47 protein-coding genes, 1 tRNA gene, 1 pseudogene and 1 other annotated feature are annotated in these 57,671 nt (G+C 52.9%); of the genes and pseudogenes, 16 read left to right on the forward strand and 33 right to left on the reverse strand.

The window, feature by feature from the left end; translation table 11 throughout:
• From K0T92_RS14630 to K0T92_RS14675, 10 genes and pseudogenes are all read right to left on the reverse strand, one after another.
• A pseudogene (locus K0T92_RS14630) lies at positions 1–325 on the reverse strand (starch-binding protein); the annotation flags it as partial.
• Positions 326–747: 422 nt separating this feature from the next.
• Positions 748–1,296, reverse strand: coding sequence for an RNA 2'-phosphotransferase (locus K0T92_RS14635; protein WP_219873228.1), 549 nt, complete (start codon positions 1,294–1,296; stop codon positions 748–750).
• A gap of 398 nt (positions 1,297–1,694) precedes the next feature.
• Positions 1,695–3,146: a transposase gene (locus tag K0T92_RS14640; RefSeq protein ID WP_219873229.1), complete on the reverse strand. Its 1,452-nt coding sequence runs from the start codon at positions 3,144–3,146 to the stop codon at positions 1,695–1,697.
• A gap of 614 nt (positions 3,147–3,760) precedes the next feature.
• Positions 3,761–4,780: a galactose/methyl galactoside ABC transporter permease MglC gene (mglC, locus tag K0T92_RS14645; RefSeq protein ID WP_219873230.1), complete on the reverse strand. Its 1,020-nt coding sequence runs from the start codon at positions 4,778–4,780 to the stop codon at positions 3,761–3,763.
• A gap of 19 nt (positions 4,781–4,799) precedes the next feature.
• Positions 4,800–6,317, reverse strand: coding sequence for a sugar ABC transporter ATP-binding protein (locus K0T92_RS14650; protein ID WP_219873231.1), 1,518 nt, complete (start codon positions 6,315–6,317; stop codon positions 4,800–4,802).
• An 84-nt stretch (positions 6,318–6,401) separates the two neighbouring features.
• Positions 6,402–7,439, reverse strand: a complete 1,038-nt coding sequence (locus tag K0T92_RS14655; RefSeq protein WP_246628172.1) for a galactose ABC transporter substrate-binding protein — start codon at positions 7,437–7,439, stop codon at positions 6,402–6,404.
• A gap of 133 nt (positions 7,440–7,572) precedes the next feature.
• Positions 7,573–8,571 (reverse strand): substrate-binding domain-containing protein, encoded by a 999-nt coding sequence (locus K0T92_RS14660; RefSeq protein ID WP_219873232.1) that lies wholly within the window; start codon positions 8,569–8,571, stop codon positions 7,573–7,575.
• On the reverse strand, positions 8,568–10,565 hold the full coding sequence (locus tag K0T92_RS14665; RefSeq protein ID WP_219873233.1) for a cache domain-containing sensor histidine kinase: 1,998 nt from the start codon (positions 10,563–10,565) through the stop codon (positions 8,568–8,570). Before K0T92_RS14665 ends, K0T92_RS14660 begins: the two co-directional genes overlap by 4 nt.
• 5 nt (positions 10,566–10,570) lie before the next feature.
• Positions 10,571–12,262, reverse strand: a complete 1,692-nt coding sequence (locus tag K0T92_RS14670; RefSeq protein ID WP_219873234.1) for a response regulator — start codon at positions 12,260–12,262, stop codon at positions 10,571–10,573.
• A gap of 123 nt (positions 12,263–12,385) precedes the next feature.
• Positions 12,386–12,664: a chorismate mutase gene (locus K0T92_RS14675; RefSeq protein ID WP_219873235.1), complete on the reverse strand. Its 279-nt coding sequence runs from the start codon at positions 12,662–12,664 to the stop codon at positions 12,386–12,388.
• A gap of 1,257 nt (positions 12,665–13,921) precedes the next feature.
• Between K0T92_RS14675 and K0T92_RS14680 the strand changes: the two genes are divergently transcribed.
• Positions 13,922–14,500 carry a hypothetical protein gene (locus K0T92_RS14680; RefSeq protein WP_219873236.1) on the forward strand — a complete coding sequence of 193 codons (579 nt, stop codon included), beginning with the start codon at positions 13,922–13,924 and terminating at the stop codon, positions 14,498–14,500.
• 80 nt (positions 14,501–14,580) lie between these two features.
• On the opposite strand, the gene K0T92_RS14685 is transcribed toward K0T92_RS14680, so the two are convergent.
• From K0T92_RS14685 to K0T92_RS14720, 8 genes are all read right to left on the reverse strand, one after another.
• Positions 14,581–14,769, reverse strand: coding sequence for a hypothetical protein (locus tag K0T92_RS14685; protein ID WP_219873237.1), 189 nt, complete (start codon positions 14,767–14,769; stop codon positions 14,581–14,583).
• A 235-nt stretch (positions 14,770–15,004) separates the two neighbouring features.
• Positions 15,005–15,211, reverse strand: a complete 207-nt coding sequence (locus tag K0T92_RS14690; RefSeq protein WP_219873238.1) for a hypothetical protein — start codon at positions 15,209–15,211, stop codon at positions 15,005–15,007.
• A 113-nt stretch (positions 15,212–15,324) separates the two neighbouring features.
• On the reverse strand, positions 15,325–15,756 hold the full coding sequence (locus tag K0T92_RS14695; protein WP_219873239.1) for a PaaI family thioesterase: 432 nt from the start codon (positions 15,754–15,756) through the stop codon (positions 15,325–15,327).
• The gene (locus tag K0T92_RS14700; protein WP_219873240.1) at positions 15,753–17,483 is read right to left on the reverse strand and encodes a long-chain-fatty-acid--CoA ligase; all 1,731 of its coding nucleotides are present in this window, start codon (positions 17,481–17,483) and stop codon (positions 15,753–15,755) included. Before K0T92_RS14700 ends, K0T92_RS14695 begins: the two co-directional genes overlap by 4 nt.
• A 30-nt stretch (positions 17,484–17,513) precedes the next feature.
• On the reverse strand, positions 17,514–19,295 hold the full coding sequence (locus K0T92_RS14705) for an acyl-CoA dehydrogenase family protein (protein ID WP_219873241.1): 1,782 nt from the start codon (positions 19,293–19,295) through the stop codon (positions 17,514–17,516).
• Between the two features lie 27 nt (positions 19,296–19,322).
• Entirely contained in the window at positions 19,323–20,528 is a 1,206-nt protein-coding gene (locus K0T92_RS14710) for an acetyl-CoA C-acyltransferase (RefSeq protein WP_219873242.1), read from the reverse strand.
• 37 nt (positions 20,529–20,565) lie between these two features.
• On the reverse strand, positions 20,566–22,989 hold the full coding sequence (locus tag K0T92_RS14715) for a 3-hydroxyacyl-CoA dehydrogenase/enoyl-CoA hydratase family protein (protein ID WP_343223711.1): 2,424 nt from the start codon (positions 22,987–22,989) through the stop codon (positions 20,566–20,568).
• Between the two features lie 36 nt (positions 22,990–23,025).
• Positions 23,026–25,380: a (Fe-S)-binding protein gene (locus K0T92_RS14720; RefSeq protein WP_246628173.1), complete on the reverse strand. Its 2,355-nt coding sequence runs from the start codon at positions 25,378–25,380 to the stop codon at positions 23,026–23,028.
• A gap of 279 nt (positions 25,381–25,659) precedes the next feature.
• On the opposite strand from K0T92_RS14720, the gene K0T92_RS14725 reads away from it, so the two are divergent.
• On the forward strand, positions 25,660–26,496 hold the full coding sequence (locus K0T92_RS14725) for an electron transfer flavoprotein subunit beta/FixA family protein (protein ID WP_219873243.1): 837 nt from the start codon (positions 25,660–25,662) through the stop codon (positions 26,494–26,496).
• A 28-nt stretch (positions 26,497–26,524) separates the two neighbouring features.
• Entirely contained in the window at positions 26,525–27,538 is a 1,014-nt protein-coding gene (locus tag K0T92_RS14730; RefSeq protein ID WP_219873361.1) for an electron transfer flavoprotein subunit alpha/FixB family protein, read from the forward strand.
• Between the two features lie 91 nt (positions 27,539–27,629).
• Here the strand turns inward: K0T92_RS14730 and K0T92_RS14735 are convergent, their stop codons facing one another.
• From K0T92_RS14735 to K0T92_RS14745, 3 genes are all read right to left on the reverse strand, one after another.
• Positions 27,630–29,018: a glycoside hydrolase family 26 protein gene (locus tag K0T92_RS14735; RefSeq protein ID WP_219873244.1), complete on the reverse strand. Its 1,389-nt coding sequence runs from the start codon at positions 29,016–29,018 to the stop codon at positions 27,630–27,632.
• Positions 29,019–31,016, reverse strand: a complete 1,998-nt coding sequence (locus K0T92_RS14740) for a DUF5693 family protein (protein ID WP_219873245.1) — start codon at positions 31,014–31,016, stop codon at positions 29,019–29,021.
• 253 nt (positions 31,017–31,269) lie between these two features.
• A complete protein-coding gene (locus tag K0T92_RS14745; protein ID WP_219873246.1) occupies positions 31,270–31,956 on the reverse strand; it encodes a DUF2238 domain-containing protein in 687 nt (228 codons plus the stop codon).
• Between the two features lie 190 nt (positions 31,957–32,146).
• Positions 32,147–32,422 (forward strand) — a binding site (T-box leader).
• Between the two features lie 76 nt (positions 32,423–32,498).
• On the opposite strand from K0T92_RS14745, the gene ilvA reads away from it, so the two are divergent.
• From ilvA to K0T92_RS14780, 7 genes are all read left to right on the forward strand, one after another.
• Entirely contained in the window at positions 32,499–33,779 is a 1,281-nt protein-coding gene (ilvA, locus tag K0T92_RS14750) for a threonine ammonia-lyase IlvA (RefSeq protein WP_219873247.1), read from the forward strand.
• Positions 33,780–34,059: 280 nt separating this feature from the next.
• Positions 34,060–35,226 (forward strand): MGDG synthase family glycosyltransferase, encoded by a 1,167-nt coding sequence (locus K0T92_RS14755; protein WP_219873248.1) that lies wholly within the window; start codon positions 34,060–34,062, stop codon positions 35,224–35,226.
• Positions 35,227–35,293: 67 nt separating this feature from the next.
• Complete coding sequence (locus K0T92_RS14760) at positions 35,294–36,484, forward strand: MFS transporter (protein WP_219873249.1); 1,191 nt, start codon at positions 35,294–35,296, stop codon at positions 36,482–36,484.
• Between the two features lie 15 nt (positions 36,485–36,499).
• Complete coding sequence (locus tag K0T92_RS14765) at positions 36,500–37,114, forward strand: TVP38/TMEM64 family protein (protein ID WP_219873250.1); 615 nt, start codon at positions 36,500–36,502, stop codon at positions 37,112–37,114.
• 12 nt (positions 37,115–37,126) lie between these two features.
• Positions 37,127–37,474 carry a hypothetical protein gene (locus tag K0T92_RS14770; RefSeq protein ID WP_219873251.1) on the forward strand — a complete coding sequence of 116 codons (348 nt, stop codon included), beginning with the start codon at positions 37,127–37,129 and terminating at the stop codon, positions 37,472–37,474.
• Between the two features lie 92 nt (positions 37,475–37,566).
• Complete coding sequence (locus K0T92_RS14775; protein WP_219873252.1) at positions 37,567–37,710, forward strand: hypothetical protein; 144 nt, start codon at positions 37,567–37,569, stop codon at positions 37,708–37,710.
• A 31-nt stretch (positions 37,711–37,741) separates the two neighbouring features.
• Complete coding sequence (locus tag K0T92_RS14780) at positions 37,742–38,029, forward strand: transposase (RefSeq protein WP_219873253.1); 288 nt, start codon at positions 37,742–37,744, stop codon at positions 38,027–38,029.
• Positions 38,030–39,080: 1,051 nt separating this feature from the next.
• On the opposite strand, the gene K0T92_RS14785 is transcribed toward K0T92_RS14780, so the two are convergent.
• The 4 genes from K0T92_RS14785 to K0T92_RS14800 all read right to left on the reverse strand — a co-directional run bounded on the left by K0T92_RS14785 (position 39,081) and on the right by K0T92_RS14800 (position 44,085).
• Positions 39,081–40,109, reverse strand: coding sequence for an FUSC family protein (locus tag K0T92_RS14785; RefSeq protein ID WP_219873254.1), 1,029 nt, complete (start codon positions 40,107–40,109; stop codon positions 39,081–39,083).
• Entirely contained in the window at positions 40,106–41,233 is a 1,128-nt protein-coding gene (locus K0T92_RS14790; RefSeq protein ID WP_219873255.1) for a DNA alkylation repair protein, read from the reverse strand. Before K0T92_RS14790 ends, K0T92_RS14785 begins: the two co-directional genes overlap by 4 nt.
• 172 nt (positions 41,234–41,405) lie before the next feature.
• Positions 41,406–42,173, reverse strand: coding sequence for a sporulation protein (locus K0T92_RS14795; protein ID WP_343223712.1), 768 nt, complete (start codon positions 42,171–42,173; stop codon positions 41,406–41,408).
• A gap of 106 nt (positions 42,174–42,279) precedes the next feature.
• Positions 42,280–44,085 (reverse strand): ATP-binding protein, encoded by a 1,806-nt coding sequence (locus tag K0T92_RS14800; RefSeq protein ID WP_219873257.1) that lies wholly within the window; start codon positions 44,083–44,085, stop codon positions 42,280–42,282.
• Positions 44,086–44,279: 194 nt separating this feature from the next.
• Here K0T92_RS14800 and mscL point away from each other — a divergent pair, with 194 nt between their 5' ends.
• Positions 44,280–44,786, forward strand: a complete 507-nt coding sequence (mscL, locus tag K0T92_RS14805) for a large conductance mechanosensitive channel protein MscL (RefSeq protein ID WP_219873258.1) — start codon at positions 44,280–44,282, stop codon at positions 44,784–44,786.
• Between the two features lie 3 nt (positions 44,787–44,789).
• Entirely contained in the window at positions 44,790–45,446 is a 657-nt protein-coding gene (locus K0T92_RS14810) for an NUDIX hydrolase (protein WP_219873259.1), read from the forward strand.
• Here K0T92_RS14810 and K0T92_RS14815 read toward each other — a convergent pair.
• Entirely contained in the window at positions 45,400–46,029 is a 630-nt protein-coding gene (locus K0T92_RS14815; protein ID WP_219873260.1) for a hypothetical protein, read from the reverse strand. The two genes, K0T92_RS14810 and K0T92_RS14815, sit on opposite strands and share 47 nt — an antisense overlap.
• Before the next feature lie 178 nt (positions 46,030–46,207).
• Positions 46,208–46,573, reverse strand: a complete 366-nt coding sequence (locus K0T92_RS14820) for a hypothetical protein (RefSeq protein WP_219873261.1) — start codon at positions 46,571–46,573, stop codon at positions 46,208–46,210.
• A 283-nt stretch (positions 46,574–46,856) separates the two neighbouring features.
• Between K0T92_RS14820 and K0T92_RS14825 the strand changes: the two genes are divergently transcribed.
• Positions 46,857–47,276, forward strand: coding sequence for a hypothetical protein (locus tag K0T92_RS14825; protein WP_219873262.1), 420 nt, complete (start codon positions 46,857–46,859; stop codon positions 47,274–47,276).
• A gap of 238 nt (positions 47,277–47,514) precedes the next feature.
• On the opposite strand, the gene K0T92_RS14830 is transcribed toward K0T92_RS14825, so the two are convergent.
• Together K0T92_RS14830 and K0T92_RS14835 are read right to left on the reverse strand one after the other, a co-directional pair.
• Positions 47,515–47,589: transfer RNA gene (locus K0T92_RS14830), tRNA-Thr, on the reverse strand.
• Positions 47,590–47,737: 148 nt separating this feature from the next.
• Complete coding sequence (locus K0T92_RS14835) at positions 47,738–49,315, reverse strand: sensor histidine kinase (protein ID WP_219873263.1); 1,578 nt, start codon at positions 49,313–49,315, stop codon at positions 47,738–47,740.
• A 195-nt stretch (positions 49,316–49,510) separates the two neighbouring features.
• Here K0T92_RS14835 and K0T92_RS14840 point away from each other — a divergent pair, with 195 nt between their 5' ends.
• The gene (locus K0T92_RS14840) at positions 49,511–49,768 is read left to right on the forward strand and encodes an LSm family protein (RefSeq protein ID WP_219873264.1); all 258 of its coding nucleotides are present in this window, start codon (positions 49,511–49,513) and stop codon (positions 49,766–49,768) included.
• Between the two features lie 25 nt (positions 49,769–49,793).
• Here K0T92_RS14840 and K0T92_RS14845 read toward each other — a convergent pair whose 3' ends face one another.
• On the reverse strand, positions 49,794–50,744 hold the full coding sequence (locus tag K0T92_RS14845; protein ID WP_219873265.1) for a serine/threonine protein kinase: 951 nt from the start codon (positions 50,742–50,744) through the stop codon (positions 49,794–49,796).
• A gap of 126 nt (positions 50,745–50,870) precedes the next feature.
• On the opposite strand from K0T92_RS14845, the gene K0T92_RS14850 reads away from it, so the two are divergent.
• Together K0T92_RS14850 and K0T92_RS14855 are read left to right on the forward strand one after the other, a co-directional pair.
• Positions 50,871–51,044, forward strand: a complete 174-nt coding sequence (locus tag K0T92_RS14850) for a hypothetical protein (protein WP_219873266.1) — start codon at positions 50,871–50,873, stop codon at positions 51,042–51,044.
• A gap of 197 nt (positions 51,045–51,241) precedes the next feature.
• Entirely contained in the window at positions 51,242–51,460 is a 219-nt protein-coding gene (locus tag K0T92_RS14855) for a hypothetical protein (RefSeq protein WP_219873267.1), read from the forward strand.
• A gap of 429 nt (positions 51,461–51,889) precedes the next feature.
• On the opposite strand, the gene K0T92_RS14860 is transcribed toward K0T92_RS14855, so the two are convergent.
• From K0T92_RS14860 to K0T92_RS14870, 3 genes are all read right to left on the reverse strand, one after another.
• Complete coding sequence (locus K0T92_RS14860) at positions 51,890–52,735, reverse strand: putative bifunctional diguanylate cyclase/phosphodiesterase (protein WP_219873268.1); 846 nt, start codon at positions 52,733–52,735, stop codon at positions 51,890–51,892.
• A 207-nt stretch (positions 52,736–52,942) separates the two neighbouring features.
• A complete protein-coding gene (locus K0T92_RS14865) occupies positions 52,943–53,659 on the reverse strand; it encodes a response regulator transcription factor (RefSeq protein ID WP_219873269.1) in 717 nt (238 codons plus the stop codon).
• 126 nt (positions 53,660–53,785) lie between these two features.
• Complete coding sequence (locus K0T92_RS14870; RefSeq protein ID WP_246628179.1) at positions 53,786–57,622, reverse strand: response regulator; 3,837 nt, start codon at positions 57,620–57,622, stop codon at positions 53,786–53,788.
• Positions 57,623–57,671: the final 49 nt, after the last annotated feature.

Below are 57,671 nucleotides of genomic sequence, written 5' to 3' on the forward strand. Positions count from 1 at the left end.
TATTACCAATTTGGAAGTTGGTTGGCTGATACAGAACCCACCATTTGCTTCCTTCCGTCAAAGCTTCCTTGCTCGCTTGAATCGGAGAAGTTTGAATCGATTTGTACCCTGCAGCTGCGATAGCTGGAAGGTTGCTCGTAATATTATCAAAGGACCAGTTCCATGCATGGAAGATGACCCCATCCTTCGTATTTGCCGGGAGACCATATTCCTCTCCTGCTGCTTGTACCGTGCTTTGCGGCACTACCGCTGACAAACTCAAAGCTTGCAGCAGCATAGCGGCAAACAGAACAATACTCCATGCTCTTGTTGCTTGTTTCTTCATACTAATTTCTCCTTTGCTTAATGAATGAACGCTCATGAATCCTGCTGTAAAAGTCAATTGCTATCTTTAAACAATTCGCGAAACGAAATGTATCCGCTTTCAAAAATTGTTCGAAAAAAAAGACTTTTACCGGCTTTTTTCTGACTATCACCTCCGAAAAGTCGTTTATACATATTTTACTAAAAATTCCCTTTTACTAGGAGTAAAACGTTTGCACAAACGTCAAAGTGATTGCATGAATATTATGTCATTCCATATTTACACTGTCAATTAATTGCTACTCACTGATGCATTAAAAAAATCTCATAATTCTCTCATTACATTCAGATTCATTATGCAGCCCGTGCAAAATGACCACAGGCTTCCATTTCTCACAAATAGAACCTCGAATGGCACAAGGGCCGTTCAAGGTTCTTAGGCATTTATACTGGATTGATTACAAAAATGTACTGTGGGGAGACATAGTCAGCCAACCAGATCGTATTGTTGCCCCTATAAAATTTCATTCCTTTCTTCCAGGCTTTTTCAGCATAAACACCCAGCAATACGGGCTTCGAATCCTTGCGCTTGCCGACCGTCATCGCCGTTTCTTTGTCAGCGGAGAGGTGTACATATTGCCTGCCCATAGGCTGCAATCCCGTCTTCACAATTTCCTCCAGCAGCGCTCTGGCGGTGCCATGATAAATCGTAGCAGGAGGGCACTCGGGAATCTTGCTAATTTTGTCCGGCACGGAATGACCGTATAAGGCTCTAATTTTACCACCCTCGATTTGATGCCGCTTCTTGTCTGAAGCCTCAATCATCGCCGCTAAATCAGATTCACCCACAGCTCCCCACTGGTTGTCCATGCACAAAGCGTGCAGAAGCTGATCGATCTCCACCCAGCCTTCCGGGTCCAGTTCCAGCTCATATTCCCACGGCGCATGTCTTAGTGCATAGGATACTTCTTTGCTTAGTCCGGAATAATCCATATTTTGTTCCTTCTTTCTAAATTTTCTAACGGATATCGGGTTTAAGTGATTCGGAATGAAAATCTTCTGCAGTATTCTCATATACAATATCAATGTTAATTCTGCCTGGGAAGTCCTCGGAGTTGTGGATGTGATGTTCTTCTTTAATGAAGTAACCCGATTGCCCTCATTCCAACTAAAATCCTATAAACCCGGTAGGCCATGCGAACCATCGAGCACTTCAAACTCGCTAGATTAGGAAGCAGATAGGGAAGGAAGTCAAGGAAGCCTGCACAAGTGCAGGAATTTCAGTTAAAAATGCCGTAGATAGCAAAATACCTGCGCGAAAAGTCGATTTCATAATGATGTTTGTTTAGAAGCAGAGCTTCGCTAACAGGTGATTTGCTAATTTTAAAAATTTACACAGCTTGCTTTTTTGCAGCACGGATATTTTGGTTTAAACGATCTAATCCGAGTTTGCAGACGTTGTACACCAGACAACTTAAATCGAGGTCGACCAAAGCACGCTTCTTTCTCTTTCGTGAGGAGCCCATTTCAAAGTAAAGTTTCAAATAGGCAAAGACACGCTCCACTGCAGTCCGTTGCTTAAAGAGCTCGGCGAACTTGGCGCTACCCCGACCGGGGGCCGTGTATTTCCGTACATTCTCTGCCATTTTCTTTTTAACCACCTTCTGACAACCTTGCCCTTGAAATGGACAACTCGCGCACTCCTTAGGCAACGTCCATTTTATCGTGTCGCGTTTCGCATCGTAACTGTCGTAACGGTAGGAGTGCCCTTGCTGACACTGTGGACGAAAATGCTTATCCATTCCTGCTGGCAACTCGCAGCGGTGAATGAGTGGGATGAGCCCGAATGCGCCTACGTCTCGAATCTGCTTGTACACCGGCTCGCCATCATAGCCTTTGTCCGCCAAGATATGCTTCACTTGCAGAGACGGAAACCGCTCTTTTAACCGTTTCAGTAGCACAATTGCTGGTCGCTGGTCACTCACATGACCCGAGCAGTTCACGCTTGTCACAATGTACTGACTTGCCGTGTCGACGAGCAGATTGACCTTATAACCGTACCAGAATTTCGTGTGCCGCTTTCCTCGGTGATCTCCCTTAGCCCCAACGCTGGCCCACTGAGGCAGATCGGCTATAAGTTCGTCGTAGCTGGCTGGCAGCATATTCGCAATCTCTCGCTCAAACAAGCTCAGTGAAGCCTCATACGCCTCCATCTGCTGGCGCCACGCCTCCTGTTCCGCTTTGGGCACACGACCGCGCTTGGCGCGTTTGGGCTTTAGGGGTTTGATGTTCTCCAGTGATCGGCATGATTCTTCGATGAGCAAAGCGGACGCTTCCCATTCAACGGTTGATGATTCTGCTTTCTCTGCCTTGGGTTTGTCGAGGTTCGGATTACGCTCGAAAGCTTCGATGTGTGAGGAATCCAACGCCAGCGTTTCTCCGGATAGAAAACCTTCCGTAATCGCCTGATCGACGATGAAATCCTGAATCTCTGCCAGAATATTTGTACGTTCAAGCTTGGTGATGAGGCGGGAAAAGGACGCTTCACTCGGAATCGGCTCGGAATCGGTAAAGCGGCAACAGGCTCGGAATTCCACATCCTTTCGCAGACGGTATATCAAATCTTTGGTGAAGCGAATGTGCTCCATTTTGCCAATGAACAAGGCGTAAATCATGGCACGAACATTCAAACGTTCCGGTCGTCCAAGTGGACTCCGTTTATTGATGGCGAGAAGGATTCGACTCATAGGTAACTCTTCTAAAACAACCGAATACTTCGATTCTGCCGACATTTTCATTAACTCATCGAAGGAAAATAAGCTTTGCTGTTGAATATGATACAAGGGAGTTCCTTCTTTCTCGCGTATTGGTGGGTAACCTAAACTTCGAGAATATGGGGAGGTACTCCTTTTTTTGTTGTCCTGAAACCCTGTTAGTATAAGGGGTTCTGTATTATGAAATCGACTTCGAATGCAGGAATAGGGGGCGGAATTAGCTGACAGAGGGGAAATCCGGCGAAATTCCTGCGCTTTGGCAGGCATTCGACCTTCAAGCAGGTCGGAACGAGCAAATTCCTGCGCTTTCGCAGGAATGATCTGCGATTACGGGATTGTTCCCCCCGGCAGGGGGTCTCCAGCCTCAGTTTCGCAGGATTCATCATAAGAGGCAACAGCCCTCAAAAGACGCTGAAGCGTTCGAGCTCGAAATGGGCTTCAACGATCAAACGCACACTCCAGCTCGAACAAACGGCTTCTCCTCTCAAATCACATATCCGCTCGAACCGCCCCGCCTATGCCACCCTAACCCGTACTCAAGCAGCATAAGAAACAGCAAAAAGAGAGAAAGCCGGATAACCCCGACCTTCCCTCAACCAAACTGCCACTCCAGTATCATTGAACATCCCCAAGCAGCTTCAACCGCTCAAAGAAGTCCAAATCCCGAGGCCGCAGCAGCAGCCTTATTTCTTCGCCAAATATTTGCGGATATCGAAGGCAACGGCGGCGACGATGATCAGCCCTTTAATAATCAGCTGCCAGTAAGGATTGACGCCGATATAGGTTAATCCGTAGTTGATTACGCCGAAGATCATAACACCGGCCATTACACCCGGCACCGTTCCGATCCCGCCTGCGGTTGACACACCGCCGACGACGCAAGCTGCAATCGCGTCCAGCTCATACATGTTGCCGTAGTTGTTCGTTGCTCCGCCGGTGCGCGCCGCTTCCAGTACGCCCGCCAGACCGTAGAGAGCGCCGGCGATGGAGTAAATATAGATCAGGTTGCGTCCGACACGAATGCCGGATACCTTCGCAGCCTGAATGTTGCCGCCGATGGCATACATGTTCTTGCCGAGCTGGGTTTTGTTGAAGATGACCCAGACAAGCGCTGCAACAGCAATTGCAATAACGACAATATACGGGATCGAATACTTGCCGTCCAGCCCGAAGTAGCCGCTTCCAAGCTCGGTGAAGTCCTTCCGCAAGCCCCCGATGGGCTGCGATTGGTTCGGCTCTGTATCGAAGTAGATCGAGTTGACGCCATAGACGATAACCATCGTTCCCAATGTCGCGATGAACGGCGGCACACTTAATTTCGCCACAATCACGCCGTTAATCAGACCTACAATCAAGCCTGCCAATATCGCCAGCGCGATCGGCACGATGATCGGCAGCTGCGGGAGATCAGGGAAAAATTTCTGCGGATATTCCGATAATTGCAGCATTGAAGCAGATATGACGGCCGTCAATCCGACGACCCGTCCGGCAGACAGGTCAACGCCGCCTGTAATCAGGATGAAAGCCGCACCAAGCGCAATAATAGCGCGTGTCGATGATTGCAGCAATATATCACGCAGCGTCGTTATCGCCAGAAAGCTCGGATCCGATAACGCAATGCCGATAATCAGCACGACAAGAACAACGTAGATGGCATTTTGAGTCAAGAAATTTTTAATAGCATTTGTGTTTGAGGCATTCATATCCGTGTTCCTCCTTCGTTCAGCGCTCGCGCTGTGCGGCTAACCGCATGATGTCTTCTTCCGTTGCAGTCCGGCCATCTACAACCCCCGATAACCGTCCCTCGCACATCACCATAATCCGGTCCGACATCCCAAGCAGCTCCGGCATTTCCGACGAAATCATAATGATGCTTTTGCCCTGCTTCGCCAGCTCTGCGATGATCGTATAAATCTCATATTTGGCGCCTACATCTATGCCCCGGGTCGGCTCATCCAGCATCAGAATATCCGGATCGGTCAGCAGCCATCTTGCCAGCAGCACCTTCTGCTGATTGCCGCCCGACAGGTTGCCGATCAACGTCTTGACAGACGGTGTTTTCACCCGAAACCGTTCAACATTATGCTCCGCATCAATCCGCGCCCTTCGCTCGTTCAGCAGCCCAATCCCATTCTGGTACTGGCTCAAGCTGGCGATAGAAGTATTCTCAAGCACCGATAGTACCGGGAAGATACCTGTCACCCGCCGTTCCTCCGTCAGCAGCGCAATGCCATGCTTCTTCGCAGCAACCGGTGACTTGATGCTGACCTTCTTCCCGTCCAGCTCAATGGCGCCGGACGCAATCGCCCTAAGCCCGAACAACGCTTCGATCAATTCTGTCCGCTGTGCGCCCACAAGTCCTCCGACCCCAAGAATCTCCCCCTTGCGAAGCTCGAAGGATACCTCCTTGAACGAATGCTGTTGCGGTGAGGTCAGCTTCTCCACGCGAAGCTTCACCTCGCCCGGCACATTGCTTCTCTCCGGGAAGCGCTGCGTCAGGTCACGTCCTACCATCCGTGTAATAATGATGTCTGTGGTCATCTCTTCAGCAGGCCATGTGCCGATCAGCTTGCCATCGCGCATAATCGTCACATCATCGGATATCCGCAATATCTCTTCCATCTTGTGCGAGATATAAATGATCGACACGCCGCGCGCCCGCAGCTTGTTAATGATCTTGAACAGCTGCTCCACTTCATTGCCCGTAAGGGAAGAAGTTGGCTCATCCATAACGATGACGCGCGCACGGTACGAGACAGCTTTGGCAATTTCTATCGATTGAACATTAGAGACCGAGAGCGTCCCTACCTTAACATGCGGATCTATCGTCATATCGAGCTCTGCGAGCAGCGCTTTCGTGTCCGCGAGCATTCTCTTCTCATCCACAAACTTAATCGGCCCTATCCCTTTAAGCGGGTACCGACCTAACCACACATTATCCATCACATTGCGAAAAGGGATCGGATGAAGCTCCTGATGAATCATCGAGACGCCATGCGCCAGCGCATCCTCGGAGCTGGCAATGCTGACCGTCTCGCCGTCCAGTACGATCTCTCCTCCATCAGGCTTATAGATGCCAAACAAGCATTTCATCAGCGTCGATTTGCCCGCACCGTTCTCGCCCATTAAGGCGTGAACAGTACCCGGCCGCACCTTCAAAGTGACATTGTCGAGCGCCTGCACACCTGGAAATGCTTTGGAAATGTGATTCATCTCAAGGATGAACGGATGGTTCGCCATCGCTTTCGCCCCCCGTATATACAGCAAAAAGCAAGGGGCAATGCAAGCTATTGCTCCCTTGCTTTCCGTTTGGAATAGTGATCCTTATTTCGCGTCGTTCATATTGTCCTTCGTAATTTTCTTATACTGAATCCATACATACTTGCCGTCTGTGATGTCATAGCCTGTGTTGTCCTTCGTCGGCGTCTCGCCTCTGGCCAGCACATTGGCGATTTCGAGCGTCGCTTTCCCTTGGTTCTTCGCATCGTTCAGCACAGTGCCGAGCAGTGTACCCTCTTCCAGCGCTTGAAGTGCAGGAGCCGTCGCGTCAACGCCAACTACCGGCATCACCTTATTGTCCTTGAAGTAGCCTGCGCTCTTCAGCGCCTCAACTGCGCCCAGCGCCATATCATCGTTGTTGGCAAGCACCGCTTCGATTTTGTCGCCATGCGCAGCGAGGAATGCAGCCATCTTCTCCTGGCCTTTAACACGGTCCCACATTGCAGTGTCTTCCGCCAGCTTCTCAACCTTAATGCCCGCATCCTCTATCGCCTTTACAGAGAACTTGGTGCGGAGCTCGGCATCCTGATGGCCTGGCTCGCCTTTGAGCATGACATATTGAAGAATGCCGTCGCCGTTCTTATCCATCGATTTGTTCGCGTTCCAGTTATCAACGAGTAGTTGGCCAGATAACGTTCCCGATTCCTCCGCTTTCGCGCCAACATAGTACACTTTATCCCATTTATCCATATCATCTGCAAGCGGTTGGCGGTTCAAGAATACCACCGGAATATCTGCTGCCTTCGCCTTGTCGATAATAACGCCCGCTGCTGTCCGGTCAACCGGATTGATCGCCAGCGCCTTAACCTTCTTATTAATAAACAGATCCACCTTATCGTTCTGTGTCGGTTGTGAATTCTGGCTGTCTACGATGTCGGCTTTTGCTTTGCCTGATGCTGCATCAGTAATGGCGTTCCGTACTCCAGTCATGAACGTATCGTCGAACTTGTAAATCGCCACACCGATAGTTGGTAAATCTCCATCCGATCCTCCGTTATTGCCCCCGTTGTCTTTGTTGGAACAACCCGCAGCCACTGCTGTAAGCATAATGCCTGTCAGAAGAATCGCCGTAAACTTTTTCAATTAAAACCCTCCCTTAATGTTTCAATTACTCTACTCGCTCGCATTCACACTCGTGATGTCCGCTAAAGTAATTATGTCCCATTATACGTAGGATTCGAATTCAAAATTCTCACCACTTCTATTAAAATTCTCATCACTTCACAAAAGGAAACAACAGCTTCTGATTATCCATCCAGAACATATTCTCTATATCTATCACCTTCGTAGGAATATCCACCCGCTCCGGAATCTCTTGGCCATCCATCGCTTCCGCCGCATGCTTGACGCCGAGATACCCCATACTGAACGGATTCTGCACAATTGTCCCATGCAGCTTACCGTCCTGCAGCAGCTCCAGCTGCTCCAGTGCGCTGTCGAACGCCACCATCTTAACAACCTGGCTCATTCCCCGCCGCTCTACCTCGCGCGCTGCGCCGATCGATGCCCCCCCGTTAAGCGCCACAATACCGTCAACCTCGCCCTTGTCCATCAGCACACCCGTTACCTCCTGGCAATATTCCGGACTCGACATGCAGTAGCGGTTATCCAGCACCTCAATGCCCGGCGCATGCTTGAACGCGTCCAGCAGTCCATGCACCCGCTGCTCCGTATTGCGGTCATCCTGCATAATGCTCAGAATGGCAACTTCTCCCCTGCCGTCCAGCAGCTCGATCATCTTCTTGCCGGCCTTCTGTCCGGCATCATAATTATTGCTCCCAATGAACGAGAGGACGTTATCGGACGTTAATTCCGTGTCGATCGCAATTACCGGAATACGGGCTTCGTCGATTACTTTGGACATCCCCGTATCATCGAGCGCAGCTACGATCAGCGCATCTGTTCCCTGCTTCAATGCGCTGCGAACCATCGCCAGCTGCCCCTCCACATCATCATCATTGTCCGGCGCAATAATCTGCAGCTGGACACCAAATTCCTTGGCCGCAGTCTCCGCGCCCTTCTGTACCGTATTCCAGAAATCACTATCCTTCTGGCGCAGCATGAGCGTGACATCGCGGCTCTGGTCCTCCCCTTGAGGCGAATTCGACCGAAAGTAATTCATCGCCGAAGGGAAGATCAGCAGCAGCACAATAATAATCGCCGCAATTGCCGCCACCCCGGCAAAACCGTATCCCAGCTTGCCCGCGTATCTCATCGAACCTCCCCCTCTCCCTCTCCGGCTTGAGGCAAGTTAAGCGCATTCGCCCCTTGTGCAGCGGCGGGCATTCGAGGGATCTCGATCGTAACGGTCGTCCCTTCCTCCTGCTCACTCTCATACGTCAACCCATACTCCTCGCCAAAATAAATCCGTATCCGCTCCTGCACATTATGAACGCCAACGCCAGAGCCTGAATAGCTGACACTATCCCGTCCGGGCGCAGCGTTCCCGCGCTCAGTACTGTTTGTCCGGTCCATCCCACCGCTATCCTTGCCATCCGCGCTTATTCCCGCAGTCCCCGCGCCCTTGCCATCCGCGCTTATGCCCGCAGTCCCCGCGCCTTCGGCAACCCCGGCAACTCCGGCAGCCCCGACTGCTCCGGAGGCTTCGACTGCTCCGGCAATTCCGCTGCCGCGGCGGAATGTTCCGGCAATAATCTCTGCGAGCTTCTGCGGTGACATGCCAAGTCCATTGTCACGAATCGTGAACCGCACCCGATTATTCACAGCTTCCGCGCGCACTTCAATACAGCCCTCATCCACCATCCGCTCGATGCCGTGAATGATCGCATTCTCGATAATGGGCTGGAGAATCAGCTTAATCGTAGTACAGGCCAGCACTTCCTCGTCAGCCTCAATCGTGAAATTGAATTTATTTTTGAAACGAATCTGCTGGATCGTCAAATAATGCCGCGCATGCTCCAGCTCCTCAGCAACCGTCACGATCGTCTGCCCTTTATTCAGGCTGATGCGGAACAGCTTCGACAAGGAGGTAATCGTCTTGATAATGTCCTCATTCTTGCTCATGCCCACCATCCGCACGACCGAATTGAGCGTGTTATACAGAAAATGCGGATTGATTTGCGCCTGCAGCGCCTCAAGCTCATACTTGCGCTTCGCTTCCTGCTCCAGCACAATCTGATTCATCAGCGCCTTGATCTTGGCCATCATCAGATTGTAGCGCTGCGACAGCCGCTCCACCTCAAGTGCGCCGCGCACCTCCACGCCCGTGTTGAAATCCCCCCGCTCCACCGTCTTCATCGCCTTCTCCAACTGTTTGATCGGACGTGAAATACGCGCAGACATAATGGCCGAGATCACCACGACGAGCAGGAGCACAATAAGCAGCACCCTGAGCATATAGTCATTGACCTCCTGTTTGGAAGTCATAACCTCATCCATATAAGAAACACCGACGACCTTCCATCCGATGTTGTTTACCGTCTTGATTGTAATAAGCCTGTCCTCGCCTGTTGAATCATCGATATAGTTGCCGTACGCATACTTCAGGGCAGGCTCCACATTCTCGTATTTCAAACCGATATAAATAAGCTGCTGCTGGGGATGATAAACAATATTGCCTGCCGAATCGTCGATAATATACACATAGCCCTTCTTCCCAAGGCTGACCCGCTGGCATAATTCATCGATCTTCTTGAAGTTGACATCGACCAGCAGCACCGCATTCGTCTGCACGCCATTGTGCATAAGGGTAATGCCTTTACTCATGGAAACGACCCATCTGTAGGAGCCGCGGTATATATTCTGGATATGAGGGAGAGAAAAACTGAGGTGATTAGGCGTCTCCACAGCAGATTTGAACCAATTCTGCTCGGTGAGCTTAATGGTGGAGCGGATTTCCTGCATCGGGTGGTTCGTAAGCAGCTCGCCACTGTCCGTGAACAGGGAGAGCGAGATAATGTCCTCCCGAGTCCGCATAATGGTGTCCAGTTCACTTAGGAACGTATCTTGATCAATAGCCTCGCTATTCTTGATCGTTCCATCAATCACCTTGAACACCTCGGTCATGCCGCGCACATAATCCTCCAGATTATAGCTGACCTGCTCCACAATCTGCTGCGTGCTGACAATCGCGCTCTGCTCCTCGGTCGTCGAGAATTTATCATAGAGAAGCAGGCCTAGCAGGCTGATCACAATAACGGAGAACAAGCTGAATGAAGCAGTAATAATGAACTGAATGCTTTTTCTCATGGCGTCTAATCCTCTTTGGACCGATTTCTGTACTCTTTGGGAGATATGCCAACCTGCTTCTTGAAGCAAAAGCTAAAATAATTAGGATCCCCGAACCCGACCTGCTCCGCAATCTCGAATGCTTTGAGCTCCGTTGTCCGCAGCAGCCGCTGAGCGGCTTCCATCCGAATATTCATCAAATAGCTGACGAAGGTCAGCTTCACTTCCTTCTTGAACACACTGCTGAAGTAGCCCGCGCTTATATGCAGATGACCGCACACTTTGTTGACCGAAATATCACTGTCCGTATAATTCGCCTTCGTATAATCGATCGCTTGCTGGACAAGCTGCTTGTATGAATGCTGCCTGCTGCACGTAATATGCTGCACCAGCTTGATGCACAGCGAGGCGAACCATTCTCTGGCCGCCTGCAGGCTGTCCAGCTTCATAAGATCAGTGAAGATCATATTGCCGCCGCCCATAATATCATCCAGATCCGCATCGGCATCCTTTGCCGCCCGCAATACAGCAGTGAGCAGCTCCAGCATGAATACCTGATAATCCTTGTAGGAGGCATGGACTTGCCCGATTTCATCGAACAGCGCGTTGACCGCTTCCCGCATCTCCTCCTCCGTCCCCACCTTCATGCATCTGACGAGCGCCTGCTCCTTCAGCTCATCGAATCGCAGCTTGTTCACAAAACGCCGCTCGACATCGCCGATGAAAATAATCCGGTTGCCTCCCTGAACAATACGGTAATCAAGCGCATGCAGCGCATCGTTATAACCGTTCTTAAGCTCGGCAAGCTCAGTCACCGGGGCGCCTACGCCAATAGTAACAGTCAGCTTGAGCCACCGCTCAATATGATGCACTGTCTCCTGCAATACACTTAGCGTCTCCTGAAGAACCGCTTCCAAATCATCCCGTTCACTAATCGTAAGCAGAATAACATGATTCTGATAGATGAAGGCCTTGCCCATGGCCTGCTTCACCCACAGCTCCTCCGCAATATTCAACACAGCGAACAGCTTCAGGTCAATATCGCCGGAGGAGCGCAGCGAGCCTTCGCTCTGCTGCGGGCCCCCGTTCCCGCTCTCGCCCCCGCTTCCACTTCCGTTTCCGTTCCCACCTGCTGCCCCTGCCGCATTTTGCTGAAGAGTAATCGCCGATACAATGTAGCATCGTCCCGTAAGCTGCAGACCGTAGCTGCGTGCTTTCTCTTCGATCTGCCAGATCGGGAGCTTCCGCGACAGCAGGGAGGCAAGGAAAGTCTCGCGCATGACCGGAAGGCTTGTCCGGTAATGCTCCCTGAGCAGCTCCATATCTTCACGGCGGGCTGCCTCCGCGTCGATCCGTTCCTTGACCTTGTGCAGCACCTGCACAATCTGGCTCCCGTCGAACGGCTTCAATACATATTCATCCACATCGAGCTTGATCGCTCTTTGGGCATATTCGAACTCCTCGTAGCCTGAGATCAGTACAATTCTCGTCGCAGGATAGGTGCTGCGAATCCAATCCGACAGCGCAAGCCCGTCCATGAACGGCATGCTAATATCTGTCAGTACGACATCCGGCTCATGCCGCTCGATCAGTTCCATCGCTTCCCTGCCGTTCTCAGCCGTGTCCACAATGTCGAAGCCGTAACGATTCCAATCGATTTCGTGCAGAAGCCCTTCCCTTACATCGGCTTCGTCATCAACAAGCAGCAGCTTGTACATGTAAGCGCCTCCTTCACGAACCTATCACATCAGACCCATTATACATCCAATTTTGGTTTTGTAAAAAAATAAAAAAAGAGCCAGAAAGCTTCTGCTTCAGCTCCCTGACCCTTACCTATCCCATTATCCCTTGCTAATAAGCTCCCGCTGCAAATTCGAGTACTCGTCAAAAATCTGCTGAAAAATCGTTCTGATCATTCCATCCGTGAGCAATCCGTTATTCCTGCTGCACAGGCTGCGGAGAATAAGCTCTTCTCTCTCGGGATCAAACACCTGCATCCCTATCTCCTGTTTGGCCTTGCCGATCTCGATCACAATCTCCGCGCGTTTGTTCAATATAGTTAATAGCTCATCGTTAATAGCATCTATCTGCACTCTGAGCTGGTTTAATTTGTCTGACATGACTTAGCTCCTCTTACTGTTATTTGATAGGCCTCTCTATTACGGCCAACTCTATCATTGTAACATATATCGAGGTTTCCCAGAGCGATTCTGTCATTCTAATCTTGATTCTTGATCAGCCAGTGGAATACAACGAATAACGTGCCGGAGCGCTCCACAGTAATATTGCGATTGACATTGTGTCAGCAGAAAGAGTGGAAGAGAAAGTGCAGCAGGTATGAGTGAGTGAGTGAGTGTATGTGTATGTGTATGTATGTGTATGTGTATGTGTATGTGTGCATGTGTGCGTATGTGTGCATCTGAATGTTTGTATGAAATAGTAAAGTAATATTCCTGCGTAAGCGCAGGCATTTTAGTCGAAATAGGCCCCTAGTGGACAAACACATGCGATTGTGCAGGAATTATGAGTGGAAATCAGTCTTTTGAGATAAATTCGGTGAAATACCTGCGCTTTGGCAGGCTTTTCAACTTGGGCAGCCTCGAACGGAAGAAAGCCTGCTCTTTCGCAGGCATGTTCGCCGTTTAGAGAATCGCTGCCCTCGGCAAGAGGCATTTCAACAGTCAGAGGAGAGTGGCCCTCTCCTCGAACCATACCCTCTCCATCTCAATCTCCATCTCCATCTCCATCTACATCTACATCTCCATCTACATCTACATCTACATCTACATCTACATCTACATCGCTATCTCCATCTCTACCATGACAGCCAGCCGTAGGTCTTATAATCATGCGGAACAATCGTATAATACTCTTCTTGAAGCATTCTGTCTTTCATTCTGCGTCGGAACGTTCTTTGCGTGATGTTTCGAATAAACTTGCTTTCATGCCCATAGCAGTGCTTGGTGCGACGGTGATTACGATAGCTGTAAAGCTTCTTCAATCGTGGATAGAGCCTCTTTTTCTTATCAAACATTTCATATCCCTGGCACACCCTTTATATTTGCCTGCAAGCAGGCAGGAAGCAGCGTACCTAGAGGTCGATCATATAAGGTCCAAGCATATTCCCGACTCCATTCCAATAAATTTGATTTCCTATATATTACAATAAAAACTGGAATATGATAATTTCCATCCCACATGCCCTCCACAAAATAATAGCCAGCTCTGTCCCCCCACATGCAACTTAATAAACTTTCGCTCCGTTAACTATATTGGGAATAATTAGATATGGTCTAAAGAAAAGCATATTACTGCTGCTTCGTGATAATTATTGCGGGCATGCGATTGCAAGCATACATTGGGAGGTGGAGAAAAGAATGTCCTGGTCCAAAATCATGCGGGTCCTTATCACATTTGCATTTGTAATTCTGCTCGTCTATTGCTGGTTGTTCTATCAGGAGCGAGCTGCTAACACAAGAAATTTCCAAACCTTTTCTTCCAGCTTCTATAATAAGGTCGATTCCCTCGTCCTCACGATAGACAAATTACTTGAGGGTGGAAACAGCGGTCTTGCCTCCCGTCTCAATGAATTGGAGAACAAGCTGATTAAAACCGACCTTACCCTTTATCAGGGCTACTCCTTCTTGAACGATTCGATTTATTACAGCACCTATTTTGAGATGCTGAACAATATGATACATGGCATTCATGCAGACGGCCCCGCAACCAAAGTGGTTATTCCTCCCTTCGATGAGGATAGCCGTCTCGATGAAAGCGAGATCAATTATCTGAAGCTGATGAGGGATCAACTGAACGGGATCAGGCAAGCCATGCTCGATAAAGCAACGGGGCAGGCCAGAGGTGACATTGGCATTAATGAATTCAATGAAATATTAAAGCCGATAACCATTGAGGATATTTATAGTTTCTATCGTAAAGCACAGGAGATGAAGTGATCGCCACAGCAAGCAAGCACATAATAACAACAAAAAAGCCTTGTCCCCATACGAACGGGCAAGGCAGATATTTAACCTATTCAGCTAACCGAAGACCTAAGTTTCCCCAGCTCATATTCGACCAGCGTTGTAAGTTCGTCTTCATATCCGCCCATGATCCGGTATTTACGGATATAATCCTTGACGAACTTGCGTGGGTCCTTGGGTTGAAAAATTCTCGTTAGTTCCGTTAGGCTTTCCTTGACTTCATTATGGCCGCGTTTAGCCATGAAATCCCCTCCCTATCATCGGTTGGTGGTCCTAGACATTCATGTACGAGAACGCGAACGAGTTGTATGCCGTCCGCTACTACCCTTCAAGCAAAGCAAGCAATAGAACTGAACAAGGCGACTGCATCCATCATTGAAGCCATATAGAATTTTCTCATTTGTTTCATTTGTCAGTCAATTATAACATTTCTGAAGCTAAGATAAAAGCGAACACAATCTATATTTTCCTAAAAGATCATTCGTTGTCGGTATCTGTCAATTGGGCGCCATTAGCGGGCCGCTCTTCGGAATGTTCGGAGACTGTCGGTGCGGGTTCCTGCATCTGCGGGCGGGAAGTAGACCAAGCGCTGTTCTTATACATCCGCAAGTAAGCCATAACCCCGACTATCGCAACAAGAATGCCAAATGCAATGACACAGATCGTTACCCATGGACTAACCACATGCAGCCCCTCCCTCACCCGTTAGATTTTCCAATATGGCCTAAGTATAGGGGAAATAGAGAACGCTTTCAATGTTATAGGCCATCTGATACAGAATTGTAACAATGTCATATTCACTTAATACGTCGAAATGAACCGCTGCCCCAAGCCAGCAAATCCCCCTCATCTCCAAACACGCTTCCCTGCAGTGTCAAAGTCCGGTTCGCGCGGTGAATCAGCTCGGCTTCACAGGTGATAATACCGGCACTCTCGCTTTTCAAATAGTTAATATTCATCTGCGCCGTTACTGTCTTCTCATCCGGGCAAGATTGAACGACAACCAATCCCATTGCATTATCGATCAAAGTGGCGATGACGCCGCCGTGAACAAGGCCGAACAGGTTCAAATGATGGGGGCGCACCTCCAGGCAGATAACGGCTTTGCCCTTCTCAGCCCTTACGACCTCACAGCCGATATATCCCCAGAACGTTGTCTTCGCATCCTCCCCCAGCCGCATCAAGCTCCCCGACTGATCAGCCTGCTCCTTGAACCATTGCTCCTTCATGTCTTATCCTCCTTCCCGCTCCGGATGTCTTCAGAGAGCTCCTCTTCCTGAAGCTTGCGGCGCAGCACCTTGCCGATCATCGACATCGGAAGCTCATCGCGGAAGACATAGTAATGAGGGACCTTAAAAGCAGCCAGCCGGTCGCGGCACCAGCGATCAAGCTGCATATGGGATACCTTCGAACCGCCCCGCAGCACGATAAACGCTTTAACCGTCTCCCCCCGGTAGAGATCCTTCACGCCTATGACTGCTGCATGCTGAACACCCGGATGCTCATAAAGCACCTCCTCCACCTCTCGCGGATACACGTTGAAGCCGCCTGCAATAATGACATCCTTCATCCGGTCTACAATGGTGAAGAAGCCGTCCTCATCCATAATCGCCAAATCCCCGGTGTGCAGCCACCCGTCTCTTAATACGCTTGCTGTTTCCTGAGGCCGGTTCCAATATCCCCGCATGACCTGCGGTCCCGAAATCGCAAGCTCCCCCATCATGCCCGCCGGCAGCGTTTCTCCTGTCACCGGATCAACAATGCGAGCGTCGGTCCCGGGAAGCGGGAGGCCGATCGTGCCGATTCTGCGAGCCGCCCATATCGGGTTGGCGTGCGTGACCGGAGAAGCTTCCGTCAGTCCATAGCCTTCGACAAGCCGTCCCCTCGTCACTGCCTCGAATCTCTCCTGCACATCAAGCGGCAGCGGAGCAGCACCGCTGACACACACTTCAATCGATGATAAATCATATTTATTCACATCTCTGTGATTCATGAGTGCAATATACATGGTGGGGGCCCCGGGAAAAACAGTTGGCTTCAGCTTCCGTATCGCCTGCAGCACAGCTTCCGCCTCGAATCGCGGCAGCAAAATAAGCGTGCCTGCGCGCATAACCGATTGATTCAGCAGCACCGTCAGCCCAAACACGTGGAAGAGCGGCAGAGCAGCCAGAAATTTCTCGCAGCCGTCCTTCATCCTGTAGCACCATAGCGCTGTCTGCACCGTATTGGCAATTAAATTGCGGTGGGTGAGCATGACCCCCTTGGGCAATCCCGTTGTTCCACCCGTGTACTGCAGAATGGCGATATCTTCCGCCGGATTGACAGTGGTCTCCGCAGGCAGCGGCGGGGCACTGCCGAGAAGCTTGCGATACGAGGACACGCCGTATTGCCCGTAAGGAACAACGGGATGATGGCCCTCCCTCCGCTGCTTGATGGGATAGAGCATATTTAATGGAAAGGGGAGGGCATCCTTGATCGAGGTCACGATAACATGACACAGCTGCGGAATCGGCCCCTGCTCCGGCACCTCCCCCCTCACCCTCGCAATGCGGGGATAGAGCAGATCCAATGTTACGATAGCGCGTGCGCCGCAATCGCACAGCTGATGCTCCAGCTCACGCTCCACATACAGCGGATTTGTCATCACAACGACGGCTCCGGCAAGCAGGGCGCCAAAATACGCAATGACCGTCTGCGGACAGTTCGGCAGCATAATGGCCACCCGGTCCCCCTTGGCGATTCCCATCAGTTGAAGCCCTGCTGCCATCCGCTGCGCGGAGGCCAGCAGGCTGCGGTATGATGTCTTTTTGCCGTAGAATAGAAGTGCGTCATGCTCCGGATAAGCTGCGGCAGCTTGCAGCAGCAGATCAGCAACCCCCATGTCCGGAACATCTGCCATTGGCGAGACCTCGTGCGGGTATTGCCCGTGCCACGCCCTCCCTTGCGGTTGCTCCATATCCCTCTCCCCTATCTGCGTGACGCAGCTTCATACATACTGTTCGTTGCGAATAACACGCGAGGCAATGCTTCTTCTCAAGGCAATGGTATCGACAAGCGGAGCGCGCATCAGCTTCTTCAGAACAGACAGCTGCGTTTGCAGCGCATCCCCTTCCTCCAAAGCTGCGAGCGCCGCTCTCGCGTCATGCTCGATCTGCCCCATCGCTTCCTGCACGAATACGATCGTCATCTCGGCGGCATGCTGTGCCTGGACGGAGCCGCCCTCGGGGCGGAGCAGCATTTTGCGGGTACGGAGATTAGCGCTTTCCATGGCGAAGATCGCGATCATCATATCGGCAAGCAGACAGAGCATCTCCTGCTGCTGCTCAAGAGCGAGTCCGTACTTCTGAACGGCGAGACCGCCTATGGCAAGGAAGGTCTTCTTCGCCTGCGCGATGCGATAGGTTTCTTTGCTCAGCGGCTGGTCGAATGGCGGCAGAGGCATCGGCTGGAGCAGCTCGGCCTGCAGCTGCCGCGCCTTGCGCAGCAGCGGGACCTCTCCCTTGAGCGCCTTCTTCATCAGCGTGGTTGGAATAAGCATCCGGTTTATTTCATTCGTTCCTTCAAAAATCCGGTTAATGCGGGCATCCCGGAAAATCCGCTCAATTTTGTAGTCCTTGATATAGCCATAGCCGCCATGAATTTGCACACCCTCGTCCACGATAAAATTCAGCGCCTCGGTCGCGAACACCTTATTGATAGAGCATTCCAGCGCATATTCACTGATTGCTTTCGCGGTTGCAGCGCCGGAATCCGCAGCTGCGTCCTCATTGAGAGTCCCCAGCATCTCATCAATCCAGCCCGCTGTACGGTATACCATGCTCTCCGTTACATAAGTCAGTATATTCATGCTCGCCAGCTTCGCTCCAATGAGCGGGAATGAAGCAATTGCCCGGCCGAACTGCTTGCGGGTGTTCGCATACTTCGATGCAAGGGCAATCGTTTCTTTGCCCGTTCCGACACAGCCTGCCGCCAGCTTGATCCGTCCGATATTGAGAATATTGAACGCGATCAGATGCCCCTTGCCCACTTCGCCCAGAACATTCTGCACAGGAACATGAACATCATCGAAGAAGAGCGGACAGGTGGATGAGCCTTTGATGCCCATCTTATGCTCCTCAGGGCCGATACTGAACCCCGGTATGTCCCGCTCCACGATAAAAGCGGTAAAATAATCGCCGTCAACCTTGGCATAGACGATAAACAGATCGGCGAAGCCCGCGTTCGTAATATAAAGCTTGGAGCCGCTGAGCACATAATGCTGGCCGTCCGGCGACAAGCGGGCCGTTGTCCTCGCTCCCAGCGCATCCGACCCGGATGCAGGCTCAGTCAGACAATAAGCGGCAATCCGCTGACCGGATGCAAGGTCTGGCAGGTAACGCTGCTTCTGATCGGCCGTACCGAAGAATACAATCGGCAGCGTACCGATGCCGACATGCGCGCCTACAGACAAGGCGAATGACGAAGCTGTCGCCAATGTCTCCGTCAGCAGTATCGTGCTTACCTTGTCAAGACCGATCCCTCCATAAGCCTCCGGCACATCGCCCCCAAGCAATCCAAGCTCTCCCGCCTTGCGCATGAGCTCTGTTGTAAGGGTGTAATCGAGCGCTTCGAGCTCGGCATCGCGGGGCAGAATCTCACCGGCGATAAAGGCCTCCGCCGCCCCCGCGATCATGCGCTGCTCCTCCGTGAAATCCTCCGGCGTAACGATGGCCTCGGGATTCATCTCCTCAACAACAAAACGTCCGCCCCATCGGTTCGTCCCCGTCATGATGTCCGCTCCTCTCTGTCGCTTGCGTTATCGCGCAGCCGATACCTCCAGCACGCCTGCAGCTCCCATTCCCCCGCCCACGCACATCGACACAATTCCGTTGCCTCCTCCCCGGCGCCCAAGCTCATGGATCAGCGACACCGTCAGCTTGGCTCCGGTACAGCCCAGCGGGTGTCCCAGCGCGATTGCCCCTCCATTAACATTGACTGCGGCGGGCTCAATCCCCAGCTTCTCGATAATCGGTATGCATTGTGCGGCAAAGGCTTCATTGATCTCGAACAGATCGATCTCGTCAAGCTTCATTCCTGCGCGCTGAAGCACCTTCGGAATCGCTTCAATAGGCCCGATGCCCATAACCTCCGGTGCTACGCCCGCCACACTATAACCGCGAAATGCCGCCAGCGGCTGAATCCCCAGCTTCTCCGCACGGGCACGGCTCATCACGATGACAGCTGCCGCGCCGTCGCTCATTTGCGATGCGTTGCCTGCTGTAACCGTACCCTCACGGGCAAAGGAGGGCTTGAGCGCCGCTAAAATATCCGGCGTCGTATCGCCCCGTACTCCCTCGTCGGTATCGAAGACGAAGGATCGGGCAACCGGCCTGCCCTGCTGGTCCACACCCTCGCTCAGCACTTGCAGCGGGACGATTTCCTCACGGAACCGCCCTTCCGCTATCGCTTCCGCGGCTTTGCGGTGGCTCTCCGCCGCGAAGCAATCCTGCGCCCGGCGGCTGATGCCATAACGGCGAGCCACCTCCTCCGCCGTATGGCCCATTCCCATATAAATCTCCGGCATAATATCTGCTATGCGCGGGTGCGGGGACAGCTTGAACCCTGTCATCGGAACATGGCTCATGCTTTCGACGCCTCCGGCCAATATCACCTCGGCCTCGCCGAGCCGGATTCGCTCAGCCGCATAAGCAATCGCCTGCAGTCCGGATGCGCAGAAGCGATTAACCGTTACGGCGGGGGTTGTGACCGGAAACCCTGCATACAAGGCCATGATCCGGGCAAAATTAAGCCCTTGCTCGCCCTCCGGCATCGCGCAGCCGATGATCACATCCTCGATGTCACCCGGCAGCAAGCCCGGAACACGCTCTACAGCCGCACGCAGCACTGCGCGTCCCAGATCCTCGGCGCGCGTCCCGGCAAGACTCCCCTTCCTCGCTTTCCCTACGGCCGTCCGCACCGCAGATACGATAACGGCATCATTCGCACTGCTTATTGTCGTCATAGGCGATTCCCTCCTCATATTCAGTAAGGCGGCAAGGTCAATTTCGCAGCGGCTTGCCTGTCGCAAGCATATGGCTCATACGCGCTTGCGTCAGCGGTTCGCCGCAAAGGCTCAGGAATGCCTCGCGCTCCAGGTCAAGCAAATACTGCTCGCTCACGAGAGCTCCCGGCGGAGCATCACCACCCGCAAGCACATGGGCAAGCTTGCGCCCGATAAGCGCATCATGGGCGCTGATGCTGGACCCGAGCCGCATCGCCTCAACCGCAAGCTGCAGTATTGCTCTGCCCTCCCGCCCGGCTACACGAATACGGGTATCCTCATGCGGCGGCATATAGCCCGCGCGGTCAAGCTCCAGCACGGCTCTTCTTGCCTCATAGATCCGTGTCTCGCCCTGAATAACGGCCCGGTCCTGAGGACGCGCAAGCCCGATGCGCTGCACATCATAGCCGCTCGCAGATGTCTTGGCCATCGCAATCGTCTCGAACAGCAGGTTCAAGTGAGGCTGAAGCTCGCCCTCTGCGCCAGCTCGCCAGGCTGCCATTGCTGCTGCCTCCTTGCAGCCCCCGCCTGCCGGAATCAGTCCTACCCCTGTCTCCACCAGACCATAGTAGGTCTCGGCGGCGAATATAACCGCATCCGCCGGAAGGCAGGCTTCAACCCCGCCCCCGAGCGTCATTCTGTGAGGTGCCGCCACGACGGGACGAGCCAGCCTTTTCAGGCTCAGCATGCAATCCTGAAACCGTCTGATAATCTCGTCGATTTCGTCATAGTCGCCGTTCTGGGCCTCCATGAGCAGCATCATCACATTGGCTCCAACGCAGAAATGCCGTCCTTCATTCGCAATGACCAGTCCGCGCCAGTTCCGGCTGACCTCCTCCGCGCTTTGGCGGATCATCGACAAGATGTCGCCGCCAATCGCATTATGGGGCGAATGAAAGGCCAGGCATGCCACATCATCGCCGATATCGACGAGACTCGCTCCCGCATTGCCGATCACAACACGGCCTGCCGCCTTGCATTCAGCCAGCGAGATGACTTCAGGCCGCACCTCTATCTCCCGGAACTGTCCTCGGTAAGCATACTGCCGCGCGCCCCCGCTTCCTGTGCCATAGAATGATCCGTGGCCCGCAGCAAGCCATGCTTCCACCCATGGAGGAATCTCATCCCCCTCCGCCTTCATCCGCTGCACCGAGCGTTCCAGGCCAATAGCGTCCCACAGCTCGAAGGGGCCAAGCTCCCAGTTGAATCCCCATACCAGCGCATGGTCGATATCCACAATCGTATCGGCGATTGTTCCAAGCTGCCTCGCTGCGTAGAGCAGCGTTTCTTTTAACGATACCCAGGCAAACTGCGCATATCTATCGTTCACATCGGTATAGAGCAGCGCTCTTAGCTTGGCCCCCGCGCCCTTCGCGGCTTTGGCTGCTTCAATAATAGGCGATTGTATCGTCCGCTTGGGCCCATAGCTCATCGTCGCAAGATCGAGCGTCTCGATTACGCTTGCCTTCCCTTCGCGCTTCTGCTTGCGGTAGAAGCCCTGTCCGGTCTTCTCGCCAAGCCATCCCTGCGCTGCCAGCGCCTCAAGCTCGGCGGGTCTTGCGAAGGCTGCGCGTTCGAGCTCGTCATCGCTGCGCTCGCGAACGTTGTCCACTACATGCAGAAGCGTATCCAGACCAACCAGATCCAGCATGCGGAACGTTGCCGTACCGGGCCGACCCATCGCAGGCCCTGTCAGAGCATCGACCTCATCTACCGTAAGGCCGTAGCGCCGCATCGCATGAATCGTGACAAGCATTCCGTACGTACCGATCCGGTTGGCGATGAAATTAGGCGTATCCTTCGCAATAACGATACCTTTGCCGAGCTGCCGCTCACCAACAGCCGCAAGCCGGTCCAGCACAGCCGGAGCCGTATCCGGTGCGGCTACAAGCTCCACAAGCTTCATATGACGGGGAGGATTGAAGAAGTGTGCCGCGGCAAAATAATTCCGAAATGATTCCCCCCGCCCCTCCGCCATCGCGGCAACAGACAGACCGGATGTATTGGTCGTGACGATCGTCGCTGGCCCTCTTGCCGCTTCAATTCTCCCCAGCACATCACGCTTGACATCGAGACGCTCCACAACAGCTTCGATGACCCACTCCACATCGCCCAGCTTCGCCAGATCATCCTCCAGATTACCAGCCGTGATCCGGCTGGCATAAGCTTTGTCGTACAGCGGCGGCGGCTGCCGCTTCTCCAGCGCTGCCAGCGCTCCGGCTGCCAGACGATTGCGAACAGCAGGGTCCGCAAGCGTACGCCCTGCCCGCACCTCCTCTGGCGTGAGAGCAGTCGGCGGCACATCAAGCAGCAGTACCCGCATACCCGCATTCGCCAAATGCGCGGCAATGCCCGCTCCCATTACGCCAGCTCCAATGACTGCCGCACGCCGGATCGGCGTGAATGGCGTTGAACCTCCCACAGCGTTCCCTCCTTCACTGTCGCAGCCAGGCTGCGATTATTGAATAGCGGCCCGGCTGCCAAGCACGCTTTCCGCCAGCAGCTCCGCAACATCCCTGGCACGGACATGAACATCAGCCTCAAGCTGCTTGACACCATCTTCCATCATAGTCAGGCAATACGGGCAAGCTGAGCCGATAACCGTCGGCTTGACCGCCAATGCCTGCGAGGTCCTCGCTTCATTGACCCGCATGCCGCTCCGTTCCTCCATCCACATGAGACCGCCCCCTGCGCCGCAGCACATTCCATTGCGTCGTGAACGCTCCATCTCCAGCAGCTGAACGCCCGGAATGGCCTGCAGTAGCTGCCTTGGAGCGTCATAAATGCCGTTGTAGCGCCCAAGATAGCAGGAATCATGATATACCACCCGCTCCTTTACCCGGTGCAAGGGCTTCAGCCGTCCCTCCGTGACAAGCTCGTCAAGAAGCGTCGTATGGTGCTCCACGGTAAAGGAAGCGCCTGCGGCAAAATCGGCATACTCATTCTTGAATGCGTTATAGGTATGCGGACATATCGTAACGATTCTGCGCACGTTGTACTTTTTCAAAGTTGCAATATTGTCGCGGCACAGCGTCTGAAATAACAGCTCATTGCCCATTCGCCTAGCCGTATCGCCGGAATTTCTCTCTTCATTGCCAAGCACTGCGAAGGAAACTCCGGCATGCTGCAGCAGTCTGACCAGCGCGAACAGAATGCGCCGGCTGCGCTCATCGTAGGAGCCCATCGTCCCCGCCCACAGCAGCAGCTCCGGCTGTTCGCCGTTCTTCACCGCATCGGCCATCGTAAGAAGGGGCGCATTCTCCGCGTGCGCCGATGCGAAAGCCGCCAGCCAACCCGCCCGCTCTGTGCGGGGCAGTCCCCACGGATTACCCTGCCGATCAATATTTTGCAGCGCCCGCTGGCCCTCGCCCGGAAGCCGTCCTTCCATCAGCACGAGATACCGCCGCATATCAATGATTTTGTCCACATGCTCATTGCCGACCGGACATTGCTCCTCGCAGCTTCGGCATGTCGTGCAGGACCAGAGCTCGCTCTCGGTCATCACATCCCCGATCAGCTGCACCTCGTGCAGGGCTGAATCAGCATGGCAAGCCCACGCCTGCCCCTGCGCCGCCATTGTCGGCTCGATAGAGACCTCCCGCCCGGCTCCTTCATTCTGTATCCAGACAGGAATCGTTCCGCCCATCATATGAGCGCCTCCGGATTCAGTCCCGGTCATAGCGCGCAGGTCGGGAACCCATGGAGACTTTGAAGTGATGGCAGCCCCCCTCTCGGTCAGATGGTCGCGCAGCTTCACGATGAGGTGCATCGGCGAGAGCAGCTTGCCCGTATTCGAGGCCGGACACACATTCGTGCAGCGGCCGCATTCCACACAGGCATACAGATCGATCAACTGCTTCTGCGTGAACTGCTCAATCGCCCCGACACCGTACGATTCCGCGTTCTCATCCTCCAGATCAATCGGCTCCAGCTTGCCCGGAGGCGTCCGTCTGCGAAGCCACAGATTAACCGGAGCGGCGAAGATGTGAAAATGCTTTGACTGCGGAACATAGACGAGAAAAGCAAGCAGCACCAGGCTATGCAGCCACCAGAACAGCTCATAGCCCCACTCTGCGAAGGCTGGCGACGCGCCCGCCTGGCTGAGCGCCATAGCAATTGCCGACGAGACAGGCTCATGTGCGGAATAGACGACTCCGGCAGCAAGCTGTTTCGTTCCACTGTCTACGCTGCCGCCCACCGTATCCCGAAGCTGGTCAAAGGCCTGCGTCAGCAGCACCGTTGCCATCAGGACACCGATAAACCACAGCACAATGGCAGGCTTCCAGCCCCGCTTCAGCCTATCCAGCCTCTCGATATAGCGGCGCCATGCGCCATAGATGACGGCAAGCAGAATGAGGCTCACCGTAACTTCCTGTATCGCTGTGAATGTCCCGTAAGCAGGCAAGGGCAGAGGCGCTCCTGCAAGTCCCTTCCATATAAGATCTGCGGCACCGAATTGCAACACGATAAATCCGTAGAAGAGCACCAGATGCAGCAGTCCGCTGCGCAAATCGTTAAGCAGCCTGCGGTGGCCGAATACTTCAGCCACCCATCTCCACTGCCGCTCCGCCTCAGCTGATTGTGCCGCCGCAGTGGCATAGCGTTTACGGCGGATTGCCGATTCTGTCAGCTTGGACGCGGACAGTACCGCCGGGGCTGACGCTGCCTCTCGTTGTCCCGGCTTTCCAAGGCGGATGTAACCGATCCGCCTGTGGACGGCTAACGCGAACATCCATACCGCTGCGGCTGTCACAAGCGTGAACAGCAGCCAGCGCACAAGCTGTGAAAGCGGCACTACATCAAGCTCCGCCATGCAGAGTCCCTCCCTCCAGTCCGATAGATCGTGCCGGCGAAATTGAGCTTCTGTGAAAGCATTTGCTGCGGGACAAGCTGTAAAGCGCTTACAAAAACACGGAGTGTTCAAGTATATGTCTCCGTCTCCGCGAACATGCGAGGAAGGTGTGACGGAACAAGGGCGGAACAGGGACGGTCTATTTTGCTATAGAGGGTCATATGGTAGCACTGGGTGAATGCTTTATTGCCGCACTAGACAGGATCAATATCGCTGTCATTACAGAGGGAGGCCGGGTCAATGAATATGGTCGTGCTGGTGAAGCAGACATTCGATACCGAGGAAAAAATCGAGCTGGCCCATGGAGCAATAAATGAAGATCATGTGAAATTCATCATAAATCCGTATGACGAATATGCGCTTGAGGAAGCGCTGCGATTGCGCGAAAAGCATGGCGGGCGCGTAACCGTCGCAGCATGCGGCCCCAGCCGAGCTGCGGAGACACTTCGAACAGCGCTGGCCATGGGAGCCGACGAAGCCGTTCTAATAGAAGAGTCCGGCCTGGGGGAGGATGGGCATACGATAGCGGCTGCGCTTGCGGCAGCAGTGAAGGAGCTGGCGCCTGATCTCGTGCTGGCTGGATTGTTCGCTATTGACCGCGGGGCCGGGAGCATCGCGCTGCAGGTTGCCGAGCGGCTGCGGCTGCCGCATGCGGCAGCTGCATTGAAGATTGAAATCCATCGAAACGTTGAGACACCGGCGGCTGCAGCTTCACCGGCTGATACGGAACTGGCGCAATCTCCATCCCCGGATTTCACCGCTGTTGTGCAGCGCGACACCGAATGGGGCCTCGAAACCGTACAGCTGCCGCTGCCCGCGCTCATTACGGCACAGCAGGGCTTAAACGAGCCGCGTTACCCCTCTTTGCCCGGAATCATGAAGGCCAAGCGCAAGGCGCTGCATCATCTGACGATAGCCGAGCTGGATTTAACGCCTGACGACTTGAATCCGCGTACAGAGCGCCTGGCACTGCTCTCTCCCCCTCCCCGCGCAGCGGGCAGAAAGCTGGCCGGGACGCCGGAGGAGCAGGCAGACGCGCTCGCCGGGCTGCTGCGAAGCGAAGCAAAATTATTCTGATTCCACGATATAAGGAGGCTGAGTGGAGATGAGCAATTGCTCTCGTACCGCACTCGTATTCGCCGAGTGCGCGGATGGCAAGCTTCGCCGCGTGGCGCTGGAAGCGCTCGGGGCTGCGCGGCAGCTTGTTCAGGACGGCGGCGCTGTGCATGCCGTCCTGGTCGGCGGCGGGACGGCGGCAAGCGAAGCCGCCGCCGAGCTCGCCGCCCGGGGGGCGGGGGTCGTCCACGTCATCGACGACCCCGCCCTTGCGCAGTTCGCGCCGGAGGCATATGCCGCTGCGATCGGCGCGGCTGTTGCCGCGGTGCGGCCGAGCATGATCCTGCTCGGCCACACCGCTGCGGGGCGCGAGCTCGCGCCCCGCGTGGCCGCCGCTGTGCGGGGCGGCCACATCGCGGACGTCACCGCCGTCGAGACGACGGACGGCGGCGACGCCGTCTTCACCCGCCCGCTCTACGCCGGAAAGGCGTTCGAGCGGCGGCGCTTCCTCCCGGGCGCACCGTGGGTCATCACGGTACGCCCGAACAATCTGCCCTTGGCCGATGGGGTTCCACCGGATCGGCAGGGCGTCATAGCGGCGCTGCCGTTCACCGCGCCGCCGCTATCGACCACCGTCCTCGCCATAGCGCGCAAAGCCGATGCCGGCGGGGTCGATCTCGCCGAAGCCGACATCATCGTCGCAGGCGGGAGAGGCGTGCGCAGCGCGGCGGGATTCGCGCCGCTGCAGGCACTCGCGCAGACGCTCGGCGGCGTACTTGGCGCATCCCGCGGCGCATGCGATGCCGGTTATTGCGACTACTCGCTCCAGATCGGCCAGACGGGCAAAACCGTCACGCCCAAGCTCTACATCGCCTGCGGCATAAGCGGAGCTATCCAGCATCTTGCGGGCATGAGCCAGTCCCGGGTCATCGTCGCCATCAACAAAGACCCCGAAGCTCCCATATTCAGCATAGCCGATTACGGGATCGTCGGGGATCTATTCGAGATTGTTCCTCTATTAACGAAACGGTTCCAGCTTCTCCTGTCGCAGCCGGGCGACTAGCCCGGCACGCCTCCTTTTGCTACCCTCTTGCCTTTTGTTCTTGCCTCTTACCGTTTGTTTATTCAAGTCTGACCTGCACCATCTGACGGGCTTACGCGCCCGGCTCCACTATAATGTCGGTTCCATTCACCTCGATCCGATAGCCGAGCGGTTCCAATGTTTCCACAATCGGCAGTGCATCCACGGAGCGGTATCTCGGAATGTAATTGAAATAATTATAGCCTGCCCATATTCGCTTGTGGCTGGCTTTGACTTCAACAGCCGCTTTGCCGCTCACCAGCTTTTCGGAGGAGCCCTCAGCTTGAAGCTTCAGCCCCAGCACATCGGTAAAAAACCTTTTATCCGCGTATAAAGTACCCGCTTCCTTATAAATAAGTCCCCGGTATGTGAAGCGCTGCTCTGCTTCAGCTCCCTGCGTCTGCACAGGCTCAACCTCTGTCAAATATTCCGGACGGCTGATTGCACTGCTGTAAGCAGCAAGCACTTCCTGCTCCGTCGTGATCGAATAATCGTTAATCCGGCGCTTCTCATTGTACTCTGTCGTATTATTCACATCGAAATAAAAAACAGCTTTAATGCGCGGATATTTATCCGGCAGCTCCCCGTAGAACCGCTTGATCTTCTCGGCGGCAAACGCATTGTCGGTCAAATCATCCGTTACCGTATAATGCGTGGCCCCATATTCCGAGACCATAATCGGCTTCTCCCGGCTGAAACGGTTATATACGAAATTAAGCAAATCAAGCGGGTCCTCGAAGTCCGCCTCATGGAGGCGGCTGTCATTATGATACTTTACGCTATATACGTTGACACCAACCCAATCGACGTAGTCATCCCCCGGATAATAGCTCTCGATTGTCTCCTCAGGGAGCGACAGCACTGCCCATACCATTATGATATTCGGCGCTCTTTCACTGAATATGCGGTGCACCATCTTCCATGTCTGCTTGTATTGCTCCGGATCACCGCTGTAATTCGTCCATGTTCCATTCATCTCGGAGGCAAAGCGCATAAAGATCGGAACACCAGCTTTATTCGCCTCATCTGCGAATTTCTGCAAATACTCGTCATCCTTCACTTCAGCAAGACCGTTGTTCGGCTCGAACGCAATATGCGGCACCGCACCGGTCGATTTCACCTGCTCCACCCATTTGGTCGGGAACTCCTTGCCGTACCCCACATACTTGAAGAAGCTCGCATGCTGCCTTCCTGTCCGTTCGTTAAAGGTCTTCATGCTGAATGCAATGGCGGGATTCTGCAGCACATAGCCGCCCAAGTAAATGCCGCTTGCCGGCTCTGACTTGGCAAGCGTATAGCCCGGCATCGTCGTTTGAATCGTCCAATCTTCTTTTTCAACAACGCGATACTTTTTGTAGCCCACATACCCGAACATCGAGAGCTGCATGAGCATTACGAGTACACACAGTGTCCACAGTGTAATTGATCTTCTGCGATGCAATTTATTGCTATCCTTCAACACCTATGTCCCCTCCGTCGTCACAACCTGCTGCCTATTCCTCTTCTTCCATAGAGACATTATGACATAGGCCACAATGCCGATTATTCCTCCCAATACGATGCCCGTCAACGATCTTGTTAAAGAAATGGCCAGCGGGGAATGCAGGTGCGTGAACGTATTGACCATTGAGCATAAACCGATTGCGCCTAGTGGCAGCAGCCATGCCCCTCCCCTGCGGCGGCATGCCAGCATACAAGCCGCAGCCATGAGCAGCGGATGGCCGATCAGCCACTCCTTCGTTCGCGGTCGTACGCCGAACAGATCCGATAATGCTTGGCGCAGCTCTCCTTCATAAGGAAGTACCATATCACTGTTGCCCGTTCTTGCTAATAGATAAGCCATCACCGCGCCGCTTGCCAGCAGGGCAGCCATCACCAAGAAAATTTTGAGCGGCTTGCTCCCGCGATTGCCAGCTTCCGTTGTTCTTGTACCAGTCGTGCTTGCACCGTTTGTGCTTATGCCTGTCGTGCTTGTACCCGTTGTCCCTGTATTGGCTGTGCTTGTACCGCTTGAAGCCATAAAACTCTTCCAGGCTCCCCAGATGTTGCGCCAGCCCCCCTGGAGCAACAAGCATGCCGTAATCAAAGCTATTGGCCCAACGTACAGCAGCTTGACGCCGCGAAATAGATCGACATAAGCCAAGTACGAGACATCGCTCAGCAGAGCCGTTACATATATAATGCCTGCTGAAGTGATGGCAGCAGCAGCCACATATCCGGCAGCGGCTTTAAGCAAGGAACCGCCGAGACTTCCCGGCCCAATCACATTATTGTTGCTTTGGACTTTGTCTTTGTTTTGGACTTTATCGTTGTTTTGGCCATTCTTAATAGCCTTGTCGTTCTCCTTGACCTTATCGTTCTCCTTGCTCTGGAACCAGCGCCATAGCAGCAATACTGCTGCGCTCGGGGCAGTGATAGCCCCCCATAATGCGATTACACTCTCAAGCCTGCTGCTCCATCCCGAAGGTGCAGCCATCCAGCCTGCACAGACGAATGCTGTACCTGCCGCAATCAGCAATGTTATGGCTGTTCTCACCCGTAAGGACAAGGCTTCGAACACATTTCCGGCAAGCAGCAGGAACAAGGCTCCGATTCCGATAATGGGCATCGTTCGCCACAGCTTGCCAGGCTCCGCGTATTGGCCTGCTATTGGAGCTGCGCCTCCCCAGCTGAAATCATCACTCAACTGCTCGCGCAATTGGCCTGCAATTGTCAGAGCATGCAGCTCGTAAGCAGACAGCTTGCTTTCAGACTCCCCGTCCTCTTCAGCAGCCCCTGCCCGCATCGGCATGAATGTGACAAGCCTGATCCCCCGTTCGCGGATACCAAGCTCGAAGGTATCCACCGCTTCACCAACAGGCATCGATCCGAGCCGCTGCGCATCGAAGAACAGGCTGCGGATAGATTGATAGCCGCTTAGCCGCGTCAGCTCCAGCCCGCCTCGCTGGCTTTTTACCAGTACGGTATGCATTCCGTTCTCTGCCAGGCTGCCCGCTAAAGTCTTCCTGTCTTCGGCAGATCCCGGCACTTCCATGCCAGCGAACTGCACCCGCTTAATTCCGGCTGCAGACAGCTCCTTGACAAGCCGCCGGATAGCCTCCTCCCCTGTGGGGAACCCCTCTAGGGGCAGGTAAGCCATAACCTCCATGCTGTACTGTCCTCTCAGCTCTGCTGCGGCATTCGTGAAGGCCTCTGGCAGGAACACAGCATCAGCACTTTCGCTGCCTTGCTTCTGCAAGCCAGGCTCCAGCATAACGGTTGTCGCTCCCGATTCCTTCCAGCGGATTGTATCGTCCGCATTAACGCCGCCATCCTGCTGGAGCAGCCAGCTTCCGGGTACAGCAATTTCAACATGTCTGTCATTCTCTTCAGCCTGCCAACGATGAACCAGTAAAGGAGCCGATCCTATCGATGTCAACAAAAGAATGGCAATAGCAATTATAATTGTATTTTTAGTCAATGATACACCTCGAAATTTATTTGGAAAAAACCCTGATTATTATACCATAGCTCCATAGTTGAAACGAATTATGTTTCGGGAAAGTTACAACATACTGCCATTTTTATAAGCGATTTATGATATCTTAACAAATTTCGGAATATAATTCCCGAGCTTTTACAGCACGCAAAAAGCCGTTGTTTCAGCATCCCGCCTGCGCTGCTGATCCATACGGCTTTTCTCTCTCTGACAAGTTGCAGCTATTCCTGCTTATTCAAGCACCCAAGGAGCTGCCCGCCTTGGCCCCGGCCTTCATGATGCGCTCTGCAACGACTGTGACGATCATCGTGAACGCAGCGCCATACAAAGCGAGCTCCATGTCATGCTGCGCATCCCACGGGTCGCCCTGCGTGCCCACAAACAGAGTGCCTCTATCCGGTGCCATAATCAGCGCAACCCACATCTCGATCAGCTCATAGAAAGCGCCTAATGCCAGAATGATAGCCGCCGTCAGCACACGGGACAAGGCTCTGCGAATATGAGCGGCTCTGAGCAGCCATTCATAGACCGGAAAAGCGATCAATACACCAAACGCGCAGTGGACAATACGGTCGTAATGATCCCGCTCAAATTGGAACTGTTCGTGAAGCCATGCATCAATCGGTGTTGTATGGTAGGAATAATGTGCGCCAATCGTGTGCAGAGTGATAAAGCCAATGATGCACAAATAGGATAAATTGCACAATCGAAACCAACGATAGGATATCGCCAATCCGCATACTGCCGCTATCGTCAACAGGTTCTCCAGCCACCAGTTGAACATGCTGTAAGGCTCAATCGACAAGACGATCCACAGTACCAAATAAGCGGCGACGGCTCCCTGGAGCAGCCAATTGACCCGGAATGGTATATCCGTTCCAAGCAGCTTCCCGCTGCTCTTTATCTCTTTCCAAGCCGGCATCCTCTCTCCCCCTTGATCTTTAATAATGACCTCTCTGCAACCAATCTCTGTGCGAATAAAACTATACCAACGATTGACAGCGGTGACCAGACGAACAGGGGCCAAAAATAAGTTAAACCCGCCCAACTGAAAATCTCGATTGACAATTTACTGCCGCAGGAGTATAACAAGAATAAATATTTCGAACAATTCAAATTCATTGATGGGAACAGATGCATTTGAAATCGGCATTCCCCAGAGAGTCGGCGCTTGCTGAAAGCCGACGTTTGCCGCCGAATGTCATATCCTCCCTGAGAAGCCGTGCTGAACAATTCCGAGCATCCTTATAATTGGAATAGGTAAGCATGGACGGTATCCGCCGTTACACGGAGCGCGTATGTTGGTACGCGGCTAAGCGCCGAACGCCCCTTCATGTAAGGGTGCTGACGGAAGTAGGGTGGTAACGCGAGTTAATCTCGTCCCTTTATTGGGACGGGATTTTTTTATTTTCCTGGAATCATAGCATAGTAACGAAATGGTTATCTGAGGAGAGGTAGATGAGGATGGGAAATGATCGGCAGCATAACGGAAAAGACGGGTTTACAGTCGGATTAACGGAAATTGCCCAGGCGCAAATGCATGTCAAGGAAGTAGCGGCACGAACACCGCTGCTGCACAACCGGGTCCTCTCGGAACGCTACGGATGCACGGTGTTATTGAAGAGGGAGGATCTGCAGGTTGTCCGCTCGTTCAAGCTGCGCGGAGCCTATCATCTTATGAAGTCTCTCCCGGCGGAGCGGCTCGCACGCGGCGTCATATGCGCCAGCGCAGGCAATCATGCGCAAGGGGTCGCCTTCTCCTGCCAAGCGCTTGGCATACCGGGCAAAATTTATATGCCAAGCACGACCCCCCGCCAAAAAGTGAACCAGGTCGCCTTCTTCGGCGGGCCCGACGTGGAGATCATCCTGACCGGAGATTCCTTCGATGACGCCTACCATGAAGCCGTTACTGCCAGCAAGAGAGATGATCTGGCATTCATCCACCCCTTCGATGACCCCAAGATCATTGCAGGCAATGGGACGATCGGCAAGGAGATTATGGAGACCGTAGAGACCGCGCCCGATTACATCTTCGTCACCGTTGGGGGCGGCGGGCTTGCCGCAGGCGTAGGCGCATACGTCAAGGCCGTCTCCCCTGCAACGCAGCTGATCGGGGTCGAGCCGGAAGGTGCGCCTTCCATGCGCATCTCGCTCGATAATGGCGAGGTGACTGCGCTCGAAACGATCGACAAATTCGTCGATGGCGCCGCAGTGAAGCGTGTAGGAGACATGACGTTCCGCATGTGCCGCGAGCTGCTGGATGATGTTGTGCTTGTACCGGAGGGCAAAGCTTGCACAGCGCTGCTGGATCTGTACAATGAGAACGCCATTGTCGCAGAGCCTGCGGGAGCTCTTCCCATTGCCGCGCTGGATATGTACCGGGAGCAGATCGCCGGCAAGACCGTCGTCTGTGTCATAAGCGGAGGCAACAATGATGTGGACCGGATGCAGGAGATCAAGGAGCGTTCGCTCGTCTTCGAGGGCCTGAAGCATTACTTTATGGTGAATTTCCCACAGCGTGCCGGAGCGCTCCGCGAATTCCTCGATGAGGTGCTCGGCCCCGACGATGATATTGCCAGATTCGAATATACGAAGAAGCATAACAAGGATAACGGACCTGCGCTCGTCGGTATTGAGCTCAAGCATCGGGAGGATTACGAGCCGCTTATCGGGCGCATGCGTACTAAAGGGCTGCAATTCATTGAATTGAACAAAGATCCGCTGCTTTTCAATTTGCTTATTTAGCGTTAATAAAGGTCATTGGCACGGGGCGATCCATTGCGGCTGCGCTGCTGTTGCATTGCTATTGCACTGCTACTGCACTTGTTGCTGCATTGCTGCTGCACTGCTACTGCACTTGTTGCTGCACTGCTGCTGCACTTGAATCATTGCCGCTGCCGGAGCATTTCACTTGGATCCCATGAGGCTATTTAAGGTCGAGTCCGCACCTTACAATGGCTTCATGCTGCGATCATGCGGGCTTAACATTGAGCTGTTAAGCTACCGACAGGAGGTGTGTGCCAGAATGACCCGCTACATGTATAATGAAGACCCCAAATTGTTAATTCTGTACGCTTCTTACGGCGACGGCCACCTGCAGGCTGCTCGCGCCATCCGTGATGCGCTCTCCGATCATGGCATGAACCGGGCTGTTCTTGTCGATCTGCTCGCTGAAGCCCATCCCTGGATTAATGAGATGACCCGCCTGATCTATTCAAAAAGCTTCACCATGCTCCCCGGATTATACGGGTGGATGTACGACCGCACCAAACCGATGAAGCATGACTCGCTCTTCGCTGGCTGGCTGCATTCCTTCGGGCGCGACAGGCTGCGCCGCCTGCTGCGGGATGAGAAGCCCGATGCGGTCATTCATACATTCCCGCTGCTGGCAATGCCTGCGCTCAAGCAGCGTATGGGCCTGCGAATTCCCTCCTGTACCGTCGTTACCGATTTCGATCTGCACCGCCGCTGGGTACATCCCGATATCGACCGCTATTATGTCCCGACTTACGATATGAAGCATGAGCTGATGTCGCTTGGCATCCACAGCCACCGTATCTGTGTCAGCGGCATTCCGCTCAAACGCGGCTTCCGTTCCCTCAGCGCCGATCCTTCTCTCTACGTCCAATACAGCCTGCCACCCAAAAAGCCAATCATTCTCATCATGGCTGGTGCGCAAGGCATCCTTCCCGATATCGCAGAACTGTGCACCCGTCTGCTTGCTCACCCTGACATTACGCTCGCCATTGTTTGCGGACGCAGCGAAGCACTCGCGCAGGAGCTGCACGAATGCTTCGACAGCCATCCTGAACGGGAGCGGCTGCGCATCTTTGGCTATATCGAGCACATTCATGAGCTCATGGCCTTGTCCACCTGCCTCGTAACCAAGCCGGGCGGCGTCACTTTGTCCGAAGCGCTGGCGGCGGAGCTGCCTATTTTCACATATAAGCCAGTGCCGGGCCAAGAGCGGCATAACGCGCTTTATTTGGAAAGCAAAGGCGCTGCGGTAATCGCTCACTCGCCGGATCAGCTTTCTCAAGAAATAATGAAACTCATTCATGATCCTATTCGTCTATTAAATTGTAAACGGGCATTGCACAAGCTGCGCCGGAATGATGCCGCCGATACGATCGCCTTGGACTTTTGTCCTGGCTTGAATATAATGGTAGGAGCCCCTTCATCCATACGGTAGCTGATGGAATATTCGCAATCAACGGAAGGATGGCTGTATTTAGAATGGAGATAAAGGGGTTATCCGAATGAACATATTGCGAAAACGCTGGTTCGGGCCGGAAATCTTGCTATTCTCGGTCATCCTGTTTATCGTCGAGTTCGTCAGGGGAGCTGCTCTGATCAGCTTTCTTCCTATATTCGGAGAGAAGACGCTCGGCCTTACGCTGGATATTATCGGGATCGCCATCACGGCGCATTATGTAACAGATACCGCACTGAAGATGGCCATTGGCTATTTGCTGGATCGCTTCTCGATTCGCTTCGTCGTTCATGCCGGCTTGCTGGCATCACTTGCGGGTATTGTACTTCTGAAATTCGCTTTTGAGCCGTGGCTGTTTATTACTGCGGCCGCCCTCTACGGCGTTGGCATATCACCGATATGGATTGTCTGTTTAACGAAGGTGACAGAGGAGCAGCGCGCCACTCAGATGGGCTTTCTCTACACCATATGGCTTGTCGGCATCGGCTCGGGACCTATCGTGAGCAATATTCTGTTGGACTACAGCACCGACATGACCTATTATTTGCTGCTTGGACTTTCTATACTCTGCTGGGTGCTCGCACTGTTCATCAGCAACCGCCAATCCTCCAACGTCAAATCGCTGCCGATGCGCGAGGAGTTCTCCATCCTGCGTGAGCGGCTGCGCCACATGAAGCTGCTCCTGCCAGGCATGGTGCTTCAGACGTTGGGCGCGGGCATGCTCGTCCCTATTCTGCCGAGCTTCGCCGAGGAGCGTCTTGGAATGACGGGCGCCCAATATTCCCTGCTTCTGCTTGCAGGAGGCGCCTGCACCGTGATCGGATTAATTCCGCTGGGACGTCTATCTGATAAGCTCGGCGGGAAGAAATGGTTTCTCGTCCTCGGCTTCGGCTTAATCGGCGCCTGCCTGTACGCCCTGGCATTGGAGCCTCCGCTCTGGCAAAGCATGGCGCTCGCCGGAGCGCTCGGGCTGTCATACGCCACCTTGCTCCCCGCATGGAACGCGCTGCTTGCGAATTATGTGCCTCCCATGCAGCAGGGCCTTGGCTGGGGCATCTTTTCCACTGTTGAAGGCATTGGAGGGATGATTGGCCCGGTAATTGGAGGTGTGCTGGCGTCCATGCACGGCCAGTCTTCTGTTGTATGGTTCAGTGCAGCTATGTACGTCCTGATTGGTTTGTTCTACATTTGGTTTCCATTCCGTGCCTTTACGGAGAGCGGCAGCAGGGTCAAATAGGGGGATTATAGAGAGATGAGTCAGTTAAAGGAATGGATCCATGAGCTGAAGGATATGGATTTGAACGAGCTTCAGCGCACGCTTGAGAGTTATTCTTCGTTCGGGCCGCTGCCCGGCATTCTTATGCCGCTGCTGGAGGCGTTTCTGCCTATTCTGCCCCTGCTCGTATTTGTAGCAGCCAATGCGAACATATACGGGCTGTGGTTCGGTTCCCTTTACTCCTGGATAGGCGTAGCGGGGGGCTCGCTGCTTGTTTTCCTGCTTGCGCGCAAGCTTGGAGGCCGCTTCGGCCCTTGGCTGCAGCGGCGTTTTCCCAAGACGAAAGTTTTTTTCAATTGGATTGAGCACCGGGGGTTCACGCCAATCTTCCTGCTGGCCTGCTTCCCCTTCTCGCCATCTGCAATTATTAATGTCGTATCAGGACTAGGGAAAGTTCCATTCCATACCTTCGCTGTAGCTGTTATGCTCGGCAAAGCCGTCATGATATTCAGCGTCTCGCTGCTTAGCTTCGATATCGCCCATATTGCGCAGGAGCCATGGCGTATCATAGCAACCGTCGTGCTTGTTGTTGGCATGTGGCTGGGCGGCAAGCGGATTGAGAAGCGTTATGAGCTCAAGCACAAGGAATAGAGGTGACAGCTTATGATCGGGAGTGGCATGTATCCGCTTGTGAGCCTGATGAGCGGTCTGGCTACCGCCTTTGTTCTGCTGCTGGCTGTATCGCTTCTGGGCGCGATGATCTACATCATTCGGCTCACGACTGACGATTCCGACAAGCATTCGGATTTGAAGATGTTTATAGAGACACTGTTTACAACACCGGAGCATTTGCGCCAGGGCAATGCCGATACCGATTCCGGCAAGCACGATTCACAGCATGAACGGCCTCCATCTGCCAAGACCCCTTTCAGCGAGCCCTGCCCTGCCTGTCAGGAAACGGTCACGCATGAGAATACGGAATGCCCGTCATGCGGTCTGCGGCTTCTATAGCACATACATAGTTTTCTTCCTTGTGCGGCAAACTGTAGAAGGTGTTTCTCTCGTCGAAATGACCTACATTACTTCATCAACAGGAGGCCATTATGTCAGGTGAACAACCTTCCAACGAGCAGCGCAAAGCAAGTGAAGCGCAGTCTCTAGCTGATCAGACGGGCACAAACAAGGAGAAGGCAAGTCAAATGCAATCGGAAGCAGACCGCCGGGCCGTACCTAAGCACGGACTCTAAGGCGCTGGCCGATTCCAGGAGGACACAACTTATGAGCGAAGAGAAGAGCCATTTTGAGATGGATCCCATGTCTGGCGAGCCGGTCGAGGTCGATGGGGTATACCGCAATGAGCTGGGCCGGGTAGAGAAGCTTGAGCGCGGGCAAGTCTTCCCTGCCGATCCGCAGCTCGGCACTTCGGAGTGGGAGCTAGTCGAGTTCCAGCTCGACAATCACCATGAAGGCCAGACCGACCCCCGGCTCGTTCCCAAGAAGAAGATTACAGCCCGGGAAGCTCATCTTCAACATCCCCGCCGCCACAAGGGAAGAAACGAAGATTAAGATTAGCAGCGTAATGGAGCTAATCCACCAGAACCTATTGTGTGCGGGATAATGGTTGAGCAGGGGCCGCTCTGCTCAACCATTTTGTATTTCATGCAGCCTATCCGCTCGGCGGAGAGCGAAGGGATTGCAAGTCCCCATATACAATGAAAGATGCTTCCAATTCCACTTTTTAGTGGTTTGGAGGCATCTTTTCACATCATTTGGGACTGACGCATTCGATATAGGACTTTTTCGGACAGTTCCGATTAACAATAGCTGTTGAAGGTGAAGTGCCCGCGATTATCAGGCTGCCTGAGGAAAACTTGACACCGAGGAACAGATACAGACACCATAAACGGCGAACATGCCTGCGAAACTGCAGCCTTTCTCTCGTTTCAGCCTGAAGTCCGCCGGACTTTTCTAAAGCCTGCGAATAGGCTGGTTTTTTATCCTTTCGCTCTGCTAAAGGCCGAATGCCTGCCAAAGCGCAGGCTTTTCGCCAGGGTTTCCCTCAAGCAGCCCTGTCGGCCATATATTCCTGCGTAATCGCAGGCATTCTGCCTACAACGGCTTCTTTTAGCTGAAATTCCTGCACTTTCGCAGGCTTCCCTCCCACCACTAACCGAATGTGTTGCAGTCATTCACTCTCGTACGTTAGGGGGCTAGTTGACGGGAAGTCCGCCGGACTTCCTCAAAATCCTGCGAATAGGCTGGTTTTTTTATCCTTTCGGTCTGCTAAAGACCGAATGCCTGCCAAAGCGCAGGCTTTTCGCCATGTTTTCCCTCTAGCGGCCCGGTCGGCCATATATTCCTGCGTAATCGCAGGCATTCTGCCTACAATCGTTTCTATTAGCTGAAATTCCTGCATTTTCGCAGGCTTTCCTCTCATCACACACACCGAATGTTTTGCAGTCAGTCACTCTCATACGCTTAGAAGCCAGTTAACGGAAGCTCTCCAACAAACTTTCTCAACAACCTGATTTTCGCAGAAATGTCCGCCTTTTATGGAATCGCTCCCTGGCCAGTAGACCCTCAGTCGCAGGAGACTACCTCATTACGTCGCTCCTAATTATTCTTCCTCTTCCTCACGCTGAAGCACCTGATCGGCGAGCCGATCCAAACGCCGCAATTGGAAGGCATACTCGAACATGGATGAGCTGACGAAGACGAGGCGCTTATGCTCCTCCAAATTACCGCCCAAATAAGCTGTGAGCTCCTTGATGAATTTCGTTTCCCGTTCCTCTTCCGGCTCTATGGAGGCATTCACCTTTATTTTCCCTTCCAGCTTCAGCATTATTTGCTCATGGTACTTAGTCAGCTCCTCAATTTGACTGTCGAAGCGCTGCGCCCACTCGCCCGAGCCCGGAGCGGTAAAATAATGCTCCTCCACTACATCCAGCAAATCCGCCCCCTTATGCAGCGCCTTAATAAGCTGCTTGGAGAGGATCAGCTGTCTGGCCCTGGCTTGTCTTCGCTTGGGCAGCAGGGAACGCTCCTCCTCGAACAGCGCATAGCGCTCCTCCAGCTTGCGCAGCACGCCTGCCAGCCTGTCCTTCTCTGCGCGGTGCACATCCTCCTTCATCTCGTTGGATATGGCCATCCGCAGCAGCAGGGAGAGCTGCGTATAGGCGCCATGCACCTGTTCAATGAACTGATGGCGCGGGCGCGGCGGGAAAACAAGCACATTCACCAGAAAGGCTGCTCCCATACCGGTCAATACCATCGTGAACCTCTCGACTGCAAACAGCCAGCCTTGCTGGTTAGCTTCCATAACAGCTACAACCGTTACGAGCGTCAGCCCGATTGTGCTCTCCATCCGAAGCCGAATACATAATAGAATAACGACTATACATACAATTCCGATCGATATCGCTGTATGACCAACTAATTGTACAGAAATAATAGCGACGACAGCACCAAGAACATTCGTCTGCAGCTGATCCGTCACATGCTGCCAAGAGCGTGATATTGACGGCTGGATCGTAAAGATAGCGGCCACCGCTGCGATAATTGGCGATGGGAATCCGAATAGACTGCTCAAATAGATGGCCAGTGCTACAGCCAAGCCTGTCTTCAGTACACGCGCGCCGATTGTCATGGCGAATCGGCTCCTTCCTTCGCTATGCCTTCTCCATGCAGCATAACTGCAGTCTCCGCAGCCTGGCCTCCATTAACGAGCAGCAGCAAACGGTGCCGTCCGGGATAATGTTTGCGCGTAGAGAGATCCTTCCAATCGATACGCTTGCTTCCTTGCAGGCTCCCGCCTGCCGGAACCGTCTTGTCCGACATCAGGAACTTCTTGCGGGACACGCTCCCGTTCGCTTTCACATAATCTACCCCCAGCTCAATCCGCAAGCGCAGAGGCTCCTCGCTGCAAAGCAGCAAGGAGTAATGAGCCTCAGATTTCCCGCCTATAACAGCCTCCTCAGAGACCATCTCTATCCGAGCCTCCGCTACCATATCGGATACTGCGTCATTCTTGTAGCCAAACAGCGCTAATGTCTGCGGATCGGCAGCACGGATCAATGTTCTGCTGCCATGCCGAATAATCCAATCCGTCCAAGGGTGGGTGCCTCTCCAAGCTGCTGCCACTTCTCTAATAATGCCTGGATGATCCTTGGCAATATCATTCAGATTGTTCGCAACACTCTTGCGCACATAGAGCGACGGATCGCATTTCAGCTTCTCCAGCAGCGGCAGAATCGGAGAGGGATCCAGCTTGAACATCGCCAATGCCGGAGCCCACGGAAGCCGCGGCCGACAGCCTTCGCTGGCCAAGCGGCGGACATGCTCGCTCTCATGCTCAGCCCATGCAAGCATGCGCGCCATCGTCCGCTCCGTTTCGGTCATAAGGAACGGACGGATAGCAAATTCAGCCGTTGACTTAGAAGTGAACCTTTCCAATGCGTGCATGGATTGCTCCCAATAATCCCGTCCATAGACCTCCACGAAATCCGGGAAAAATAAATACGGGAATCCGACGCAGCGTTCATCAATCGCATACAGCACATCAAGCGCCTGCTCATAGGAGGATGGCAGCAGCGTGCCAAGCGATTCCGTAATTCGCCTGATTCGCCCCTTCAACTCTAGTTGTTCCCATCCTTCACCAATTACAAGCTGAACGAAACGCTCTCTATCGAAAGGCTCCCATTCGGAATGAACGAGTGCCGCAAACTGCTGCAAAAAAGGTAGATCATACATTGCTTTTAACGGTTCAGCCATCTCTCTATCGCCTCCTCACGTTATTATAGCGGATTCCACAGAGCATACAAGCAGGGAGAGAGAAGTCCTTTCTAACAAACGAGTGCAGCTCTGCATGAACGATAGAAAAGGCTCAGGAATCCCCACTGGGAGAATTCCTGAGCCCGGTCAAGCATGCTGCTGCATGGCGCCCTTACACATACCGTGCAATAAGATCAGCCAGCTGATGCGCCAATGCATGCGGCCCGGCTGCAAGATCTTGATTAGAGTACCGCACTCGGACGAATGTCTCGTCCATTTCCATCGCTTCCGCGAAGAAGCCTGCAAATCCTCTTGCCTTGCGGTCAATTTGGAGCAGCAGCTCAAGCTCATTCGGGCTGCTGTAGAAAATAACCTCCAGCTCATCAAGCTGCCCTCTGAACTGCGTCGTCGGCACAAATTCGAATTCCTGCACGAACGGCACGCCCCGCCCCAGCTTGGACGCATACTCGCATTCTGCTTCGCGCAGGCGGAAGCCGAGCAGGTTCAACGCTTCCAGCACCGTATTCATCTGCGGAGTCGGCACGACCTCAATCCGGTCATTATCGCTCGGGTCTACAGCGCCGCGAATATCGAGCTCTGTCTTCACCCATACAGGAGCGCGCCCGATTGTAAGCGGGGCTGTGTGCGGCAGGCGGAATGCGAACTGCTGCTCACGATTTTCGTTCGGCTTAAGCGTGAACGGGCTGTAGACGTTATAGCGTTCAATAGCTGCATGCACCTTATGCTTCTGATCATTGCTTTCTCTAATATATTCAGTCATAACTGTCAGCTCAATCTTCTCAATATGCTGCTCAACATTGCCGCCGCGAATTTTGACAACTCCACGAATCTCTTCTCCTGGCATATAACGTGCCTTCTCCAGCAAAGTATCGATCTTTGCATTGCCGATTCCAATACTAGCCAACATACGATTGAACATGAACATGACCTCCGGATAGTTAATAACCTTACATTTGTTACTACGCTTCTCTTGTTGCGGTTATGCTAATCTTTGTACGCATCCCATCAGAATTAAGTTTCACTCTTTATAAAGGATCGTCCTCCTGCAGATTCCGATTAAGCGGGGTAATTTTGCCGGAAGGGCCGGGCTCCACACTTTCAGTCATCTCAGAGTAAGGAAGAATGATCTCGAACGTTGTGCCAATCCCCAGTGAGCTGCGCACCTGGATCCGCCCCTGATGATTATCGACGATCTTGTAGCTGACCATGAGACCGAGCCCCGTCCCCTTCTCCTTCGTCGTGTAGAACGGCTGGCCGATCTTCGACAGCTGCTCCTCCGGTATCCCCGGACCGTAGTCCTCGATACGAATACTAACATTGTCCTGCTCGCGCGTGCAGGTAATAATAATTTTGCCGCCCTCCAGCATCGATTCAATCGCATTCTTGATCACGTTGATAAATACCTGCTTCAGCTGATTCTCCACTCCGCGAACCCATAGCGGTTCATGATCAACACGCATCTCCATCTCAATGCTGTGCAGAAGAGCCTGCGCCTCCAGAAGTGTGACTGTATCCCTCATGATGAACCTGATGTCCTTGCAGGACAACTCATAAATCTGCGGCTTCGAGAGCATGAGCAGCTCGCTGACAATGGATTCAATCCGGTTGAGCTCTGACTTCATAATATCAAAATAATTTTTGTTGCTCTGCCGTCCAGATGCCATGAGCTGAAGGAAGCCCTTCAACGATGTAAGCGGATTGCGGATCTCATGCGCGATACCGGCCGCAAGCTGCCCTGCCACATACAGCTTCTCCGAGTTAATGAGCAGCTCCTCATTCTTCTTGCGCTCCGATATATCTCTGACAATGACCTGGAATACAGGCTTGCCCGACAGCTTCGTGCAGGTCTTGACAACCTCAGTGTGCAGCAGCTTGCCATTCATCGTATACCAGTCAAGTTCAATCGGCCCCTGCCGGATCCCCTGCGCTGTCACCTGAAGCATCTCCTTCATCGCAGGATGAAGTCTGGGCAGCAAACGTGTGTAGATCGAAGTGCCAAGCATCTCAGCCTCGCTTGCCGCTTCGAACATTTGAAGTCCGGAATGATTAATGTATTCCCACTTCTCATCCCGGATTATAGCAATCATATCAATGGAATTCTCCACCAGCAGCTTATACCGCTCATTCATCGCATTGTACCGCTTGTCCACGAACCGCGCCAGCGTGCTGAAAGCAAAGATGACCAAGGTCGTGATGCCAAGCACGACGGACAACCGCTTCAAATATTCGCTGAGCCGGTCGGCAGTCAGCACAACATCATACTCGATTGTAACAGCCTCAAGTCCGAACAGCTGCATCGTGATGCCTGACAGCCCCAGCATAAGGCCGGCCAGCAGTGTAGCGTATCTGCTCTTGCGTTGAAACAGAAAGTAAGCTCCCGCCGCACCCGCAATTGTAAACACAAGCGCAAAGGAAGCCAGTCCGATCTGGATATTGAACTGCTGGATCTGTCCGCTCATTAATCGCGAATAGCTCATGAAATTGGTGCCCACCGCGATGACCATACTGCTCAGCAGCAGCCGAATCCAGTAAGCAAGCTTGCTCCCAAGCAGCAGGAATGAGAAGTAGGCGGATGCCATGACCGCAATCAGCTTAACGCTGGATGTCCAATCGATCATGATCATATAGTCGGAGGCGATCAGCATTACGAAATGGCAGACCCACAGCCCTAGACCATAGACAGCAGCACCGCTCAGCAGCCAATAGTTCTTCCGAGTGCCGACCAGCTTGAGATGGCCGATCATATTAAACATTGTGAAAGATGCGAATAAATTAATGGCCAGCGCAAGAAACAGAAACATCCATCTTTCTGAAACAAACAGTTCATCCATATGTGTCCTCTATTAGCCAAAAGTTCCGTTCTATTCAGTGAAATTCGACATTTTTCCAATTAATCCTTTTTTCTGCGACATGAATTATGGGACTGCGGGATGATTTCCCCGTTCCAAGGCAGCAACGTCTAACCACTCCAGGACAAGATGAGGTATAATAGAACTATCTAACCCAAGGAGAGGAACAGATTCAAATGATGAAGATAATGAAAGAGTTTAGAGAATTTGCCGTTAAAGGCAACGTAATCGATCTTGCTGTAGGGGTTATCATCGGCGGCGCGTTCGGCAAAATCGTCACTTCGATGGTCAATGATATTATCATGCCTCCGATTAGCGCCTTGATTGGCAATGTGAACTTCAAGGACCTGTTCCTTGTTCTCAAGCCGCTCGAGGACAAGCCAAGGCCCGCTACGCTGGCTGCAGCGACGGCGGATGGAATCCCCGTGCTTGCTTACGGCCAGTTCATTAATATTTTATTGGACTTTACGATCATAGCATTCTGTATTTTCATGCTGGTCAAGGGACTTAACGCGCTCCGCCGTATGCAGAATAAGGACTCCGACGCTCCTGTAGAGCCGACAGTCAAGGAATGCCCGTACTGCTTGTCCAAGGTGCCGCTCAAAGCGACACGCTGCGGCCATTGCACCTCCCATCTGAAGGATGATTCCGACGAGGTGTCAGCGGTAGGCGGATTGTCCTGACACATGAGTATCAACAGCAATGAAAGCAGAGAAGAAGAACGCTTCGACATCTATGACAAGTCAGGAGCTCATATAGGCACGGCAGCCCGCAGTGACGTACATGCCCAGGGGTATTGGCATCGTTCGTTCCACTGCTGGCTCATTCGCCGCGAGGGCAGCCGCAAGCTTGTGCTGTTTCAATTACGGCATGGGAATAAGGATACCTTCCCGCTCCACTTCGATATCACTGCCGCAGGCCACCTGACTGCTGGCGAAACGGTTCAACAGGCGGTACGGGAGGTCGAGGAGGAGCTAGGCATCCCTGCTGCCTACGAGTCGCTTATCCCGCTTGGCGAGATCCGTCTTGAAGCGAGGGGCATGGCCCGCGGCAGGCCATTCATCGACCGCGAGATCAGCGATGTCTTCGGCCTTGTATATGATGACCCGATTGAATCCCTGAAGCTTCAAGCCGACGAAGTAATCGGAGTGTATGAGGCGGAGCTGGATTCAATGATCGCTTTGTTCGAGGATCATCTGGAAACTGTGACTGCCCAGGGCTTCGAGGTCCATGAGGATGGCCGAAGAGTATATGGCGAACGCCTGGTGAAGGCAGCGGAGTTTGTTCCACGGCCCTTCACTTGCTACGCCGACGTATTCCGTTCTTTGCGAGCGCATGCTTAACTTTCCCCGATAAATTGCGGCGGTCAGGCTGTGCCAGGTTATGGCCCTTGCCCCCTGATTTTCTCCTGCTGGTGACACCTGCGGCCGCATTCCCTCTCCCCTGCTGGCCCATGACGCTTTCCCACTGCCGATACCACCCGTCAATCATTCCATGAATGTTGTAGAAGATTGTGCTTACTGGCGCGACATCGAAATCGTTCAGTTCCCTCTCGTTGTACAGCCTCGCCGCTTCCTGATGAATGCATCCATGTATATTCGAGCTCTCTATGAACCTCCCCAGCTCATCTGCTGTTGCAAAGGATTGCGGATTGAACAGGATCCGTCTCTCTGCCGCCCGGTTGTAGCAAGGGGTATAACGTATTTCCTCCGGCACACTCTGCCAAGGCGCAACCAATTGTGGGTTGTACCCCTGCCGGTTGTACCACTGAAGCGCTCTGGCAATAAATTGCCGATGAAATTCGAGGAATCTGAGTCCGTATCCAGCCGGTATGTTCGCCGGATTATCCTGATGGTTCGCATGATGCCATTGACGATGCTCTTCGAGAAGCGCCCTTGGGAAATTTCTAATAATCGACATCATCATTCCCTCCACCCGTACAGTCAATTCCTTTACAGTATGCTGTTCAAGGTCTACCTGTTCGTAATCAGGCTTGTCCGCAGGCCATCAAAAAAAATCCGCCCATCGCAATATGCGACAGTGCGGATTATAGCCAGGCGCCGGTTCAACTTCGGATGGTACAACTCAGTTACTGTGATTGCACCTACAGGTTCGTACAACCATCGTTCGAGACGCAGATGTCGAAAGTAATACGAACGTCACAGCATTCGCCAAACACGCAGCTGATACGCACACAAGATAATCTGCCTTGATTGAAGAAACAGACGACATTACAGTTGTTACCGATCAAGTCTTCAATAACTTTGCGGTTTTTACAACGAATAGCGCGAACGAGCTTTGCGGCTACTTGACGGTTTCTCAGCGAGCAGAAGAAATCACATAGATCTTCTCCGGCCTCCTGAATACCTTCTACTGCACCATCCTGCTTCTTACAACAACTTGAGCTTGAGATACGGGCGCGGTTTTTGCGAACGACTTTGACATTGCTAAACTTAACCTTGGCTGACACTGAATCTCCTCCTCTAAGGCGAACTTGAGATAATATATGAGAGGTGAGAGATTATGGCATGGACAGGAATTCCCCGTAAAATGTGTATTCTCAAAGCCTTCAAGAGCGCATAGTCAACCGCTTTGCGGTGGAGATGCCCTGCTATTATTTTGCATGATAGATAAGATTGGCAGAACATGCGTATATCCTATCAATATTCCACATTAATCCAAATTAGGACTACCATTAATAGAAAACGTATAGTAGAATGATGTCGAATCTTACCAAAAGAGGAGGGCATCACATGAAAAGAATAATGCTGGCCATCATTTCTTTGCTAAGCATCAGCGCACTGGCTGCCTGTGGAGGTGGTGGCTCAACGTATACATCTGATGATGTTATCGCTGCTTTTACTAAGGCGGGGCTCGAAGTAGAGGATGCCGTTGCAATTTCCAAGGAAGACATGGGTATCGTTCCTGCGAAGTTCAAAGAAGGCAAAAGATTCTCGATTCCCTCTGCTGGAGAAGCCGAAGGCGGAAGAGTTTTTGCTTTCGATAACGATTCCGATCTGACAGAATTGAAGGAGTTTTTCGGCAAGATTGGAGAGGAAGGAACGATCTTCTTCACTCGGACAGCTGATAAAGGGAACATCTTGATTCAAATTACCGGACGAGTAGAGGAAGAATTGTTCAATAAGTATAAAGCTGCTCTTGAATCGTTGTGATTCTGCAGGCGCCTGCGCTTAGCCATCCATACTCATCGAACTCAAACAATCATGCACGGCATAGCAATGGAGGAAGAGGCGTCCCAAGTCATTCGCAGATGACAGAGGGGCGCCTCTTTTTGACCAGGCGGATTTTCGGCACCTCATCGAATAGCAAGGGCATTCCCATAAGAGGAGCACTCAAACAAAAAGACGCGGTTCCGAATATTCGGAAACCCGCGTCATTACTGGCTGCACATGGTGCTGATGAAGGGAATTGAACCCCCGGCCTACGCATTACGAGTGCGTTGCTCTACCCCTGAGCTACATCAGCAGAACAAGATGTCATTATAAGCGACCTTTATAATATATCTCATGATAAAAATAAAAGTCAAGCTTTTTTTCACGCTGTTACACCCTAGTGCAACACACACTGGTATCATTGCACCAAAAGCATGCCAGGCCTCCCTCCACGCCGCTCATCACTTCGGTTTGCAAATGAGCGCGCGCCTTCTGGGCTTGACGCCATCAGCCGGCGGCTGAGGCAGCTCCAGCTCCTCTGTCTCGGCAGCAGCCGGACGCACCGGGAGATAGAGCATGAACGTGCTCCCCTCTCCCTTGCTGCTCTGCAGCTTCAGTGATCCGCCCAGCAAACGCGACAGCTGCAAGCTGATTGAGAGTCCCAGGCCTGTCCCGCCATACTTGCGGTTAATGGCGCCATCCTCCTGCCGGAAGGCCTCAAAGATGAGCTGCTGCTTGTCCGGATCGATCCCGATCCCCGTATCTGCGACGCTGAACACTACCCTCGGCGGAACCAGGGGCCGGATGGCCGGCCGGCCCCATGACGCAGGATTCCAGTTGCGGATGCGGCGTGAGCTCTGCGGTCCGGATTCGATAGCAGCGGAGCCGCCCTCGTATCCCACATGCAGCTTGACGCTCCCCTGCTCAGTGAACTTGAACGCATTCACAATCAGATTCCGCAAAATTTGATTCACACGCAGCGCATCCGTCCGGATCGTGCCGGGAACATTCTCTGCGACCTTCATCTCGAAATCCAGCTTCTTCTGATCGGCAACCGGTTGAAATTGCTGATGCAGCATATGCACCAGATCATACGTAGAGACAGGCTCGAAGACGACATCCATCTTCCCCGCCTCAACCTTGGATAGATCCAGAATATCGTTGATGAGCTGGAGCAAGTCATTGCCGGCCGCATGAATCAGATCACCGTAACGGATCACTTCGCTTTCATAGCTGTCCTCATCATTATCCCGGATCAGCTGCGAAAGCAATATAATGCTGTTTAGCGGTGTCTTCAGTTCATGGGACATGTTCGCCAGAAATTCCGACTTGTATTTGGAGGCTTGCAGCAGCTCATGCGCCTGGTCCTCCACCTCCTGCTTTGCTTCACGCAGCGCTCTTGTCTGCCGCCTCAGCAGCATGTTCATCATGCGCAGATCATCAACCCGCTGCTGCTCCATCCGGAAATCTTTGATAATAAAAACAAACAGGCCGCTGAGTATTAACCGGAGCGGAAATGCCACGATGCCGATATTGTACCAATACTCCCAACAGTCCATATTGTTCGTAATATCGTATACAAGAGTGGCATTCAGCGCAAATACGATATTCAGGCCAATAACAGCAGCAGTGCTTTTCCAGACAGACTTCCAGGATACCCGCTGCAGCCCATAGTTCATCGCCGCCCCTACGAGGCCAAGCACAATCATGCTGACAAAGCCCGCCCAGCCCATACTGTCCAATCCGAAGAACAGGCGCCCGGCACCGATTCCGAAGCCGATAATCGCAACAGCCGACGGGTTCGGCAATACCAGCACAGCAACGATAAGCGGCACGAACCGCAGATCGACCAGCGTATCATGGATTCGCAGGCCAAAGACCATGGCAAGCCAGCCGCCAAGAATGAAGATTGCAATCGTTATGCCGTACTTCACTTTAATGCTTGTATGCTGGAATATGTATTTGTAGCCCAGATTGAACAAATAAGCAAGTGTTATTAGAAGGCTTATATTCACCAAAAATATTTTGGAAAACGTCAACCGAAACTCCCCCTACTAATTATAGGCATGCCCCGCAACCTGTAGTTGTCTGCGCCTCGAAGCTTTTAAGTTCTTACTCTATTATCGGGGAGCATATGATGGATAAGTACACTATTAGCTGGTGCCAAGGAGGGATTCATTCTGTCAGATACCAATCAGCTCACGCCCCAACTGCTGTATCAAAAGGAGCCCGGTATGGTCAAGTCCATACTCCACACCCGCAAGCTTATGCATGACTTGTGTGCAAAGCATTTGCACCAAAGGGTTAGGGTGGAGACGATGGACGGCATCACGTATGAGGGAACGATTATCCATATCGATCATTGCCTGCTTTATTTGCATTGCGGCAATCCTGCGTGGGACGTAGACCGGACCTTCGCTAATCCTTACAGTGCGATACTGCCCCTCGTATTATACGAACTTCTGGTCATTACCCTTCTTTACACATCATGAATCACATTGAATCATTCCGAACCGCTCAGCTCGGTTCGGCTCTTGCATGGATGGACAAGTCCATGGACTCAATTGCGCTCCCTAGTGCCGAAGCGCTCTGAGCGGCATCAACGAATGGCTCGCCTTCACCGAGAGAACGGCGAATCCACTCCGCCATAGGAGCGGAAAGCTGCAGCTCCTGCTCCCAGCCTTTGTCCGCCGCCCCCTCGATCGTGGGAGTGTAACCGGAATATAGCAGGAATAACGCCAGGTGGCCGATGCCATACAGATCGCTCCCAGGCTCCGGCTGGCGCATACGGCGTTTCACAGCTCCCCAGCTTACACTGCTTCCAGCGCCGCCATGTTTTAGGCCACGCTCATGAGAAGCAGCAGCTTCGGAGCAGTTCTCATGCCCTGCCTCTCCTTCTCCCAGCGCTTCCGCAAGATCAGCTGGAAGCTGCTCGCCAATTCCGCATGCAAGCCCATAATCGATCAAATATACATGATGCCCATTCGTTATAACATTAGGTATCCGGACATCCCGATGGACATAGCCAGTAGCATGCAGATAGGCTAATGGGCGGAGCAGCTCACGCAGCACAAGCGCTGCAGCTCGCTCATCGAACAGCATGCCCTGCTCCATCACCCGCTCTTCCAGATTAGCGCCGTCCAGCAGCTCCATCACGAGCGCCATCCGTCGTCCGCTCCCGACATAATCGATCCAGGCAGGAATTTGCGCATGAGACAAGTCTGCCATAATGCGGCTCTCCCGCTCTAGCAGCGCAAGCCCCGCCTTTCCTTTGCTCGGCTTATTGAGCTTGATCAGAACTGCGCTGCCGGAGCGCAGATCGACGCCGGCATAGGCTTGACCATAGCTGCCCATGCCGATGAATCGAATCAGCTTATACCGCTCAGCAATTACTTTTCCTTGCCGCAGCGGGTAATCCCGCCAAGCATTCAATACGCTCTGCAGCCAGCCCTGAAGATAGCGAAACATACCCTGATCCCCCTCCGCAAAGCAATTTGCAATTTTATCCATCGTATGCGAAACCATCGATCATCTCTTGCGTAATTTAATAAAAGCATACACAATTGCCCGCTATTCTTAAAGGAGGTTTTACTGATGTTTAAATACTTGATCAAACGATTAATATATTCATTAATGGGACGTAAACACCGCCCGCAGCATCATTACAGCAGCAGCGCATACAAGCATCGTTATCCGCACAACTACCCTCCTCAGCAGCATTATGGGCACAAGCGCTACAAGCGCAGATACAGCAGCTACTCGAGCTAGTCATAGCCAGGCGGTTGTCTGAACCTTGCACAACAACCGCTTATTTTACAAGGGCGGTTGTTGTGTTTTATTGTTGGCATCAAATGAAATTGTTAAGAATATGTTAGCAAAACAAACATATGTCTTACCTTCCCTTTATAAGGGACTAAAGGGTTTACGTTACAATGGGTACAAATCGAGATCGGAGGTGCATGGCGATGACGAAGGTTATCACCTTCAAGAATCGTACCGTTCCCGTCCACTACCCTTCCGAGCAAGCAACCTATCTAGAACTGCTTCATAATAAGCTGCTTGAAATGGAGTACAACTTTGATTTCCGCAAAAAGTGGAGACGGATAGCGTCAGTCGAAATGATCCGTGACGTGGCGATTCTTCAATACAACGACGGAACAAAGCTTTATATGGAAGTATGCTGATCGGCTATATGCAACGGGCAGCCCTATGTCTGAATACTGGACATGACGGGCTGCTCTTTTGCGTTGTTATTCAAACGCCGAGACAAACGAGATGCGAGCTAGGCGAAGTCATGCGAAACCGCAGTTTTTTCCCCGTTTCTGACCTGATAAAGGTGAAATGCCTGCCAGAGTGCAGGTATTTCACCTTCGTTTCCCCTTAACAGCCGATTTTTGCTCAAATTCATGCGTGATCGCAGGAATTGTACCATTATGGCGTCTTGTAACCGAAATTCATGCACATTCGCAGGCTTCTTACTCCGTCACGCTGCCTTCAAAACACTTGGAGAAGAGATCATCCAGAACGTTGTTTGATGATTTAACGAAAAAGATGCTTCCAGTCCCACTTTTCAGTGGTTTTCGAGGCATCCCTTCACATCATTTTGGACTGACTCATTGGATACTGGACTTTTCGGGACAGCCCCATGCGGCTATTGAAGCACACAGCTGTGATTGAAGCAGGTGGGGCCCAATACCCGTCCCCTCAAGCGGCATGCCAAGCAGATAACCCTGATGGAAATCACAGTTCCATTCTTGAAGCAGCTTCAACTGTCCGGAATCCTCTATCCCTTCAGCAACGACCTCTAATCCGAGCCGATGAATAAGTGTAATCAATGACTCCACCATAATCCGATCCCTGGAGCTATCGCACAGATGCTCGATAAACGACCGGTCCAGCTTCAAGGTGTGCAGCGGAAGCAAGCGCAAATAAGCGAAGGAGGTATGTCCCTCTCCGAAATCGTCGAGCGCAATGCGAACGCCTGCATCTCTCAACCGGCACAGATTAGTAATGATAGGTCCACGGGAATCAATCCTGATGCCCTCCGTGATTTCCAGCTCCAGACATTGGGGAGGGGTGTTCGTGGAATCCAGTATCCGCAGCACAGTTTCTACAAAGCCTGGTGACTGGAGCTGCAATGTCGAGACATTAACGGACATAATAAGAATGCCCAGCCCTTTATTATTCGCCGCATGAAGCATCCTGCAAGCTTCATGGATGACCCATTCGCCGATTGGCACAATCTGCAAGCTCTGTTCGGCAAGCGGCACGAACTCTGCAGGAGATACAGGTCCGTAGTCAGCATGATCCCAGCGCAGCAGCGCTTCGAAGCCTCTCAGCCGCCCTGACGCGCCATAGATGGGCTGATAGCATAATCGCAGTTGCTCCCGATCAAGCGCTTCCCCCAGCGCATTCATCAGCTCGAGCTCCCGATAGCTTCGTATTTCTTTCCGTTGCATGACCGGTTCATCTCCGCTCATTATCGTCATTGTCATCCTTTCGCAGTGTGGTCACGAACAACCTTTTGCCTGAATTCTGACACATAACAATTAGGAAAGTTGGAAGCCATTATTAGAAAGTTGTTAAATTTTACCCTGAAAATAAAAGAGAGAGGCCGCTTGCGCCATTCATACCTGCCGCGTGCAGCCTCTATCCGAGTGAATAAACTATTCCTCTATTTCGTTCATATATTTATACCCGACGCCCCATACGGTTCGGATGAACTTGGGCTCCTTGGGATTGCTCTCCACCTTGCGACGAAGATTGACGATGTGCACATCAATCGCGCGGTCGGTTATAAAGGAGTCGAATCCGCGAATGGCATTAATGAGATCCTCACGGCTGAATACCTTGCCCGGATGCATCAGGAACAATCTCATCAGCTCAAACTCGGAGAAGGTCGTCTCCACCAGGTTCCCCCGCACAAGCAGAAGCCGACGGTCCGTATCAAGACGTATGGCCGCTTCAGGCCGATGTGCTTCATTTCCTTCATTGCTAACGCCAATTGCAACAGGCTGAATCAGCCGGGCACGGCGAATAAGCGCTTCCACCCTTGCACTTAGCTCATGCATGCTGAACGGCTTGCACAGATAATCATCTGCCCCGGCGCGCAGCGCTTGAACCCGTTCTGATACTTCTGACTTCATCGATACGATCATGATGGGGGTGCAGGACGTCTGTCGGATTTGCTGGCACAGGCTCGTTCCGTCCCAGTCTGGAAGCATCAGATCCAGCAGCACCAGATCCGGATCATATTGCTCCAGCAGCTCCAATCCATCAGCACCGTTCTGTGCTTGTCTAATGTCATAGCCCTCTTCCGACAAATACATCGATAGCATATCGCTCATCATGACGTCATCTTCAATGACTAGTATCTTGTACATCAAACTCCACCTTTGAGGGAATTGAAGATTGGTCTTCTGAAATGCGTCTACTATCATCATACAATAGCCGACAAAACCCAACAATAGATTGTTAGAAAAATGTTAGGAAAAATTGTCGAATTTTGCTTATTTGCCCTCAAGTACCCTCACCATTGGAACAAGCACACTGCACACATGCGCAGATGCAGAGAGAATCGCGGCTTCATCGCGTGAATCCTCCGATGCCTTCAGCAGGATTTCCAGCTCATCTGCCGCCGCAGCAAGCTCTGCAGCCGACAAGTTGCTGGCCACTCCCTTCAGTGTATGCGTTAGCCGCCTCGCCAACTGATAGTCGCCGTCCGCAAGCGCCTGCTGAAGCTGGACATCGAATCCCCTGTAATCACGAACAAACAGCTTCAGCATATGGTTCAATATATCCCGTTTACCGTTGACTCTCTCAAGGGCGGCAGCAATATCAAGCCCCGATACCGCTAGCGGGAACCCTTCCTCATGCGCAAGCAATGGCTTATACGCAGCTCTTGCAGCCTGTGTTTCTTTATCCGTTCCGGGACGGCGCTCTCCGCCGGCACTCAGCCACCTCGTGATGACTTGAAGCATGCGTTCCGGCTGAATCGGCTTGGTCAAGACATCATTCATGCCCAGTTGGATGTACCTGTCATGGTCTTCCCGGATAATATTGGCGGTTAGCGCAACAATGGGCAGACGGTCATATTTGGAATCCATGCGAATGATCCGCGCCGCCTCATCCCCATCCATCTCCGGCATATGAATATCCATCAGGATCAAGTCCCAATGGTTCTGCTCCAGCTTGCGGAGCGCCTCTGCTCCCGTCTCTGCGACGTCAACGGAATAGCCCCATTCGCGCAGATGCTCCACAGCAACAAGCTGATTGATCTTGTTGTCTTCGGCAAGGAGGATATTGCCTCTCCGCTGCTTCAGAGGCTCCGCTGCAACAGAAGCTTCCCTTGCAGAAGCCCCTTGATTCCCGGATGGGCTCTCCAATGTCGCGAGCATCGCCTGGTGCAGGCTGATCCGTTCGATCGGCTTCACGAGGATAGCATCCGGCCGTTGGGACTCCGGCAGCTTGAGCAGCTCTTCGCGTCCATAAGCAGTCGTCATCGCTATGGTGCGGATGCCAACCGCCTTCGCTGTCTCATGATAGTCCTGCCACGTCTCCTCGCCGAACATATCCTTCATTTCGAAGTCCAGCAGCACCGCATCCGGCAGGGCGCCAATTCCTACCCGGGTAAGGCGCTCATGCGAATTTTTCCAGGAGGAGAAGACGAATGGCGACAACCCCATATCCTCCAGCTCTGCACATAGAAACTCCGACATTCTGGCATAATCCTCGACAACCCAGATTGCCAGTCCTTCCTCAAGTCCAATAGCGTAACGGCTCTCCGGAGCAGGAGAAGCAATCGCGAACCGCAGAGTGAACGTGAATCTGCTGCCTACGCCTGACCTGCTCTCCACTCCGATGGTGCCTCCCATCATCTCGACAAGGCTCTTCACGATGACAAGTCCCAGACCGGTTCCGCCATACTTCCGGCTCGTCTCGATGCCAACCTGCGTAAACGGCTTGAACAGCTTGTCCAGCTGCTCATCCGTCATGCCGATGCCTGTATCCTCCACCGTAAACTGAATGCCAATAGAATCTGCCGCATCCTCGTCTATGAATTCAAGCTTCATCTCAACATGACCGCGTTCCGTAAATTTGATTGCATTCACGCACAGGTTGAGCAGCACCTGCTCCAGGCGCAGCGGATCTCCGATAAGCGCCGCAGGCAGCTTGCTCGGCGTTTCGACAATGAATTCGAACTGCTCCTTGCCTCCAACGAATACACCCAGCAGGTTAGCCAGCTTGTGCATAAGCTGCTCGGGATCGAAGGCGACCTCATTCAGTTCAATTCTTCCTGCCTCAACCTTGGAGAAATCCAGAATATCGTTAATAATGCCGAGCAGCGCCTCCGATGAGGCTCTGGTCTTGTCCAGATAATCCTGCTGCAAATCGGTCAGCCCTGTCTTCTGAAGAAGGCCCGTCAAGCCAATAATGCCCGCCAGCGGGGTTCGAATCTCATGGCTCATTCTGGCCAGAAACCGGCTCTTCGCCATGTTCGCATCATCCGCAGCCCGCTTCGCCTGCACGAGCTCGGACTGCACTCTCTTCTGCTCCGTAATGTCGCGGGCAATACAGGAGTAGAAGGTCTCTCCTGTGAGCTCATCACGATGCGCCACTAATATTTTGGATACATGCACGACATCGCCCTGCACCGTCCTGAGCAGCGCTTCGCTCTCCTGATAGCCCTGCTTCTTGGCCCCGGCAATCCCGTCCAGCAGTTCGCTGATCGTCTGCCTCGACACCAGTTCGTTCGGGCTGTCCGCCGACGATTGATCGATGCCCAGAAGCTTGCGCCCTGCCGGATTCAAGTACCATAGATGCCCTTGCTCATCAAAGGAGGCAATCAAGTCCAGCGCAGCCTCCATCACTTCCAGCTGCTGGTTGCGGGTCTTCTCCGCCTGCTTCTGCTCGGTGATGTCCCGCGCGATCCCTGCAACGCCAATGAACCGCCCTTCATGATCACGGATACCGTTGGAGCTGTGCGCAACCGGAAATCGCGAGCCATCCTTGCGGACATACATCCACTCCCGCTCATAGGAGAACCGCTCGCCCCGCAGCTCCTGGAACACAGACTCGTCCGGAGCAACCTCGCGCCCCAACCTTGCGCTGAGACGGGCAGCTTCCGCCTTCATATCGTCCGGATCTATGAACAGAAGCCCTGTCGCCTTGTGCACGACCTCCTCAGACTTGTAGCCAAGCATCCTCTCTGCCGCCTTGCTGAAATAAGTAACGCGGTACTTGTCATCGAGAACAATGAACGCATATTGATTCTGATTGATGATCGCCTCCAGCCTGCCGAACATATCCCGCAGATGAAGCTTCATCATATTGACGGAATGAGACAGCTGCGAGATCTCATCTCCGCCTTCCTCCGATACCGAATTAACGTCAAAATCTCCCGCAGATGCTGCTTCGGTGACACTCAATACCCGTTTGATCCGTATCACTAATCTGTCCGTCAACATATAAAGAAGCAGAATGATAATCGCTTCCGCCACTAATATGGATATTGCTGTCCGCCATAGCAGCGCATACAGCGGCTGCTCGATCTCCTTCAGCGGAACATGGAGCGCAATATGCCAGCTTGTGCCCGCCACCTTCGCATAGAAGACAAGGGAACGGCCTGATGCATTGTCCAGTCTGCTGTATCCATGGAGCTCCGACAGCATCTTCGGGGCCACTTCCTTGAATGGCAGCTCCGGAGACAGAATCGAGGCGTCCTTCCTCTCCTTGTCGCTTGGATGCTCGGCAATCGTTCCGTCCTCTGTAAATACGAAGACCTGATCCGATTCGCCGACATGAAAGCTCAAATATTGCCTGTACAGCTTCTTAGTCGATATCGCCGCATCGACAATGCCGATTACTTGCCTTGAGCTGCTGTATACAGGCACTTGAATAACAAATATATTGTCATTGGTAAACTTGCTTATGAACGGGTCGGTAATGACAGTCTTGCCGGATACCGCTTCGCGAAACCAGTGCTGCTCTCCGATCTGAATGATTTTACCAGTGCTCAGCCTCGTCCGTCCGTCCAAATCCGCAAAGCCGATCGTAAAAAATTCCGAGCCCTTCCTCAATGTCTCCGTGCGAAAATAAAGCTCCCGTTCGTATTCGCTCCCCGAACGAACCTGATCCGTACGGCTCATTACCTCTACCTCGGCACGTCTGGCATCAATCCATGCCGATAGATTGCTGGCATTGTTCTGTACTTTGGTATACGCATTATTGATCAGAGCTTCCATAATGGTTGTTCTGGCCGTCTGATAATTGCCGATACCGACAATCGATAGCGGAATGAACGTAATCAGCACAGCGAGCACAAGCACCTTTGTACGAAGCGACATTGTTCTCAAGCGACTTCCCCCTAGGCATTGGTACCTTTGGGACTATTAT

It is taken from the genome of Paenibacillus oenotherae (genome assembly GCF_019443105.1).
Lineage (GTDB): Bacteria > Bacillota > Bacilli > Paenibacillales > Paenibacillaceae > Paenibacillus_Z > Paenibacillus_Z oenotherae.

Excerpts from the sequence above, each read along its gene's own strand:
- K0T92_RS14795 (WP_343223712.1), bottom strand. The coding sequence starts at position 42,173 with ATGTTCAATCGTATGTTGGCTAGTATTGGAATCGGCAATGCAAAGATC.
- K0T92_RS14825 (WP_219873262.1), top strand. The coding sequence starts at position 46,857 with ATGAAAAGAATAATGCTGGCCATCATTTCTTTGCTAAGCATCAGCGCA.
- K0T92_RS14810 (WP_219873259.1), top strand. The coding sequence starts at position 44,790 with ATGAGTATCAACAGCAATGAAAGCAGAGAAGAAGAACGCTTCGACATC.
- K0T92_RS14680 (WP_219873236.1), top strand. The coding sequence starts at position 13,922 with ATGTCCTGGTCCAAAATCATGCGGGTCCTTATCACATTTGCATTTGTA.
- K0T92_RS14730 (WP_219873361.1), top strand. The coding sequence starts at position 26,525 with ATGAGCAATTGCTCTCGTACCGCACTCGTATTCGCCGAGTGCGCGGAT.
- K0T92_RS14770 (WP_219873251.1), top strand. The coding sequence starts at position 37,127 with ATGATCGGGAGTGGCATGTATCCGCTTGTGAGCCTGATGAGCGGTCTG.
- K0T92_RS14660 (WP_219873232.1), bottom strand. The coding sequence starts at position 8,571 with ATGAGATACGCGGGCAAGCTGGGATACGGTTTTGCCGGGGTGGCGGCA.
- K0T92_RS14840 (WP_219873264.1), top strand. The coding sequence starts at position 49,511 with ATGGTCAAGTCCATACTCCACACCCGCAAGCTTATGCATGACTTGTGT.
- K0T92_RS14670 (WP_219873234.1), bottom strand. The coding sequence starts at position 12,262 with ATGTACAAGCTGCTGCTTGTTGATGACGAAGCCGATGTAAGGGAAGGG.
- K0T92_RS14785 (WP_219873254.1), bottom strand. The coding sequence starts at position 40,109 with ATGACAATCGGCGCGCGTGTACTGAAGACAGGCTTGGCTGTAGCACTG.
- K0T92_RS14780 (WP_219873253.1), top strand. The coding sequence starts at position 37,742 with ATGAGCGAAGAGAAGAGCCATTTTGAGATGGATCCCATGTCTGGCGAG.
- K0T92_RS14755 (WP_219873248.1), top strand. The coding sequence starts at position 34,060 with ATGACCCGCTACATGTATAATGAAGACCCCAAATTGTTAATTCTGTAC.
- K0T92_RS14800 (WP_219873257.1), bottom strand. The coding sequence starts at position 44,085 with ATGGATGAACTGTTTGTTTCAGAAAGATGGATGTTTCTGTTTCTTGCG.
- ilvA (WP_219873247.1), top strand. The coding sequence starts at position 32,499 with ATGGGAAATGATCGGCAGCATAACGGAAAAGACGGGTTTACAGTCGGA.
- mglC (WP_219873230.1), bottom strand. The coding sequence starts at position 4,780 with ATGAATGCCTCAAACACAAATGCTATTAAAAATTTCTTGACTCAAAAT.
- K0T92_RS14700 (WP_219873240.1), bottom strand. The coding sequence starts at position 17,483 with ATGGAGCAACCGCAAGGGAGGGCGTGGCACGGGCAATACCCGCACGAG.
- K0T92_RS14860 (WP_219873268.1), bottom strand. The coding sequence starts at position 52,735 with ATGCAACGGAAAGAAATACGAAGCTATCGGGAGCTCGAGCTGATGAAT.
- K0T92_RS14725 (WP_219873243.1), top strand. The coding sequence starts at position 25,660 with ATGAATATGGTCGTGCTGGTGAAGCAGACATTCGATACCGAGGAAAAA.
- mscL (WP_219873258.1), top strand. The coding sequence starts at position 44,280 with ATGATGAAGATAATGAAAGAGTTTAGAGAATTTGCCGTTAAAGGCAAC.
- K0T92_RS14850 (WP_219873266.1), top strand. The coding sequence starts at position 50,871 with ATGTTTAAATACTTGATCAAACGATTAATATATTCATTAATGGGACGT.
- K0T92_RS14815 (WP_219873260.1), bottom strand. The coding sequence starts at position 46,029 with ATGATGATGTCGATTATTAGAAATTTCCCAAGGGCGCTTCTCGAAGAG.
- K0T92_RS14665 (WP_219873233.1), bottom strand. The coding sequence starts at position 10,565 with ATGAGAAAAAGCATTCAGTTCATTATTACTGCTTCATTCAGCTTGTTC.
- K0T92_RS14855 (WP_219873267.1), top strand. The coding sequence starts at position 51,242 with ATGACGAAGGTTATCACCTTCAAGAATCGTACCGTTCCCGTCCACTAC.
- K0T92_RS14870 (WP_246628179.1), bottom strand. The coding sequence starts at position 57,622 with ATGTCGCTTCGTACAAAGGTGCTTGTGCTCGCTGTGCTGATTACGTTC.
- K0T92_RS14635 (WP_219873228.1), bottom strand. The coding sequence starts at position 1,296 with ATGGATTATTCCGGACTAAGCAAAGAAGTATCCTATGCACTAAGACAT.
- K0T92_RS14685 (WP_219873237.1), bottom strand. The coding sequence starts at position 14,769 with ATGGCTAAACGCGGCCATAATGAAGTCAAGGAAAGCCTAACGGAACTA.
- K0T92_RS14845 (WP_219873265.1), bottom strand. The coding sequence starts at position 50,744 with ATGTTTCGCTATCTTCAGGGCTGGCTGCAGAGCGTATTGAATGCTTGG.
- K0T92_RS14745 (WP_219873246.1), bottom strand. The coding sequence starts at position 31,956 with ATGCCGGCTTGGAAAGAGATAAAGAGCAGCGGGAAGCTGCTTGGAACG.
- K0T92_RS14760 (WP_219873249.1), top strand. The coding sequence starts at position 35,294 with ATGAACATATTGCGAAAACGCTGGTTCGGGCCGGAAATCTTGCTATTC.
- K0T92_RS14790 (WP_219873255.1), bottom strand. The coding sequence starts at position 41,233 with ATGGCTGAACCGTTAAAAGCAATGTATGATCTACCTTTTTTGCAGCAG.
- K0T92_RS14775 (WP_219873252.1), top strand. The coding sequence starts at position 37,567 with ATGTCAGGTGAACAACCTTCCAACGAGCAGCGCAAAGCAAGTGAAGCG.
- K0T92_RS14865 (WP_219873269.1), bottom strand. The coding sequence starts at position 53,659 with ATGTACAAGATACTAGTCATTGAAGATGACGTCATGATGAGCGATATG.
- K0T92_RS14705 (WP_219873241.1), bottom strand. The coding sequence starts at position 19,295 with ATGACGGGGACGAACCGATGGGGCGGACGTTTTGTTGTTGAGGAGATG.
- K0T92_RS14765 (WP_219873250.1), top strand. The coding sequence starts at position 36,500 with ATGAGTCAGTTAAAGGAATGGATCCATGAGCTGAAGGATATGGATTTG.
- K0T92_RS14720 (WP_246628173.1), bottom strand. The coding sequence starts at position 25,380 with ATGGCGGAGCTTGATGTAGTGCCGCTTTCACAGCTTGTGCGCTGGCTG.
- K0T92_RS14675 (WP_219873235.1), bottom strand. The coding sequence starts at position 12,664 with ATGTCAGACAAATTAAACCAGCTCAGAGTGCAGATAGATGCTATTAAC.
- K0T92_RS14695 (WP_219873239.1), bottom strand. The coding sequence starts at position 15,756 with ATGAAGGAGCAATGGTTCAAGGAGCAGGCTGATCAGTCGGGGAGCTTG.
- K0T92_RS14710 (WP_219873242.1), bottom strand. The coding sequence starts at position 20,528 with ATGACGACAATAAGCAGTGCGAATGATGCCGTTATCGTATCTGCGGTG.
- K0T92_RS14650 (WP_219873231.1), bottom strand. The coding sequence starts at position 6,317 with ATGGCGAACCATCCGTTCATCCTTGAGATGAATCACATTTCCAAAGCA.